Raw genomic sequence first — 57,671 nt, 5'->3', positions numbered from 1 at the left:
ATTGCACAGGCTGTTCAGCTTTTAGCTGATGTTGAGCGTCTTTGCCCTCAATTAGTGAGCGCTCCGCCAGAAGGTTTATTACAATTAATTGATTTACAAGCAGTGGTGGCACTTTTTAATCATGAGTGATGTAAAAACTCAACATTTGCCCACAGCCATTTTTATTATGGGGCCGACAGCCTCAGGAAAAACGGCATTATCAATCGCTTTGCGTCAGCATCTTCCGGTGGAGCTGATTAGCGTTGATTCTGCACTGGTTTATCGTGGCATGGATATTGGTACTGCTAAACCATCCGCAGAAGAGCAGGCTCAGGCTCCGCATCGTTTGATTGATATTCTCGATCCTGCTGGAGTGTATTCTGCTGCCGATTTTCGTCGCGATGCGCTGGAACAAATGGCAGAAATTACGGCGGCTGGGAGAATTCCGCTCTTGGTCGGCGGAACCATGCTATATTTCAAAGCATTACTGGAGGGATTATCGCCACTACCTTCTGCCAACCCTGAAGTCAGGGCGGTAATTGAACAGGAGGCAGAGGAACATGGGTGGGAGGCATTGCATCAGCAATTGCAGGAGATTGATCCGGTTGCAGCTGCAAGAATCCATCCGAATGATCCACAACGTCTTACTCGTGCACTGGAAGTTTTTCGGATTTCGGGTAACACTCTAACTACATTGACTGAAACGTCTGGGGAAGTATTGCCTTATCGTGTTCATCAGTTTGCGATTGCGCCTGCAAGCCGTGAAATTTTGCATCAGCGCATTGCTGCCCGATTTGAGCAGATGATCAAATCAGGGTTTGAAGATGAAGTTAAAGCGCTTTATGCTCGTAACGATTTGCATACGGATTTACCCTCCATTCGTTGTGTTGGTTATCGTCAAATGTGGTCTTACCTAGCAGGCGAGATTTCTCATGATGAGATGGTTTATCGTGGTATCTGCGCAACCCGCCAGTTGGCGAAGCGTCAGATAACCTGGCTCAGGGGGTGGGACGATGTGGTCTGGTTGGACAGCGACCAACCTGAGCAGGCTCTGAAAACAGTCATGCAGGTTATTGGTACATAAATTCGTTGATTGTGTACAATTATCAGTACAAAGCATTATTTTTGAGTAGTTACTTTTTCGAACCAACGGGTTCTTAGTTAAAAACAACAAAATAAGGAAAATATAGAATGGCTAAGGGGCAATCTTTGCAAGATCCATTCCTGAACGCATTACGTCGTGAAAGGGTCCCGGTTTCTATCTATTTAGTCAACGGCATTAAACTACAGGGTCAAATTGAATCTTTTGACCAGTTTGTCATTTTACTGAAAAACACTGTTAGCCAGATGGTATATAAACACGCCATCTCTACTGTTGTGCCTTCCCGTCCGGTATCTCATCACGGTAGCAATGCCAACATGGCATCCAGCGTGGGAAATTATCAGGCTGGTAACAGTCCGGCAGCACAACAGGAAAATGATATCGCTGAATAAATCAGTGATAATGCCTGACATAAATAAAAAACATAGGTAGGGAGACTTTACCTATGTTTTTCCTATGGAATTTTATTCAGCCTGAGGGTTGCACCATTGTTTGATCGTTACGAAGGCGGAGAACTCGCCGTTCTGGTGCATGTTTTTTTCTCACAGGAAAAAGATACGGAAAATCTCAGTGAATTTGAATCATTGGTGACTTCCGCAGGTGTTTCTCCTGTGCAGATTGTGACAGGAAGCCGTAAGGCTCCGCATCCGAAATATTTTGTCGGGGAAGGCAAGGCAGAAGAAATTGCCGAAGCAGTCAAAAACAGCGGCGCAGATGTAGTGTTGTTTGATCATACACTCTCTCCTGCTCAGGAACGTAATCTTGAACGCTTGTGTCAATGCCGTGTTGTTGATCGTACAGGGGTGATACTGGATATTTTTGCCCAGCGGGCGAGAACACATGAAGGTAAATTGCAGGTAGAACTTGCACAGTTGCGCCATTTATCTACCCGCTTAGTCCGGGGCTGGACTCACCTTGAACGTCAGAAAGGCGGAATTGGTTTACGTGGCCCCGGGGAAACCCAGCTGGAATCCGATCGCCGTATGCTGCGCGATAAAATTAAACAGATTCTGGGGCGTCTTGGCAAAGTAGAAAGGCAGCGTGAGCAGGGGCGTCAGGCTCGTAACAAAGCAGATATTCCCACCGTTTCCCTTGTTGGTTACACTAATGCCGGAAAATCAAGTTTATTCAATAGAATAACCTCGGCTGAGGTATATGCTGCTGATCAGCTTTTTGCTACTCTCGACCCGACATTGCGCCGGATCGATGTGAATGATGTCGGGCCGGTTGTTCTGGCTGATACTGTTGGTTTCATTCGTCACTTACCGCATGATTTGGTGGCAGCATTTAAGGCCACTTTGCAGGAAACAAGGCAGGCAAGGTTGTTGCTCCATGTGGTTGATGCGGCAGATAACCGGCTGGATGAGAACATTCTGGCAGTTGACAGTGTGCTGGAAGAGATTGAAGCACATGATATCCCTTCTCTGCTGGTGATGAATAAAATCGATATGCTGGCCGATTTTGTACCCCGGATTGACCGTGATGAAGAAAATCGCCCGGTGAGAGTCTGGCTCTCAGCCCAAACTGGGGAAGGTATCCCCCTGTTATTGCAGGCACTGACTGAGCTTCTTTCCGGCGAGATTGCACATTATGAATTGCATTTGCCACCGGAAGCCGGGCGTCTGCGCAGCCGTTTTTACCAGCTTCAGGCTATCGAACGTGAGTGGCTGGAGGAAAATGGTCAGTTGGGGCTTGAAGTCAGGATGCCGATGATCGACTGGCGCCGTCTGTGTAAACAGGAACCAAATTTACAGGACTATGTTGTCTGAATGTTGTCTGATTGATTGGCGCGGGACGACAAAAAAGGTATTATTTTGGCCGCCATTTCAGAGTAGTTAGCGTTACGGAGTAACGGTAATGAAATGGCGGTGATGAAATGATTGTGCCAGAATTGCAGTGACGAAATCAGCACTGTCATCAGCACTGTTAAAAGTATCACCCAAAAATATTGGTTGCTTATGAAACGGTGAAGTTTATCGTTTTTGCCCATGGAGGTTGTGGCTGACTTGTCAGTAACAGCGGCCTGTGAAGTGGGAAGCCTCACCCGTGCGGGTGGAAGAGCAGTCACCTCTGTAAAACCAGTGAAAAACTAAAAAGTGGAGCTAAAACATGGCGTGGAATCAGCCCGGTAATAACGGACAGGACCGCGACCCGTGGGGAAGCAGCAATAATAATGGCGGCAACTCCGGCGGCAACAATAAAGGTGGTCGAAACCGTGGGGCAACTGATCTCGACGATCTGTTCCGTAAACTGAGTCAAAAACTTGGTGGCCTCGGCGGAAACAAAGGTGGAAATGGTTCTGGACAGAACCCTAAATTTGGTGGGCGTCTTATTGGTCTCGCCATTGCTGTTGTAGTTGTTGTTTGGGTTGTCAGTGGTTTCTATACCATTAAGGAAACAGAACGTGGTGTTGTTACCCGGTTGGGTAAATTCAGCCATATCGTACAACCAGGCCTGAACTGGAAGATGACATTTATCGACCGTGTTCGTGCTGTTAACGTTGAATCTGTCCGCGAACTGGCAACATCGGGTGTCATGCTGACATCGGATGAAAACGTAGTACGTGCTGAAATGAACGTTCAGTACCGCGTTACTGACCCTGAGGCCTATCTATTTAACGTCACCAATCCGGATAACAGTCTTCGTCAGGCGACTGACAGTGCTGTTCGTGGGGTTGTTGGCAAATACACAATGGAAAAAATCCTGACAGCGGATCGTACTATTGTGCGTAACGATACCCAAAAGGTACTGGAAGAGACTATCCGTCCATACCACATGGGGATTACCCTGTTGGATGTTAACTTCCAGACGGCACGTCCGCCTGAAGAGGTGAAAGCGGCATTTGATGATGTTATCGCCGCCCGTGAAGAAGAGCAAAAAACTATTCGTGAAGCAGAAGCCTATAAAAACTCTGTCTTACCAATCGCCAAGGGTTATGCTCAGCGTATTATCGAAGAAGGCAAAGCCTATAAAGTCAGTGTAGTTCTGAATGCACGTGGTGAAGTAGCAAGTTTTGCAAAAATTCTGCCTGAATATAAAGCCGCACCGGAAATTACCCGTGAGCGTCTCTATATCGAGACAATGGAACGTGTTCTGAGTAATACCCGCAAAGTGATTGCAAATGAAAAGAGCAACAACATGCTGGTATTGCCGCTGGATCAGGTTCTTCGCAGTCAGGCTGAAGCAGCAAAAGCTAACGCACCGGAAGTGAAAGTAACACCAGAACATCGCAGCACGACACATTCCACACCAACACATGGCCAATCAGGCTATGGCAGTGGCTATGGTGATTCAAGCAACCTGCGTGGTGATACGACAAGACAGGGGAGACCATAATCATGCGTAAGTCGTTCGTCTTTGTTATTGCCGCCATATTGGTTGTGCTCTATTCATCGATATTTATCGTATATGAAGGTCAGCGTGGTATCGTACTGCGCTTTGGCAAAGTAGTGCGTGATGCTGAAAATAAACCCGTGGTTTACCAACCCGGCCCGCATTTAAAAATTCCGTTTATTGAAACTGTCAAAACGCTTGATGCTCGTATCCAAACAATGGATATCAAAGCTGACCGTTTCCTGACCAGTGAAAATAAAGACCTGATTGTTGACTCTTATCTGAAATGGCGTATTAAAGATTTCAGCAGCTATTATCTGGCGACGGGCAATGGTTCAATCTCTCAGGCTGAAGTTCTGTTAAAACGTAAATTTAGTGACCGTCTGCGTTCTGAAATCGGTCGTCTGGATGTGCGTGGCATTGTGACAGACTCCCGTGGTCGTCTGACAACAGATGTACGTGATGCACTGAACTTGGGTACAAGTGATGATGACTCTTCCGCAGACGACGCAATCGCTTCAGCTGCTGCCCGTGTGAAGAAAGAAACTAAAGGTGAACAAGTTGCTTTCAACCCGAACAGTATGGCTGCGTTGGGGATTGAGGTTGTGGATGTCCGTATCAAGCAGATCAACCTGCCGGATGAAGTTTCAGGTGCAATCTACCAGCGTATGCGTGCAGAACGTGAAGCAGTAGCGCGCCGTCACCGTTCACAGGGTATGGAAGAGGCTGAAAAGGTTCGCGCGGCGGCTGACAAATCAGCGACTGAAATCAAAGCAGCAGCATATAGTGAAGCTCTGGTTCTGCGCGGTGAAGGGGATGCGGAAGCGACAAAACTGTTTGCTGATGCTTTCAATAAAGATCCCGATTTTTACGCCTTTATCCGTAGCCTGCGGGCGTATGAAAATAGCTTCAGGAATGAAGGAAATATCATGGTTCTCAGCCCGGATACTGACTTCTTCCGCTATATGAAAGAGCCATCGAAGCAACGCAGTCATGGTCGTGTTACTGACTGATGGTTTCTGACAGGCAGATGAATTGTCTGATATCTGTCTGAATTAATTCAGAGAAACCCTATCGTTAAGCCACTGTAAGGAAACTTGCAGTGGCTTCTTGCGTCAGTTTGTCAGCTCTTATTCATTATCTCGTCATTACTAATGCTTACTTAACAGTCGATTAATATGACGAAACGAAATAACAGAAGTGAGAAAAAATACTGAAAGGTGCTAAATGAGATGTTAGAATCCATTTTTAAGCAACCGAGTGAATTTTTGAAATGGGTAAGAACGTTGTCGTATTGGGCACCCAATGGGGTGACGAGGGCAAGGGTAAAATCGTCGACTTGCTGACTGAGCGGGCTAAATATGTAGTTCGTTATCAGGGGGGCCATAATGCGGGCCATACATTAGTCATTAACGGTGAAAAAACCGTTCTCCACTTAATCCCATCTGGGATCTTACGTGAAAATGTCATTAGCATTATCGCAAATGGGGTCGTTTTAGCACCAGATGCTTTGATGAAAGAAATGAAACAGCTTGAATCACGTGGGGTTCCTGTACGTGAGCGCTTGCTTATTTCTGAAGCCTGTCCATTGATCCTGCCTTATCATGTAGCATTGGACAATGCGCGTGAAAAAGCACGTGGTGCGAAGGCAATCGGTACAACTGGTCGTGGTATCGGCCCTGCATACGAAGACAAAGTGGCTCGCCGTGGTCTGCGTGTGGGTGATTTGTTCGATAAAGAAGCTTTCGCAGCTAAACTGAAAGAAATCATCGAATATCATAACTTCCAGTTGGTTAACTATTACAACGAACCTGCGGTGGATTACCAGAAAACTCTGGATGATATCCTGGCTATCGCTGATATTCTGACTGGCATGGTAGTTGACGTTTCTGACCTGCTCTACAAAGCAACTCAGAAAGGTGAGCTGGTAATGTTTGAAGGCGCTCAGGGTACATTACTGGACATCGACCACGGTACTTATCCTTATGTAACCTCTTCTAATACCACTGCTGGTGGTGTTGCTACAGGTTCAGGTCTGGGGCCGCGTTACGTTGATTATGTACTGGGTATCGTCAAGGCTTACTCCACCCGTGTTGGTGCAGGCCCGTTCCCGACTGAACTGTTTGATGAAACCGGTGAATATCTGCGCCAGAAAGGTCAGGAATTCGGAGCTACCACAGGCCGTAGCCGTCGTACTGGCTGGTTGGATATCATTGCTATCCGTCGCGCAATTCAAATCAATTCCCTGTCCGGTTTCTGTATGACCAAGCTGGATGTGTTGGATGGTCTGAAAGAAGTTAAAATCTGTGTAGGTTATCGTCAGGCTGACGGTACTGTCATCGACACTACACCATTGGCAGCAGAAAACTGGGAAGGTCTGGAAGCGGTATATGAAACCCTGCCGGGCTGGGATGAAAGCACTTTCGGTGTGAAAGAACACAGCCAGTTGCCAGAAGCAGCTCTGAACTACATTAAGCGTGTAGAAGAACTGACAGGCGTTCCTGTTGATATTATTTCTACAGGCCCAGATCGCGCTGAAACTATGATCCTGCGTGATCCATTTGATGCTTAATTGATTATTTTAATCAGTGAAGTGTCTATAACCGGGCTTTATGCCCGGTTTTTGCATTTTTGTGGGGCTAATAGCTTACTTTGCTTAATTTTAAAAATACCCACATAATGGGATCTGTTAATGATGATAAGCCAATAATATTTACTTATTTGGTTTCCAATAATCCCCGTTATATCCAGCCACCCAGAGGTGAGTGTGCAGTTAACCAGTTTTACCGATTACGGCTTGCGTGCCCTGATTTATATGGCTTCTTTACCTGAAGGTCAGATGACAAATATTACTGAAGTAACACAGGTTTACGGTGTCTCACGTAATCATATGGTAAAAATCATTAATCAACTGAGTAATCTGGGATTGGTGAATGCTGTCAGAGGAAAAAATGGCGGTATTCGTTTGGGAAGACCAGCCAGTGAAATTAAAATTGGCGATGTAGTGCGTTCACTGGAGCCACTCGGATTAGTTAACTGTGACAGCTGCCATATTACTCCGGCCTGTCGTTTAAAATCAGTATTGAATCAGGCAGTGGAAAACTTTTTGCAAGAATTAAATCAATATACTTTGGCTGATATGGTCGAAGACAATCGTCCCCTTTATCAATTGTTGCTGACGAAATGAAGCAGGAAATAAAGTACGGGGATAAACAGCTTACTGATGACAACAGAGGAATTGCGATGTCAAAAGATCCTTTTCAGGAACGAGAGGCTGCAAAATACGAATCTCCTATCCCAAGTCGGGAATATATCTTGGATATCCTTTCTAAACACACCACTCCGGTAAGCCGTCAGGAATTAGCACAAGAACTTAAGTTAACCAGCGCAGATGCGCAGGAAGCATTGCGTCGCCGTTTGCGGGCAATGGAGCGTGACGGGCAGTTAATTTTCACCCGTCGTCAGTGTTACGCGCTGCCGGAAAGATTGGATCTATTGAAAGGAACAGTCATCGGGCATCGTGATGGTTATGGTTTTTTGCGGGCGGAAGGCCACAAAGAGGATTTTTATCTGTCAGCAGAACAGATGAAAATGGCAATTCACGGTGATGTTGTTCTGGCACAGCCTTTGCGCCCGGATCGTAAAGGCCGTATTGAGGCGCGTATTGTCCGGGTGTTGGAACCAAAGAACAGCCAGATTGTCGGACGATATTTTATCGATGCCGGCATGGGGTTCGTGGTTCCCGATGACAGCCGTCTGTGTTTCGATATCCTGATCCCAAAAGAAGAAATTTGTGGAGCGAGGATGGGAAATGTCGTTGTTGTGGAACTGACGAATCGTCCAACCCGCCGAACTAAAGCCATCGGCAAAATTGTAGAAGTGCTCGGTGAAACGATGGGAACGAGCATGGCGGTAGATATTGCTCTTCGAACCCATGAAATTCCTTATAACTGGCCACCGATGGTGGAAAAACAGTTAGCTGGTCTGGATGAGAATGTACCGGAAGCAGCAAAAGAAGGCCGGATTGATTTGCGGACACTGCCATTAGTGACCATTGATGGTGAAGATGCCCGTGATTTCGATGACGCTGTGTATTGCGAAAGAAAACGTGGCGGAGGCTGGCGCTTATGGGTTGCGATTGCGGATGTCAGCTATTATGTTCGCCCACAAACGCCTTTGGATGCCGAAGCATGTAGCCGTGGTAACTCGGTTTATTTTCCGTCGCAGGTTGTGCCGATGCTGCCGGAAGTGCTGTCAAACGGATTATGTTCACTGAATCCAGAGGTTGATCGCCTGTGTATGGTTTGTGAAATGACAGTTTCTGCCCAAGGGAAACTCTCTTCATACAAATTTTACGAAGCGGTAATGAACTCCCATGCCCGTTTGACCTATACCAAGGTGTGGAAAATCCTACAGGGTGATCAGGAACTGCGGGAGCATTACAAGCCATTAGTGCAGCATATTGAACACCTGCATGAACTTTATCAGGCATTGGATACATCACGTGACGAACGTGGCGCTATTTCATTTGAATCTGAAGAAGCGAAATTTATCTTCAATGCAGAACGGCGGATTGAGCGGATTGAGCCGGTTTTGCGTAACGATGCGCATAAACTTATCGAAGAGTGCATGATTCTGGCAAATATCGCGGCTGCCCGTTTTGTAGAAAAACACCGTGAACCTGCGCTATATCGTATTCATGACAGGCCGAGAGAAGAAAGTATTCTGAATTTACGTTCAGTCTTTCATGAGTTGGGGCTGGAACTTCCGGGTGGTATGACTCCGGAGCCGAAAGACTTTGCCCGATTGATGAAACTTGTCTCTGAGCGTCCTGATCGTGAACTCCTGCAAACGATGTTGCTGCGCTCTATGAAACAGGCCATTTATGATCCGGAAAATCGTGGTCACTTCGGTCTGGCTCTGCGCGCTTATGCTCATTTTACATCACCGATCCGCCGCTATCCTGATTTGGCTTTGCACAGAGCGATTAAATATCTGCTGGCACAGGAAAACGGTACGGCTGAACAGCACTGGACACCAACCGGTGGCTGGCACAACGATATGGAGCAGATGCTGCAATTGGGTGATCATTGCTCATTGACTGAGCGCCGTGCCGATGAAGCGACAAGAGATGTGGCTGACTGGCTGAAATGTGATTTCATGCAGGATCATGTGGGTAATGTTTTCACTGGTCTGATTACCAGTGTGACGGGGTTCGGTTTCTTTGTCAGATTGCATGACCTGTTCATTGATGGTCTGGTGCATGTTTCTACGCTGGATAATGACTATTATCGCCACGATAATGTTGGTCAACGTCTCATTGGTGAATCTTCCGGTCAGACTTACCGGCTCGGAGATGAAGTAGAAATCCGTGTAGAAGCGGTTCACATGGATGAGCGCAAGATTGACTTTGCTTTACTTTCTACGACCCGCAAGGCCCGTAACAAAGGCAAAACAGCACGGGATAAAGTGAAAAAAGGGGCTTTTGAACGTAAAGGTGCCAAAAAAGGGCGTGATAATAAAAAGTCAGATAATTCTGCGCCGGATAGCAGTTTCCGTAAGAAGAAAAAAACGGAAAAAACTAATTCAGGCAATAAACCAGACAATCAGCCGGGAAGTGCAGGTAAAAAGAAAAAGACTTCAGACAAAACCAAAAAGATCACGGCAAAACTGAAAGCAAAAAACGCGAAAAAACGCGGGAAAAAAGCTGATAGTTAACTAGCGGAACATATAGACAATCGGGCGGTTTTCGCCGCCCTCCATTTTTTAGGTATCATCCAGTCATGAGTGAAATAATCTACGGTATTCATGCCGTTAAAGCCTTATTGGAGCGTGATCCACAGCGCTTCATGGAAGTTTATGTTTTAAAAGGGCGTGAGGATCGCCGTTTGACCCCGCTGTTGCAGGAACTGGAAAGTACCGGGATTTCTGTTCAGCTGGCTAACCGCCAATGGCTGGATGCACAGACAGAAAATGCGGTACATCAGGGGATCATCGCTAAGGTTAAGCCCGGACGCCAATATCAGGAGAACGACCTGCCGGATTTGCTGGCTCAGTGTGAACGTCCTTTCCTGCTGGTGCTGGATGGTGTAACTGACCCCCATAATCTGGGCGCTTGTCTGCGTACTGCGGATGCAGCAGGGGTTGATGCCGTTATCGTTCCCCGAGATCGCTCAGCACAGTTGAATGCAACGGCGAAAAAAGTCGCCTGTGGTGCCGCAGAAAGTGTGCCTCTGATCCGAGTGACTAACCTTGCCCGCACTTTACGTTTATTACAGGAACACAATGTCTGGATTGTAGGCACTGCGGGAGAGGCCACCCATTCGCTGTACCAAAGTAAGCTGACCGGCCCGATGGCTCTGGTGATGGGTGCAGAGGGTGAAGGCATGCGCCGCCTGACCCGTGACCATTGTGATGAGCTGATTAGTATTCCAATGGCAGGTTCGGTTTCTTCCCTGAATGTCTCAGTTGCGACCGGGGTTTGCCTGTTTGAAATCATGCGTCAGAGAAGCGTTCAATAGTTTCTTGAGTTTTTGTTACTGTACGGGTATAGTGACGCGTCGATTTTTCAGCCGTACTTAACACGTTCCTTGCCTCCATGGGCCACGGCTGACCCTGACAGGAGGCTGAATAATCCGTAAGGAGCAATGATAATGCGTCATTACGAAATCGTTTTTATGGTCCATCCTGACCAGAGCGAACAGGTTCCGGGCATGATCGAGCGTTACAGTGCAACTATCACTAACGCGCAAGGTCAGATTCACCGTCTGGAAGACTGGGGCCGCCGTCAACTGGCTTATCCAATCAACAAACTGCACAAAGCTCACTACGTTCTGTTGAACGTTGAAGCTCCACAAGAAGCGATTGATGAGCTGGAAACTAACTTCCGCTTCAACGATGCCGTTATCCGCAGCATGGTTATGCGTACTAAGCACGCAGTAACTGAACCATCACCAATGGTTAAGGCTAAAGACGAACGTCGCAGCCGTGACCTGGTCCTGGAAGAAGGCCTGGTTGATGATGTTGATGAAGCTGGGGATTCTGAAGAGTAATCACCGTGACAACCAATCGTTTGGTGCTTTCTGGCACAGTGTGCAAAGCACCGATACGAAAAGTCAGTCCATCCGGTATTCCGCATTGTCAGTTTGTGCTTGAACATCGTTCACAGCAGCAGGAAGCCGGATTCAACAGGCAATCATGGTGCAGAATGCCCGTTATTGCCAGTGGACAGTTGTTACAGGAAGATACTCACAGTATAACGGTCGGCAGTCGAATAACCGTTTCTGGATTCATTAACTCCCATTATGGGCGTAATGGTCTCAGTAAACTGGTTCTTCATGCCGAGCAGATTGAATTGATAGATTCTGGAGACTAGCCAAATGGCACGTTATTTCCGTCGTCGCAAGTTCTGCCGTTTCACAGCGGAAGGCGTACAAGAGATTGATTATAAAGACATTGCTACGCTGAAAAACTACATCACTGAAAGTGGTAAAATTGTACCTAGCCGCATCACCGGCACTCGTGCAAAATATCAGCGTCAGCTCGCTCGTGCTATCAAGCGTGCACGCTACCTGTCTTTGTTGCCTTACACTGATCGTCATCAGTAATAGGCACAGTCCATTCACGACTTTGAGAGGATAAGGTAATGCAAGTTATTCTGCTTGATAAAGTAGCGAACCTGGGTAGCCTGGGTGACCAAGTTAACGTTAAAGCGGGTTATGCCCGTAACTTCTTAGTTCCACAGGGCAAAGCTGTTCCTGCGACTAAGAAAAACATCGAATTTTTCGAAGCTCGCCGTGCTGAACTGGAAGCTAAACTGGCTGACGTTCTGACTGCAGCACAAGCTCGTGCAGAGCAAATCAAAGCACTGGGCACTGTGACTGTCGCTTCTAAAGCGGGTGACGAAGGTAAACTGTTCGGTTCTATCGGTACTCGTGACATCGCTGATGCAGTTACTGCTGCTGGTGTTGCTGTATCTAAGAGCGAAGTTCGCCTGCCTAACGGCGTTCTGCGTACTGTTGGTGAGCACGAAGTTCACTTCCAAGTACACAGCGATGTATTCGCACAATTGAACGTTAGCATTGTTCCAGAAGCTTAATTTCTCTAATTAGCTACGCGAACATGCGAACAAAAAGCGCTGGCAATGCCAGCGTTTTTTGTTTCTTAAATCAAAAAGTTATTATTCTAAAACAGTTGTTATGAAACAATAACTTTAACCAATTCGGTCACTTTATTAGTGATATCTTGAGGTGCTTTTTCAATAAATTTGATCTGATGCCCTAAAAAATCTAAAGATTTTACCTGATGAATAAGAATTGAACCCTTAGTAGATAACTCTGCGGGCAAAACGACTTCCAGTTTCATGCCTCTCACTGTGCTGGTGATTGGGACTACAACAGCAAATCCAGTATGTTCATTAAACATCTTGCGAGAAATTACGAATGCCGGGCGGCGTTTCATAATTTTTTTTCCTTCGCTCGGATCAAAATCTAGTGAGACAATATCTCCTTTATCGGGTATGTACATCAAAGCACTTCCTTACCCACAGGTTTAGCATTGAGCCATTCTTTATCTTCATCTGTTAACGTAAAATATTCTTTAGGGCTTCCGATTAACAGTGACTCAAGTGTCAGCTCTTCTTCAATAGGAGTAAGCACAATTTTGTTATCCTGAATAGATAGCTCTAACTTTGAACCGGTATGTAAATTCAAGGTCTTCACAATGGCTTTTGGGATACTAACAATATTAGCTCCGCCAGATTGGCGAATGACAACTGCGGTCATATTTTTCCCTCCTTTTATTTAAGTTATACAAAAGTATAATAATCTATCTATGTTTTACAAAAGTAAAACCTTCTTTTAAATCCCCTCACGCGTTTACCCATCCAGACAGGGCTGTTATGCTTGAACCTTCATATATCTAATAAAGGCAATTTCATGACAAAACCTTCTTTTGAATCTATTGAGGCACGTGCAAGCTACGGTATTGGTTTGCAGGTTGGACAACAATTGCAGGAATCCGGTTTGCAGGGGCTGGAGCCAGAAGCGTTGCTGGCAGGTCTGTGTGATGCACTGGAAAGTCGTACTCCGGCGCTTCCTGTGGAAGAACTGCATCGTGCTCTGCGTGAAGTACATGAGCGTGCTGACGGTGTTCGTCGTGAACGTCAGCAAACGATGGCAGAAGAAGGCAAAAAGTTTCTGGCAGAAAATGTACAGCGTGAAGGTGTGAGCAGCACTGAATCTGGTTTGCAGTTCTCCGTTCTGACTCAGGGTGATGGTGCAATTCCGGCTCGCAGCGACCGTGTTCGCGTTCATTACACTGGCCGCCTGATCGATGGCACAGTATTTGACAGCTCTGTACAGCGTGGAACACCAGCAGAATTTCCTGTCAGCGGCGTGATCCCGGGCTGGATTGAAGCGCTGACCCTGATGCCAGTCGGTTCCAAATGGGAACTCTATATTCCGCACAATCTGGCTTATGGCGAGCGTGGTGCCGGTGCTTCCATTCCTCCTTACAGCACTCTGATCTTTGAAGTAGAACTGCTTGAGATCCTGTAATTCTCATGAATAAAATAGCCGGATAACCGGCTATTTTATTTTAGAAAATGCAGAGGTGTATATGTTACAACAGATCTGCCAACTTGCACGGCAGGCAGGTGAAGCTATCCTGTCTATTTATCATGATGAGCAACCGTTGCAAATAAAACATAAAACGGATGATTCACCCGTTACTGCTGCGGATGTTGCCGCCCATAAGGTCATCAAAGCAGGGCTTGCACGTATTTCGCCTGATATTCCGCTGTTATCAGAAGAAGAGCCTCCAACATGGGATGAGAGAAAAAACTGGCGGCGTTACTGGCTGGTTGATCCACTGGACGGGACGAAAGAATTCATTAACCGAAATGGCGAATTTACGGTCAATATCGCACTGATTGAGGATGGTGCTCCTGTTATGGGAGTCGTGTATGTCCCTGTATCTGATGTTCTTTATTCAGGGCATGAGCGGCACGCATGGAAGGAAACCAGCGGGCAGAGATTGCCTATCAAAGTTGTTTCTGCAACGCCACCAACGGTTGTGGTCAGCCGTTCTCATATGGATGATGAGCTGAGGGATTACCTGACTCAGTTAGGCACTCATAACACGCTGTCAGTCGGGTCTTCACTTAAATTTTGCATGGTGGCTGAAGGAAAAGCTCAACTTTATCCTCGCTTCGGGCCAACGAATATCTGGGATACCGCCGCAGGCCATGCCGTTGTAATTGCCGCTGGTGGGCATGTCACCGATTGGGCAGGTAAAACACTGGACTATACGCCGCGTGAATCGTTTTTAAACCCAGGGTTTAGGGTGACGATTTTTTAATGGGGTAAAGTGATAATGGTTCCTGACGAAACCATTATCACCAGCCAGCATAATAAGTATTTTTTAAGATGGTCGATTAACTTTTCACTTCTTCTTTGATCAAGGCAAGGATATGCTGGATATCTTCATTGTTCAATTTGCCATCTTTAACAAACTGCACGATACCGTTTTTATCCAGCACAATAATCGCTGAACTTTTAGGCTCCAGTCCCCATGCTTTTTGGGCAACACCATCACTATCGACAATAAATTGTGACCAAGGGAACTCTTTTTTACTGTCTTCGAGGCTGCTACGGACAAAAGCACTGGTACCGAAGATAGCATCATCGGTGTTCACAATACTGGTTGTCTGATACTTATCTTTCGGAAGGTCGGCTGCTTTTAAAGCCTGAATGAGCGGATCATTCATTTCTTTGGCAGAGCTGCGTCCTGCAATATGTTGAATTGTCCTGACTTTTCCCGGTAGTTCAGCACTGCTCCATTGCTGATAGCTAAACTTACCATTGTTGAGAAGGAGTTCACCCTTGTCTGCTATGATTACAGCAGGCACAGGTTGCCCGACAGTGATGTTATGAGCGAATGCAGTAATTGAAGTTAAACTCAATATTAAAGATAACACTATGTTTCTTAGCATATTTATTCCTTACTTAGCATGATGTGATATGTTATCAGGGAGTATCATACACAGCATAGCGCCTGTTAACTGGTCTGCTCTCATAAAGTAAAACAATTTGATAACATTTAAAATAAAATACACGATAACCCGCAGCAAGGATAACATAATGCTCTATTTTTTCATTATGTTAAGCTAAAATAGTGATTGAATCTTCACTACTTGGGAACGAATTTCCAGATACAGAGTCTATAGAACGTACACAGTAGTGATGTGCCTTTTGATTCACTAATTGCACAGTACAGAAAAAGAGTATCGTAAGAAGCATGGAGGAGTAACAAAGAGATGAAAATCTTTCAGCGCTATAATCCACTAAAAATTGCTCTCTACGTAAAGACCCTATTTCGTGGGCGGTTATACATCAAAGATATGGGTGCCTTTGAATTTAATTATGGGAAAATTCTGCCTCCCAAAATAAAAGATAAACGCCATTTCAGTGTCATGAGTGAAGTTAACCAGCATGTGTTGCTTCTACAGTCCGAAATGGGATAGTTTGAGAAAAAATTTGGGAACTGAATAAACGGCCTTTCGGCCGTTTTTTATTGAGAATTATTCTGATACTGCCTGTTCTGTGGGGGTGCTGGAAGAAGCTGGGATATCGCCAATTTTGGTTACCAGTAATTGGTCTATTTTGTAATTATCAATATCTACCACTTCAAATTTATATCCGCTGAACTTCACATAATCGGTACGCTTTGGAATCTTCCTCAGACGGAACATCATAAAACCGGCAATAGTTTCATAATTGCTGGAATCCGGGAAATCTTCAATATCCAGAACCCGTAACACGTCTTCTATAGGCGTGCCGCCTTCTACCAACCAGGAATTTTCATCACGGACAACAATCTGTTCTTCCTGTCCCTGACCAATTAAATCTCCCATTAAAGTGGTCATAACGTCATTCAGCGTTATTACTCCCATCACCAGTGCGTATTCATTCAGAATGATGGCAAAATCTTCTCCGGCTACTTTGAAGCTTTCCAGTGTGTCAGATAGCGAAAGGGTATCTGGGATCATCAACGCATTGCGGATTTGAACACCATTTTTCAGGCTGAGGCTTTGCCCACTCAGAACGCGGTTCAGTAAATCTTTGGAATCTACATAACCAATCACGTGGTCGATATCGCCATCACAAACAAGGAACTTTGAGTGTGGGTGAGTAGAGATCTTTTCTTTGATGCTGTTTTCGTCTTCATTCTTATCAAAATACACCACACTCTCACGAGAAGTCATGGCTGATGGAACTGTGCGAGATTCCAGCTCGAAAACATTTTCAATTAATTCATGCTCTTGTTTACGCAATACACCTGCAACAGCGCCTGCTTCAACTACAGCATAAATATCATCAGAGGTAATATCTTCATTGCGTGCCAGCGGAATTTTGAAAATCTTGAATATATAGTCAGCCAGCCCATTAAATAGCCAGACTAAAGGACGTGATATTGCCAGACAAAAACGCATTGGATTAACAATCCTGATAGCAACGGCTTCAGGCTTAATCATTCCAAGACGCTTAGGTGCCAGATCAGCGAGCAGAATAAAAAAACTGGTTACGATAATAAAAGAGCAGATGAAGCCAAGTTGTTCTGCCCACTCGTGAGGTATGAAGTTAGCCAATAATGACTTAATGGCAGGAGAAAAAGCCGATTCTCCAACAACACCAGCAAGGATTGCAACGGCATTCAGGCCAATTTGTACGACAGTAAAAAATCTGCCCGGTGTTTCCTGTAGCTTAAGAACCCGGGCAGCATTAATATTTCCCTCATTAACCATCAGCTTTAGTTTGATTCTTCTTGAGGCGGCCAGAGAAATTTCAGATAACGAAAAAAATGCGCTAATGGCACAAAGTAATAATATGATTAATAAACTGTTTAACATAGAGTGTCCGTGTTTTATCTTCAGTGGCAGGGTAGTTTTTATTTGAATAACACTGAAGAAAGAAGTGAAAAATTACACAAATAAACACTTACGGCAATAGTAGTATGCCGTAAGATAAATGAGTTTAGTCAGATAATTATAACATTGGGTTGACTAAATTGGCTAGTTTCTGGACGTGGGCGGAAAGCAGATACCTGTTCCTCCCAGTCCACAGTATCCTTCAGGATTTTTCATCAGGTATTGCTGGTGATAATCTTCCGCAAAATAGAATGGCCCGGCTGCTTTGATCTCTGTGGTGATCGCGCGTTGATCACTATTCTCATCCATCGCCAGTTGATATTGTTCGCGACTGGCGACTGCCTGAGCATATTGTTCAGGAGAAACGGTATAAAGGGCTGAACGATATTGTGTACCAATATCACCATGCTGACGCATACCCTGTGCAGGATCGTGATTTTCCCAGAATAGTTTTAATAATTGGCTATAGGTAATTTTAGCCGGGTCAAACACAATTCTGACAATTTCAGTATGCCCGGTTAACCCTGAGCAAACTTCTTCATAGGTCGGATTCGGTGTTATGCCACCGCTGTAACCGGCAGAAGTGCTATAAACCCCTTCTTGCTGCCAGAACAGGCGTTCGGCTCCCCAGAAACAGCCCATTCCGACATAAGCTATCTCCATATTTTCAGGAATGTTATCTATCGCATGCTGTGTAACGTAATGATAGGGTGATACAGTTAATGGCAATTCTCGACCAGCTAATGCACTCTGTTCAGAAACATGTTGGCTTTCGTTAGTTGAATTTGGCAAGATTCTCTCCTGTTTGTCATTTATTTTATGGTTATAGAGTTGCTTGTATATCTATAAAACTTTACCAAAATTAATTTATGGCAGTATTTTTATGCTGCTGAATATTACCCCTAAATAAAAATATCAGGAGTTAGCGTGTCACGATACTCTTTCATATTTGTGCTTTGTGTGTCTATCGCAACTCCATCGGCTTATAGTGCAAATTTACGATTGAAAGTGGAAGGACTTTCTGGCGAACTGGAAAAAAATGCCAGAGTGCAGCTCTCAAATATTAGTACTGATGAAGTTTCTCCCGATGGACGTTTCCGTGCCCGTGTCGAGAAAGCCATACGAAAAGGTCTCAGGCCACTGGGATATTATGAACCCACAATTGAGTTCACTTATCAGGAAAATACGCCGCCTTCCCGCCCTGTTTTAACAGCAAACGTCACTCTGGGAGAGCCGGTTCGGGTTGCTGGTGTTAAGGTTGATTTGGAAGGCGGAGCCAGAACAGATCCAGACTATGCGGCTATGATCAAAAAGAATATGCCGAAGGATGGGACGATCCTGAACCACGGTGAATATGAAAGTTTTAAGAGTGCGCTGAATAACCTTGCTCTCAGAAAAGGGTATTTTGATGCCGAAATGAAAAAAAGTGAGCTGGAAGTCTCTAAAGAACGGCATGAATCTTACTGGGATTTTGATTTCGATAGTGGTCAGCGTTATCGTTTTGGCCCGGTTAAATTTAAGGGCTCACAAATCCGCGAAAATTATCTGAATAATCTGGTGCCATTTAAAGAGGGTGATTACTACTCTTCGGAGGAACTGGCAGAACTTAACCGCCGTCTGGCGGATACCGGATGGTTTAATTCAGCGGTTGTCGTTCCTGATTTTAAAACAGGCCGGGAGAGTAAAAATAAGATATTACCATTGGATGCTTCATTAGTTCCCCGCTCTGCCAACTATGTTGAGTTAGGGGGAGGGTATGCAACCGATGTTGGCCCCCGCCTTCAGGCAAAATGGAAAAAGCCCTGGCTGAATTCCCGAGGGCATAGTTTAAGCACCAGCATCAATGTCTCGAAACGTGATCAAGTGATTGATGCATCTTATAAAATGCCGCTTAAGGCTAACCCGCTTGAACAATATTACGAATTGCAAACCGGTTATAAACGCAAAGATCTCAACGATACCACCTCTGATACAGCAACTTTAAACCTCTCCCGCAACTGGGATCTCTCTACCGGATGGCGTTATGGCGTCAATCTGCGCTGGAGCCTCAGCCACTTTACTCAGGCCAATGTGACTGATACAACAGCGTTGCTTTATCCGGGAGCAAATGTCAGCCGGATTCGTCAGCGCGGGGGCACAATGCCTTATTGGGGTGACAGTCAGCGTTATTCAATTGATGTCTCTGATACAACCTGGCGTTCAGATGTGGATTTTATGGTGTTGCAGGCTCATCACGTCTGGATCAGGACGTTGCGAGATAAACATCGTTTCGTTGTGCGGGGTGATCTGGGTTGGATAGAAACCAATCAATTTGAGCGAGTGCCACCTGATTTGCGTTTTTTCGCCGGTGGCGACCGCAGTATTCGTGGTTACAAGTATCAGAAAGTTTCACCTAAAGACAGTAGTGGTAAATTAACGGGTGCATCAAAACTGGTTATTGGCTCTCTGGAATATCAATACAATGTTCATGGTAATTGGTGGGGAGCCGTGTTTGCGGATACCGGCGAAGCAGTCAATGATATCAAAAGAAGCAATTTCAAAACCGGCGCAGGTATTGGCGTGCGTTGGGCTTCCCCTGTCGGGCCGATTAAATTCGATCTTGCCGCTCCTGTAGGAGACAAAAATAATCATGATATTCAGTTTTACATTGGGTTAGGGGCTGAACTATGAGGTGGGCCAAAAGAATTAGTATTGCTTTCCTGTTGATTGTTGGGCTGTTGCTGATAACAGTTGTAGGGTTAGTGAGTACACAAACCGGCCTGCATTTTATGATTAATAGTGCAACACGCTTGGTTCCGGGGTTGGAAATAGCGAATGTCAGTGGAGGCTGGCGCGATTTAACACTGAAAGGCATTAAATATAAGATGCCGGGTCTTGATGTTAATGCTGATAATCTGCATCTCTCGCTTCGGCTCTCATGTTTACATCGCAGCCATATCTGTGCTAATGCCCTGACAACGGAAGGTGTATCTGTTCTGGTGAATACCGCAGAGCTTCCACCATCAGAAAAATCACCGGATTCTGAGCCGTTAACTGAATTGAAAACACCGTATCCTATCGCACTGGATCTGCTTTCCTTAAAGAATATTCATGTCAGAGTCGATGATATGGCTATTGATTTAGGTGAATTTAAGGCGGGCGCACAGTGGCAGGAAAAGTATCTGACATTAAAACCAATACAAATCAGCAATCTTTTAGTTGCATTACCCAAAAATTCGGTTGAATCGGCTGAACAAAAACCCCGCTCAAAAACTGAATCTGAACAATCATTGGGTGAAGTGTTAAAGGCGCTGTTTTCTAAACCACTTCTGGCAGAATTGCCCGCTATTCCCATTCCTCTTGATATCACGGCAGAGAATATCCACGGTCGTCAGCTTCGCCTGACGGGAGATACCGATATCACCATCAATGATGTGGAACTGAAAGCCAGTAATCAGGGGCAGAATGTAGATATCAAGAATTTTAGCGTGAGTGCGCCGGAAGGCTCTCTTGCAATACAGGGAACGGTACAACTGGCTGAACAGTGGCCGGTAAAACTATCCGTTAAGGGTCATACCACACTGGAGCCTGTGAAAGGGCAGCATGTTGAGGCAAAACTGAATGGTGCCTTGCTACAGCAACTTAATCTGATATTGAATCTTGCAGGGCCTGTGGATGCTGATCTGGATATTAAGGCTGAATTGGCCAAAGCAAACCTGCCTATTCACCTGAAACTGGCAAGTAAACACTTACAGTGGCCATTGACGGGAAAAGCGGAATACCAGCTGAATGATATCAGGTTAAACCTGCATGGTAAGGCCAGCGATTATGACCTTTCCCTGCGTTCTGATATTAAGGGGAATGAACTGCCTCCGGCATTATTGTTGCTGGATGCTAAGGGGAATGAAGAGCTGCTCCGGCTCACTCGCCTGCGTCTGTCGGCATTACAGGGTAATGCCGATCTCACTGGCGTGGTTGACTGGAGTAAAGCCATTAGCTGGAATGCTCAGTTGCACTTGCATGGTATTGATACTGAGAAACAGTGGCCGGAATGGCCTGCCAGAATAGATGGCAGGGTAGCGATTCGCGGTAGCTTATATGGTGGAAGCTGGCAGCTCCAGCTACCTGAAATTATGCTTGATGGCCATGTAAAACAGAACAATATCAAAATGCGGGGTAAAGTTTCCGGCAATGCGGCGGGGCAATGGGATATCCCTCAATTTAACTTCATCTTTGGCCGCAATACGCTGGATGTTCAAGGCCGTCTTACAGATGAAAAGTGGGATCTGGATGGCGATATTCATGCGCCAGAGTTAAATGGCCTGTTACCGGGTCTATCTGGTGTGGTTATGGGGAATATGAAGCTGCGTGGCAACCTCAAAGCCCCTCAGGTAGTGGCCGACTTAAACGCGCGTGGTGTTCGCTGGCAGAATGATTTGTCAGTGGATAGCGCGGTCGTTAAAGGTGATTTGCGTTCAACTGATCAAATTGAAGGCCGGTTATCCGTCATCATCCGGCAACTGAAACAGGCCGATCTGGCGATTAATAATCTGGAGCTGAATGCCAAGGGCACAGAAAGACAGCATGAACTGCAATTACGGGTGGATGGAAATCCTGTATCAGGCCGTCTGGCTCTGAATGGCAGTTTTGATCGCAAACAGGAACGCTGGAAGGGCAGTATCAATAATACCTATTTTGATACGCCTGTTGGCGAGTGGCGCTTAAGCAAGGCAGTAACGGTTGATTACCGGAATTCCCAGCAAAAAGTGCTCATTGGCACGCACTGCTGGTTGAACCCGAATGCTCAGCTCTGTATCCCGAAACCGATTGAAGCGGGTAGCAGCGGACAGGCGGATATCGTATTGGAGCGTTTTGATCTTGCCATGATCCAGCCATATCTGGATAAGACAACTCAGCTGAAAGGGATATTCAGTGGTGATGCTAATATCAAATGGACGGAAGGACACCAGTTACCACAGTTAAAAGTGGCGCTTGAAGGTGATGGTGTTCAGCTCCGCCAAGCGGTGGAAGGCTCGACATTTCCCGTTGATTTTGACATGTTGACACTGAATGCTGGTCTGAAAAACGGCAAAGTTGATTTATCGTGGCTGTTTAAACTGACAGGCAATGGACAATTAGATGGTCATGTTCAGATAGACGATTTGGATGGTAGTCGTAAGTTATCCGGCAATATCGATGCTCGTTACCTTTCTCTTAAACTGATTAAACCCATTTTGGATAAAGGTGAAAAGGCTGACGGAAATTTGAATGCAAGCCTGCGTCTTGGAGGTAATGCCAAGAATCCATTGTTATATGGTTTTCTGAAGGCGGATGTTGTTCAGGTTAGTAGCCACTGGTTGCCATTTAATGTTAACCAAAGTCAGTTAGCAGTCTATTTTGATGGTGTCCGTTCGGATCTGGAAGGCGTAGTTAAAACCCCGCAGGGTCAGCTTAATCTCCACGGGAATGCTGACTGGCGTAATCTGAATGCCTGGCATGCGCGGGTTACAGCATATGGCGATAAAGTACGGGTGACTGTACCGCCAATGGTCAAAATTGATGTCAGTCCTGATTTGGTTTTTGAGGCAACACCTCAACTATTGAAGCTAAATGGCAATGTGGGTATCCCATGGGCTCGCATCACTGTACAGGAGCTGCCTGAATCTGCTGTAGGTATTTCTTCTGACGAAGTTATGTTGGATAAAAATCTTCAGCCGATAGAAAAGAAAAAGTCTTCCATTTTGATTCAAAGTAACTTAAATATTCACATAGGTAATGATGTTCGCCTGAGTGCATTTGGCTTGAATGCTCAGTTGAAAGGGGACCTGAAAGTGATTCAGGATCAACAAGGGCTGGCGCTGAATGGTCAAATTGATATTCCGGATGGTCAATTTCGCGCTTATGGGCAGGATTTACAGGTGCGCAAGGGGCTGATTATGTTCTCTGGCCCACCGGATCAACCTCTGTTGAATATTGAAGCAATCCGCAATCCTGAATCGACAGCGAATAATGTTATCGCTGGTGTGAGAGTGATGGGGCTGGCAGATAAGCCTAAAATTGAAATTTTCTCTGAACCGGCTAAATCGCAACAGGAAGCACTTTCTTACCTGTTGCGTGGTGAAGGTTTAGAGAAGGGGGGCTCTGACAACTCCCAGATGACTTCTATGCTGATCGGCCTCGGCGTTGCCCAGAGTGGTAAATTAGTAGGCAAGATAGGTGAAACCTTTGGTGTCTCTGATCTGGCTCTGGATACACAGGGAATTGGTGACAAATCGCAGGTTGTTGTGAGTGGTAAGATTACCAACAACTTACAGGTAAAATATGGTGTTGGCATTTTTGATTCACTGGCCACTCTGACCCTGCGTTACCGAGTAATGCCAAGATTGTATCTGGAAGCGGTATCTGGTATTGATCAGGCTTTAGATCTGCTCTATGAGTTTGAGTTTTAAAGATGCGAGTTATTGTTTATGGTAGCCTGAGGCGCAAACAGGGTAATCACCACTGGATGACCTATGCCCAACTCTTAGGAGAGCATCGGCTGGAGGGGTATGAAATTTATGACCTGGGGCATTATCCCGCGGTAGTCCGCGGCGAAGGTACTCTTGAATGTGAAATTTATCGCATTACATCATCCATTTTGACTGAACTGGATGATTTGAAAAAGAATACTCAGGAATATCAAAGGGAATTGATCAAAACCCCCTATGGCAGCGCATGGATTTATTTATATATGTTATCTGTCGACGGGCTTCCCCGAATAGAGAGTGGTGACTGGCTGAAACGTCACGAAGAAAAATAACGATCTATAATTTTTTAGGATCACTTTAATTGACTGACTAAATAAAAACCTCTGTGCTGATAAGAACACAGAGGTTTTTTACGTTCAAAACTTGCTGTTATCCGTCAGGATTATTTTTTCGCAGCACGTTCGAAAGAAGACAGGATTTCAGCTTTAGCTGCGTCAACATTTTCCCAGCCGTCAACTTTTACCCACTTGCCTTTTTCCAGATCTTTATAGTGTTCAAAGAAGTGAGTGATCTGAGAGCGCAGCAGTTCTGGCAGATCGTTCACATCTTTAATGTGATCGTATTCTTTGCTCAGTTTAGTATGAGGAACGGCAACCACTTTTGCATCTTCACCGGACTCATCGGTCATTTTCAGCACACCAACCGGACGGCAACGGATAACGGAGCCAGGCTGCAATGGGTATGGAGTTGGAACCAGTACGTCAACCGGATCACCATCAAGAGACAGTGTATTGTTGATGTAACCGTAGTTGCATGGATAGAACATAGCAGTTGCCATGAAACGGTCTACAAACAGAGCGCCAGAATCCTTGTCCACTTCATATTTAATTGGATCAGCGTTTGCTGGGATCTCAATGATAACGTAGATATCTTCTGGCAGTTCTTTGCCCGCCGGTACGTTGTTCAGGCTCATAAAAGGTTTCCTTTAATTTCAAACCAAAATGGAGTGCCGAGTATTATAGCCAAAACAGACTTAAAGTAATTCCATTTTTCTGATCCAAAGAGTGAACCATAATTTATGACAGGTGTGTTTCTTTCGCGGTCATTTTCGGTTTAAAAAATAACAGGTGAAGGTAACTGCTAACGCAAGCCCGGCTAAAAGTAAGGTCAGAACCTGATATCCCTGAGCCAATGTATCAAAACGAGCTAATAAGAATACAGCAAAAGCGATACCACAGGCTCCTCCTATATTATGGATAGTCCATGAAGTTCCCATGGCAACGGCTGCTTGTTCACGAGGCAGAGAACTTAGTGCAATTAGCGTTGATGGCCCAAGGATTGATCCCCATCCCATGCCAAATAGCAGTAGTGGAGCAATGAACCACCAAGCGTTTGCTTGTGTTGATGCGAGTGCGAGTAAAATGGCAGCAGCTACAAATAGTAGTAAGCCAGCCAGAATGATTCGAGATGGCCCAAATTTTTCACTGCGACGACCTATCCAGGGTGAGGTTAAGGCAAACATGACTGTAGCAGGCAGCAGGAACAACCCTATCTCGATATCATTTTTTCCCAGTTGCCCTGCGAAAAAAATAGGTAATGTCAGCAAAATTATGCAGTAGAAAAAAGCAAGGAAAAATGTTGCAAGTAAAGCCGAGATAAAATGCATTTTACGGAAAAAATGGAATTCAACAATAGGAGCTGGTGTTTTTAACTCGTGCCATATAAAAATAAGCAGAGATATTATTGCGATAGATAATAAACTCCATTGTTGTAGGGAGTTTCCATCTAAAGAAAAGTAGCTGACCAAACTCATAAGAAAAATGATTAGAGTGATACAGCCAAGGGTATCTAATTTCTTTATTTGTTTAGTTTTATATTCAGGAACAGACCAAATGCACAGAATAGTGCTTACAATGATAAAGGGGATATTTATCAAGAAAGCATAGCGCCAATTGATAATGCCTGAAAATAATCCACCGATAATAGGCCCGACTGCAAGACCAAGCCCATTAACACCAAATAATATACCAAGCGCCTTTCCCTGTTCATTTTCATTAAATAAATAAGAAATGATAGCTCCAGAAACAGTATAGAGAATTGCACAGCCGATGCCCTGAATAAATCTAAATATAGTAAGAGCAGCAAGGTTGGTTGCGAGGCCAACAAATAATGATGCTACTCCAAACAGGATTAACCCCCAGATGAGTATTTTTTTACGGCCACAGCTATCTGCTAATGTTCCAACCGGAACCATAAAAGCAGAAAGGGCTATCATAAAGACAGAAGTCACCCATTGTGTTTCTCTTAACGGAGTACTAAATTCACGACCAATGGCAGGAAGGATAGTATTTACAACAGTGAGATCTATACACCCAAGAAAGCTTGCAATACATATTCCTATTAATCCAATATATTTTCGGATTACGATTGGTTCACTCATTTACTAATTCCTTTTGTTCTATATTAATAAAAGGTTGTGATATCTTTTTAAATTTTAAAGAGAGCCAGTTAGCATATCTATCCTGTGATTCTTCTACAAAAATTTCCCTGGTTTTACTCATTGCAGTCATTATTGGGTAGTAGGTGATTATATTTTAGAGATTTTATGTCAGTTTATATGATGTTTTTATTATTACTTTGTAGAAAAACAAAAAATAACATAGGGAAATAAATGAAAATTAAATAAGGGGTTAAATAGGGAATGATGATTTTTGAATGGGTTTCTATTATTGAAAATAATAAATAGTTAGCAACTTTACAGGTTGGAATTATAATTATCACCGGAGTTGAAGAGGCGAAAATTCGCCTCTTGAATTAGCAGTTTAATAAATCGATTTATTCTTCTGGGAACTCAGCCATAAAACTTTCGGCTTTTTCCACCATCGATTTGGTTCCGACAAACAGCGGAACGCGCTGGTGCAGTTTGCTTGGGGTGATATCCAGAATTCGGTTTGTGCCGTCACTGGCTTTACCGCCAGCCTGTTCTGCCAGAAATGCAATCGGGTTGCACTCATACAGTAGGCGTAGCTTGCCGGTCGGGTGGGTGGCTGTGCTTGGGTAAATGTAAATACCGCCTTTCAGCAAATTGCGGTGGAAATCAGCAACCAGTGAACCGACATAACGGGTGGTGTAAGGGCGCTGAGTTTCTTCATCCTGCTCCTGACAATATTTGATGTACTTTTTCACGCCCAGAGGGAATTTAATGTAGTTCCCTTCGTTAATGGAATACATATTGCCTTTTGCCGGGAACTGAACTTTTTCATGAGTCAGGCAGAATACACCCAGAGAAGGATCGTAAGTGAAGGTATGCACACCACAGCCAGTGGTATAAACCAGCATGGTTGATGAGCCGTAAACGACATAACCCGCCGCAACCTGACGATGTCCCGGTTGCAGAAAGTCCTCTTCAGTAACCGACTGCCCGATCGGTGTAATTCGGTGGTAAATAGAGAAAATAGTACCGACGGAAACGTTTACATCAATATTCGAAGAACCATCCAGTGGGTCCATCAAAACAACATATTTTGCATTTTCTGCCCGGTCGCCATCAAAGATAACGATGTCGTCTTCTTCTTCAGAAGCGATACCAGCTACTTCACCACGGGCTTTTAATGCAGCCTTGAGTTTTTCATTGGCATACAAGTCCAGTTTCATCTGAGCTTCACCCTGAACATTGGAAACACCGCTAGTGCCCAGAATATCTACCAGACCCGCTTTATTGATGTCCCGATGAATGATTTTGGCACCCAGTTTGATAGCAGAAAGTAATGCGGTCAATTCACCTGTAGCATGAGGAAAGTCGTGCTGTTTCTCGACGATGAATTCGCCTAATGTTTTCATGACGAAGGCCCTGATTTGGTTGTTATTTCAAAAGAGTGCAGCATATTAGTGTTGCACTTAAGTGCGGGCAGTTTAGCTAAAGAATAGAATGATTGATAGGCCATTGCATTTCTAATCTATGATTTGATGGTTAGAATAGTGATACACTTCATGCTATCAGTCAGAAATAAAAGCGGATAGAAATAAATGCGTATTCATATTCTTGGCATCTGCGGTACTTTCATGGGAGGGCTGGCAATCCTCGCCCGCTCGTTAGGTCACGAAGTTACCGGCTCCGACGCTAATGTGTATCCTCCTATGAGTACTCTGCTGGAAAATCAGGGTATTCAACTGATCCAAGGATACGATCCTTCACAACTCAATCCTGTACCAGATATGGTGATCATCGGTAATGCCATGACGCGTGGTAATCCCTGCGTTGAGGCGGTTTTGGATCGTGGTATTCCTTACACATCCGGCCCGCAGTGGCTGCATGATCATGTTTTGCCGGAGCGCTGGGTTCTGGCGGTCGCAGGAACACATGGCAAGACCACAACAGCCGGAATGTTGGCATGGGTTCTGGAAGCCTGTGGCTATAAGCCGGGGTTTTTGATCGGCGGCGTACCGGGCAATTTTGAAGTTTCAGCACAGCTGGGTGAAAGCCCGTTTTTCGTGATTGAAGCGGATGAGTATGACAGCGCTTTTTTTGATAAGCGTTCAAAATTCGTCCATTACAGCCCCCGCACGCTCGTTATGAACAACCTTGAATTCGACCATGCTGATATTTTCGAAAATTTGGCGGCTATTCAAAAACAATTCCATCACCTTGTCAGAGTCGTGCCGGGAGTCGGTAAAATTCTTGCTCCTGATCACGACATTAATCTGAAACAGGTTATCGGCATGGGATGCTGGAGTGAACTGGAATATACCGGAGAAACCGGAAACTGGCAGGCAAAAAAAACGACTCAGGACAGCAGCACTTATCAGGTGTTCCATCATGGTGAGTTGGTTGGTGAAGTTAACTGGTCATTAGTGGGTGAGCATAATATGCATAATGGCCTGATGGCTATTGCAGCAGCTCACCATGTTGGAGTTCAACCTGCGGATGCTTGTCAGGTATTGGGTGATTTTATTAATGCCCGCCGCCGCCTGGAGTTACTTGGTCAGGTGAATGACATCTCTATTTATGATGATTTTGCCCATCATCCAACAGCAATTCTGGCAACACTGGAAGCGCTGAGAAGTAAAGTCGGCGGAATGGCCCGCATTATTGCTGTTCTGGAGCCGCGTTCGAACACAATGAAACTCGGTATGAGCAAAAATGAGATTGCTCCCTCTCTGGGGCGTGCAGATGAAGTTTTCCTGTATCAGCCGGGTAATATTCCGTGGCAGGTTGCTGAAATAGCTGAACAATGTGTGCAGTCCGCCCGCTGGAGTTCTGACATTGATGCGCTGGTACGTATGATTGCTGAATCAGCACAGCCGGGTGATCATATATTGATCATGAGTAACGGTGGATTTGGCGGAATTCATGGGAAATTACTGGAAGCATTAAACAAGAAGGCACAGGCGGCCTGATTTGAATATGAGAGGATCGCAATGATCAGGCGATCCTCTATGTTGCAATATGGTTTTTAGCCAATGATTAATTTACAGTTCTTGCTCAAACAAATTGATTATCGCTGTATAGAGCTGCTCCGTTGTAACAGTCTTTGTCGGGGTAGAAAAAACCGTATCATCCCCCGCGATGCTACCCAGTATCCCCTCCGCTTTACCTAATGAGTCCAGTAAGCGTGCAATTAACTGTGCTGCGCCCGGACTGGTACGAATAACCACGACTGAATGATTATAATCGACATCCAATACCAGATTTTTTAATGGGCTGGTGGCAGTAGGAACACCTAATTCAGCTGGCAGGCAGTAGACCATTTCCATTTTCGCATTGCGGGTTCTGACTGCACCAAATTTCGTCAGCATTCTGGAAACTTTAGACTGGTTAATGTTTTCAAAGCCTTCTTCCTGAAGTGCTGCAACAATCTCGCCCTGAGAGCTGAATTTTTCTTCTTTTAATAATGCTTTGAACGCTTTTACCAAATCTTCCTGTTTCGAAGGAATTCGCATATTTCACCATCTTTGAAGCAGTTATGAAGGCAATATTATGCAAAAGAGTGAATTTTTATGCAAGGAAGGTCGGGAAAGCCACAGACAGGCCGCATAATCACATCATTGAATCAGGTAAATGTATTGTTAATGAAATGGAATCGTCAGTAATCGGGGAGAAGAGTAGTTTAACCAGCTCATTAATTTATAAGATAACAAGAATAATTCCTAAAAAAGTGTCCGTTATCTCATTAACAGATAAGCATTTTGTCTAAAATAAAGAACTTTAGTGTTCCATCCTCAGGCTATTAGGTAGATAATCTGGCTGTTAACAGATTGTGTTTAATACGTAGTGATGAGTAAGGTGGAAGGCTTATCCCATACTGATATTGAGTATGATAAGTTGAGCCTCTTAACCAGACAGATTTCAGTTTATTACAGCACTTAATTTTTAAAGGAGTATCAGGATGAAAGTTGTAGTTCTCGGTGCAGCCGGTGGTATTGGTCAGGCACTTGCCCTTCTACTCAAGACCCAGCTTCCTTCAGGTTCAGAACTTTCTTTATATGACATTGCCCCGGTAACCCCTGGTGTGGCTGCCGATCTGAGCCATATCCCGACAGCAGTGAAGGTCACTGGTTTTGCGGGTGAAGATGCAACTCCGGCATTGGCAGGCGCAGATGTTGTATTGATTTCTGCTGGTGTGGCACGTAAACCTGGTATGGATCGCTCAGACCTGTTTAATATTAATGCAGGCATTGTCCGTAATCTGGTTCAGCAGATTGCTAAAACATGCCCGAAAGCATTAATCGGAATTATTACTAACCCTGTAAACACGACTGTAGCAATCGCTGCTGAAGTGCTGAAAAAAGAGGGTGTTTACGATAAAAACCGTCTGTTTGGTGTAACAACGCTGGATGTTATCCGCTCCAATACGTTTATTGCAGAGCTGAAAGGCAAGAAACCAGAAGAGTTGGAAGTGCCTGTGATTGGTGGCCACTCTGGAGTAACCATTCTGCCACTCCTGTCCCAGATCCCGGGTGTCAGCTTCACTGCTGAAGAAACTGAAGCTCTGACAAAACGTATCCAGAATGCGGGTACTGAAGTTGTTGAAGCAAAAGCAGGTGGCGGATCTGCAACTTTGTCTATGGGACAGGCTGCTGCCCGTTTCGGCCTTTCTCTGATCCGTGCTTTGCAGGGTGAAAGCAATGTTATCGAATGCAGTTATGTGGAAGGTGATGGCAAATACGCTCGCTTCTTCGCACAACCTGTTCGCTTAGGTAAAAACGGTATTGAAGAACATTTAGATATTGGTCAGCTGAGTGAGTTTGAACAAAACGCACTGAATAATATGTTAGACGTTCTGAAAAAAGATATTGAATTAGGCGAAAAATTTATTAATGGTTAATTTAATTAATTTTTAATTTATTAATATACGAATTAACTTAAATATATTAGATAACTAAAACCGCTAGCTTAAAAAAAGCCAGCGGTTTTTCTTTCAATAATTATATTGATAGCTAATTATTCTTTTTTCTCTCTGATTTTCCTTTCCAATAATTCTCCGGTATGGGGATCGAAATAACGGCTGGGCCATATTTCAGACGGATGAATACCTAAATAATTTGCTATTATCCATTCTCCCTTGGGCCATGGGCGAGAAAGAGTATTCGCCAAAGTTGATGAGCTTAATCCTGATTCACGCGAAACAGCGGCCAGAGTTGTTCCACGTTTACGTAAAGCAGCAATAATATCAGCAGGATGCCAATCCGATTTCATAGAAATCATTTTTTTAATCCTTTCCTATTAAATTTATAGCCACATTAGTGGTATAACTAAAGCGTTAGAGTGAAATTAATAACGAACATGGATCTGTTATTAAGAAAATAAAATAACATTATTTTTTCTAAAAATATTTCTAATTTTTTCTTAATAACTTCTTTTTTGAACTTGGTTACAAAAATAGAGAAACATTATGAAAAAAGAGTGGTATACGGCAATGGAGTTGACCGGTGTAGGTGAGTTACCTAGATCACCACAAGGAGTGAATGCCAGAGCGAAGCGTGAAGAATGGATGAGACAAAAGCGAGCGGGTGTTCAGGGGAGGGCAATTGAATATCACTATTCTTGTTTTCCTGAATCAACATTAAACGCTCTGGAACTTAATGAAATATCACCTGAATATCAGGTTCAGAAACAAGACCCTCTATCTATTTGGGTAAGTGCATTTAATTTACTCACGGATGAAGAAAAGGAGGTAATTACAGAAGTGATACTGAGAGACGGTATAAGAAGTTTTTTGGAAAAAATTATAGCTACCTGAGCCAGCTTTTGAAAAGCCAAGTTGAAAAACAAAGGGTATAAAATTTGGTTTTCTCTTTACTGCTCCGGTAAGAAGCGAGGAGAGAGAGATGAAAAAAGAATGGTATTCTGCAAAGGAGCTCATGGGCCTCGCTGGTCTGCCATCATCCCCTCAGGGGGTAAATCTGATGGCAAGACGTGAAGGCTGGGAACAGCGTCGTAAGCGTGGAGTACAGGGAAAAGCACTCGAATATCATGTCAACAGCCTGCCTGAAGATGTTCTGAGTGTACTGGCCCTCAGTGAAAGTTCGGTTGAGTATTATCGGAACAAACGGCAAGACCCGTTTATGATTTGGGTGGAAGCTTATTATCAATTGACCAAGCCCGAAAGGGAGCGAATGGTTAAGTTCATTTTACGGAAAGGGCTTGCCAGTCTTTTTCAATACACAGGAATTCAAGAAGTTGAGAACAAAGGCAGTATCCCAGACTGAATGGTCTGGGATACTGATTGCATAAGCTCAGGAAAGTCGCTGTACAGCGATATGAGCCAGTCCCACAAGGGCCGCCTTGTATGGAGACTCATCTAGTACTTGTAACGCTGAAATTGCCTTATCAGCTTCTTCCTCGGCTCGTTGGCGGGTGTAATTGAGTGAACCACACTGTTTCATCGTTGTAAGCACAGTATCCAGCAAATGGCGGCCATTTCCTTTTTCAATTGCTTCGCGGATCAATGCGGACTGCTCAGGGGTTCCGTGATTCATGGCATGTAAGAGCGGAAGTGTCGGTTTGCCTTCGTTCAGATCATCACCGGTATTTTTGCCGAGCGTACTATCATCGGAATCGTAATCTAAAAGATCATCGATCAACTGGAATGCGGTACCAAGATAGCGGCCATAATCACGCAGTGCTGCTTCCTGTGCCTGAGTTGCATTGGACAGAATAGCGGCAGAATGCGAGGCTACTTCAAATAAGCGGGCTGTTTTACTGTAAATGACACGCATGTAATCATCTTCCGAAATATCCGGGTCATTACAGTTCATCAACTGCATCACTTCGCCTTCTGCGATGACATTCGTCGCATCGGACATCAGTTTCAGTACGCGCATTGAGTTGAGATCCGTCATCATCTGAAACGAACGGGTATAGATAAAATCACCAACCAGAACACTGGCTGCATTGCCATACATGGCATTAGCCGTTGCTCGACCGCGACGCATATCGGATTCGTCTACAACATCATCATGAAGCAGGGTTGCTGTATGAATAAATTCGATCAGGGCAGCAACTTTGATATGTTTCTCTCCCTCATGACCCAGTGCCTTAGCAACCAGCACGGCAATCATCGGGCGAATACGCTTACCACCGCCGCTGATAATGTAATAGCCAAGCTGGTTGATAAGCGCAACATCAGAATTTAATTGGTTAAGAATGGTTTCATTAACCGCTGCCATATCATCAGCTGTAAGTTTAATTATCGATTCTAAGTTCATGTTTTGGCTTCGGACTCTGATTCAGAGCTGTGCTCATTAATTAGTATATCAATAGATATCAAGTTTTATTGATTGTACTTGAAAAACCGTTCAAATAAATGACAATCGAAAAACTCTGATTTTTTCTCATCTGTTCTAATTCTGCTCTTGTCTTCCAAACGGTTTTTGCGTAGAATTCGCGCCCTATTGTGAATATTTTATAGCGCGCTCTGGAAAGAATTTTAGGGGGTGCGCGGAAAGCGGAGTTTATATGTACGCGGTTTTCCAAAGTGGTGGTAAACAACACCGAGTAAGCGAAGGTCAAACAATTCGCTTGGAAAAGCTGGACATCGCAACAGGTGAAACTGTTGAGTTTGACCAGGTTCTGATGGTCGCTAATGGTGAAGACATCAAGATCGGCGCTCCAGTAATCGAAGGCGTTAAAGTTAAAGCTGAAGTAGTTGCTCACGGTCGTGGCGAGAAAGTTAAAATCGTTAAATTTCGTCGTCGTAAACACAGCCGTAAGCAGCAGGGCCACCGTCAGTGGTTCACTGAAGTTAAGATCACTGGCATCGCTTAAGATATTAGGAGAGCAGATAAATGGCACACAAAAAGGCTGGCGGCTCGACTCGTAACGGTCGCGATTCTGAAAGTAAACGTCTGGGTGTAAAACGTTTTGGTGGTGAGTCTGTTTTAGCAGGCAGCATCATTGTTCGTCAACGTGGTACTAAATTCCACGCAGGCAACAACGTAGGTTGTGGTCGTGACCACACCCTGTTCGCACTAGCTGACGGAAAAGTTAAATTCGAAGTTAAAGGTCCACAAAACCGTAAATTTATCAGCATTGTAGCTGAATAAATTTTTTGAACTTCGATCGAATCGGAAGCCCTGCAATATGTGTTGCGGGGCTTTTTATATTTTGGATTACGCCATCTCTGGGTACGATCTGCCATCCAGCTTTATAGTGGCTATCCTACGGAGAAACATAATGAAATTTGTAGATGAAGCCAGAATACTGGTTGTAGCGGGAGATGGTGGCAATGGCTGTGTCAGCTTCCGTCGTGAAAAATATATTCCAAAAGGTGGGCCGGACGGCGGCGACGGCGGCGACGGCGGCGATGTCTACCTGCTGGCAGATGAAAACCTTAATACCCTGATTGACTACCGCTTTGAAAAATCCTTCCGTGCTGAACGCGGACAAAACGGTCAAAGCCGCGACTGTACCGGCAAACGTGGTCAGGATATTACTATTAAAGTTCCGGTAGGAACCCGTATCCGTGATATTGCTACAGGCGAAATTCTGGGTGATATGGTACGTCATGAGCAGCGTCTGATGGTGGCAAAAGGCGGTTTCCACGGGTTGGGCAATACCCGCTTTAAATCCTCGGTTAATCGTGCTCCCCGTCAAAGAACAATGGGAACTCCGGGAGAGAGCCGTGACCTGATGCTGGAGCTGATGCTGTTGGCTGATGTCGGTATGCTCGGAATGCCGAATGCAGGTAAATCTACCTTCATCCGAGCCGTTTCAGCCGCAAAACCTAAAGTGGCTGATTATCCATTTACTACGCTGGTGCCAAGCCTTGGCGTTGTACGTATGGATAATGAACAGAGCTTCGTGGTTGCCGATATTCCGGGTCTGATTGAAGGTGCATCAGAAGGTGCTGGTTTAGGTATCCGTTTCCTGAAACATCTGGAGCGCTGCCGTGTTCTGTTGCATTTAATTGATCTCTGTCCGATCGATGAATCAGATCCAGTAGAGAATGCCCGTATTATTATCAACGAGCTGCATAAGTACAGTGAGAAGCTGGCTGATAAACCACGTTGGCTGGTATTCAATAAAGTTGATTTGACTGATCCAGAAGAAGCTAAGCAGAAAGCGCAAGTAATTGCTGATGAGTTAGGTTGGGAAGGTGAATACTACATGATCTCAGCTGTGAATCGTCAGGGTGTGAAAGAACTCTGCTGGGATATTATGGAGTTCATTAACGCTCAGCCTCGTCAGGTGAATGCAGAAGAAAGCACTCAGCCGGAAAAAGTTGAATTCATGTGGGATGATTACCATAAAGAACAGTTGGAACAAGCATCTGAAACGGATGATTTGGATGATGACTGGGACGAAGAAGACGATGAAGGCATTGAGTTTATTTATAAACACTAACTGTCTGTTTCGGGTACTTTCATGATGAAGAGGGCGCCGTCAAAGCGCCCTTTTACTTTTTTCTCTTCTCTCTCTCAGGGATTTCCTTATCAATTATTCTGGTATAGAGATTTGTATAAATGATGTTCGAAACGGGTCAGAGGAATCCGGCGGTTACGCAGCTCTGCCGGAGTCACAGAATAAGACGAGATAAACTGGACGAAAGCGATCTGTTTCCCACTGGCTGCAGTCATAAAGCCAGCAAGGTTGTAAACGCCTTGCAGTGAGCCTGTTTTTGCAAATACCTTACCATCCACACCAGCCTCATGAAGCCCCGGACGATAAGCCAATGTGCCATCATAACCTGCTTTTGGCAGCATAGAGATGATACCCAGTTCATTATCATGCTGCGCAATGAATTGCAGGATTTCCATCATTACTGAAGGGGAAATGAGATCGTGACGAGAAAGGCCTGATCCATCAACGATAACTGCATTTCTGATATCAATATCGGCTTTTTGTTTCAGGATTTGGCGGACAGCATCAGAACCTGATCGCCATGTCCCAGGAACATCAAAATAATAATGCCCCAAATTACGAAAAACCGTATCCGCTATCATGTTGTCTGATTTCTTCAGCATAACCTTGAGCAAATCATGTAAGGGTACAGACTGATTCATTGCTAAGATCTTTTCCGGTTGCTTAGGAAATGATTGACGCCGCACATGGCCTTTCAGTTCAATTCCGGCGAGGCGTAATTCATTTTTCAGAATAGTTCCGACATAACTTGCCCCATTCTGGACAGCGAAGGCCAGTGGCAATGGTTCGCTGCGCTGTGTCAGGCATCCGGTCAGCGTATATCGGTTTAACTCACCTGTAGTGACATCAAGTTCACAGTACTTTGTTTCCGATGAGCCTTTAGCGAGTGTTTTTACTTCACTGAAGACGTTAACAGGGTAGTAAGAAGGAGTGTGAACAATAGCTGGTTCATTCGCTTGCTCTGCGCTATAGAGCAGGACAGAAAAGCAGTTTTTATCGACAATGGCAGCGCCGGGTGGTGCACTGAAACATTGGGTCATATCATTCCATGCCCAGCCCGGGGCTTTATCGTGGCTGGAAAAAATCGAAATATCTATAATGAGATCCCCGTCAATCTGCTGTATACCGGACTGTTTCAGCTTTTCGACCATATTGCGCAGTTGTGTGCGTGTCAGTGATGGATCGCCGACAAAACGGGCAATCAGGTTTCCCTTTAATCTGCTATCTTCAATATCCGCATCACTTTCCAGTGTTGTGACAAAACGAAAATCTTTGCCAAGCTGTAATAAGGCAGCCAATGCGGTTACAATTTTTTGAGTACTGGCCGGTAATGCCAGTTGCTGTCCGCGATAATCAATAATAGGGTCTTTTTCACCGACTTTTTGGGCGATAAATGAAACATTGGCCCCTGCTGGCAAATATTCAATATTCTTCTCAATCGAAGAGGCATTTGCACTAAAAACACTCAGGCTTAAACTGAGCATACAAGCTATTTTGCTGGTAACTTTTAAAAGAGCCATAGATCTCGCATCTAAATGTGGATGTATTTCAATAATATTTGTACTAATAATACTAAGACTCAATTCAGGAAAAAGTAAACGATGATCCATCACCGACTCTACGTTAAAATGATAGATTAGCAGGTAGAATGTGTATGTGAACTATCAGACTATTCTGTAGTTTACACCCCTTTTATTGTCTGGAAGCCCGCCTGATAGGGTGTGCTCATTGTGTTGCAATATATTGCAATCTACTGTTATTGCAAAAGAAGTTGTTTTTTTGCAAAAATCAGGAAGATGTTGTCTGGGCTTAGGATTGATTTAGAGGTTTAATAAATGAAACAAATTCCGATGACGGTACGTGGCGCGGATAAATTGCGTGAAGAATTAGAACATTTGAAAAATGTACGTCGCCCTAAAATTATTGCTGCAATCGCTGACGCACGTGAACACGGTGATTTGAAAGAAAATGCCGAATATCATGCTGCCCGTGAGCAACAGGGGTTTTGTGAAGGACGTATTCAAGAAATTGAAGCTAAACTTTCTAATGCGCAGGTGATAGATATCACTAAGATGACCAACAATGGCCGTGTAATATTTGGTGCGACGGTAACGGTACTGAATGTTGATTCTGATGAAGAACAGACTTACCGCATTGTGGGCGACGATGAAGCGAATATCAAAGAAAACCTGCTTTCGGTTAATTCACCTATTGCCCGTGGCTTGATTGGTAAAGACGTGGATGATGTCGCTGTGATTGAAACACCCGGCGGTAAAGTGGAATATGAAGTTCTGAACGTCGAGTACGTTTGATATTCAGCTTAAAAACTGAATTTTCCTTCCCACACAATGGTGCGGGAAGGAGAATAGAAAGTGGTCATTATACCGGTAATGAAAGTGAAAAGGCCCGATGGGGTCTTTTTTGTCATGATAAAATGGCACTTTTGTATAAATATCTCGAGATTATTTCGGTAAACTAATCTTACGCTCTTGAGCAGGGCGATAGAGAACTAGCATTTTTCCAATAATTTGCACATTATATGCACCAGTTTCACGGACAATAGCTTCCGCGATCAAAGTTTTGATTGCACGGTCTTCGCCTGCAACTTTGACTTTGATAAGCTCGTGATGCGAAAGGGTTTGTTCGATTTCGGCCAATACGCCTTCAGTCAGGCCGTTGTTACCGATCATAACAACAGGCTTTAATGAGTGAGCGAGACTTTTCAGGTATTGCACTTGTTTCTTGTTAAGAGTCATCGTTTTTTTGCTTAGTTGGGATTGAAAACGACATATTCTACCGCCATCTCTTATCTATCACCATAAGTGTGTGGTGTGGTTTGATAAGAGAGTGTAAAAAAATAAGACTCTCTGTTAGTAACAGTTGGAAAGAACAATGGCCAATAAAAAACGCTCAGCAAGCTCAAGTCGCTGGTTACAGGAACATTTTAGTGATAAATATGTTCAAAAGGCGCAGAAAAAAGGGCTTCGCTCCCGCGCTTGGTTTAAACTTGATGAGATACAGCAAAGCGACAAAATCTTTAAACCGGGCATGACCGTTGTTGATTTAGGTGCTGCTCCTGGTGGGTGGTCTCAATACGTAGTCAGTCAGATTGGTGGTCGTGGTCGGGTAATTGCCTGCGATCTTTTACCAATGGATCCCATTGTTGGCGTTGATTTTCTACAAGGGGATTTTCGTGATGAGCTGGTATTGAAAACATTACTTGAGAGAGTTGGTGATAATAAAGTCCAGGTCGTCATGTCGGATATGGCTCCAAATATGAGTGGAACCCCCGCGGTCGATATTCCTCGGTCCATGTATCTGATTGAATTAGCGTTAGATATGTGTCGTGATGTGCTGGCCCCTGGGGGCAGTTTTATTGTCAAAGTGTTTCAGGGAGAAGGCTTTGATGAGTACCTTAGGGAAATACGCTCCCTTTTTACGAAAGTTAAAATTCGTAAACCGGACGCTTCGCGGGCACGATCGCGTGAAGTATACATTGTAGCGACGGGGCGGAAAGTATAGTACCCTGCTGCTATTTGTTAACACAGTTGTAATAAGAGGTTAATCCCTTGAGTGACATGGCGAAAAACCTGATTCTCTGGTTAGTCATCGCAGTTGTCTTGATGTTATTGTTCCAGAGTTTTGGTCCCGGCGATTCTAGTGGTCGTAGGGTGGATTACTCTAACTTCATCAGTGAGTTATCACAGAATCAAATAAGTGAAGTACGTATTTCGGGTCGTGACATTGATTTCACTAAGAAAGACAACGGTGGAAAATACAGCACGTATATGCCGGTTCAGGATGAGAAGTTGCTGGATACGCTACTCAACAAACAGGTAAAAGTTGTTGGTGAGCCACCAGAACAACAAGGCCTGTTAGCGACTCTCTTTATTTCATGGTTCCCAATGCTGCTGCTGATTGGCGTTTGGATCTTCTTTATGCGCCAAATGCAAGGTGGTGGCGGTAAAGGAGCGATGTCTTTCGGTAAAAGCAAAGCCCGTATGCTGACGGAAGATCAGATCAAAACCACATTTGCAGACGTTGCAGGTTGTGACGAAGCAAAAGAAGAAGTGGGTGAGCTGGTAGAATACCTGCGTGAACCCGGTCGTTTCCAGAAGCTGGGTGGTAAAATCCCGAAAGGCATCCTGATGGTAGGGCCTCCGGGTACAGGTAAAACCCTGCTGGCGAAAGCAATAGCAGGTGAGGCTAAAGTACCGTTCTTTACCATTTCTGGTTCTGACTTCGTTGAAATGTTTGTTGGTGTTGGTGCTTCCCGTGTTCGTGATATGTTCGAACAGGCGAAAAAAGCCGCTCCCTGTATTATCTTCATCGATGAAATCGACGCAGTAGGCCGTCAGCGTGGTGCTGGTCTGGGTGGCGGACACGATGAGCGTGAACAGACACTGAATCAGATGCTGGTTGAGATGGATGGTTTCGAAGGTAATGAAGGTATTATCGTTATCGCTGCGACTAACCGTCCTGATGTTCTGGACCCTGCACTACTGCGTCCGGGCCGTTTCGACCGTCAGGTTGTTGTTGGCCTGCCAGATGTTCGCGGTCGTGAGCAAATTCTGAAAGTCCATATGCGCCGAATCCCGCTGGATACCGATATTGATGCTTCCATCATTGCCCGTGGTACGCCTGGGTTCTCAGGGGCAGATTTGGCAAACCTGGTGAACGAAGCTGCTCTGTTTGCTGCTCGTGGTAACAAGCGTGTCGTTTCTATGGTGGAATTTGAGAAAGCCAAAGATAAAATCATGATGGGCGCAGAACGCCGCTCAATGGTCATGACAGAAGAGCAGAAAGAGTCCACCGCTTATCATGAAGCAGGGCACGCGATTATTGGTCGTCTGGTTCCGGAACATGATCCGGTGCATAAAGTGACGATTATCCCTCGTGGCCGTGCACTGGGTGTGACTTTCTTCCTGCCGGAAGGTGATCAAATCAGTGCCAGCCGTCAGAAACTGGAAAGCCAGATTTCTACTTTATACGGCGGACGTCTTGCAGAAGAGATTATCTACGGTCCAGAGAATGTTTCTACCGGCGCATCTAACGATATCAAAGTAGCAACATCAATTGCTCGCAACATGGTAACGCAGTGGGGCTTTTCAGAAAAACTGGGGCCATTACTGTATGCGGAAGAAGAAGGTGAGGTTTTCCTTGGTCGTTCGGTGGCTAAAGCGAAACATATGTCTGAAGATACTGCTCGCTTAATTGATCAGGAAGTGAAGGTTCTCGTTGACCGTAATTACCAGCGCGCCCGTCAGATTCTGATGGAGAATCTGGATATCCTGCATTCGATGAAAGATGCATTGATGAAGTATGAAACCATTGATGCGCCTCAGATTGATGACTTGATGAACCGCACTACTGTTCGTCCTCCTGCCGGCTGGGAAGGCGATAACAAGAATGGTGGCAGCAACATCCGTCTGGATAAATCATCTCAGCAGCAGTCTGCGAAACCTGCGGATGGCAATCCAACCGCATAACCTAATCAAACCAAGGGCAACCATCAGTAATAGGTTGCCTCTGGTTTTGACAGACCGAACTGACAAAACCTCAGGTTTATCCTGGGGTTTTTAACATTAAGGCTCCCTAGCAATGAAACTGACAGCCAGAGGTAGTATCCTTGACCTTTCCCATCCACAGGTTATGGGGATTTTGAATGTCACTCCTGACTCTTTCTCAGATGGTGGTACACACAATACCCTAGATACAGCCTTGCGCCATGCTGTCAGCATGATTGAAGAAGGCGCCGCTATTATTGATGTAGGTGGAGAATCGACACGACCTGGTGCGGATGAAGTCAGTGAACAGGAAGAACTGGATCGTGTAGTTCCTGTAATAGAAGCTTTGAGCCAGCGTTTTGATATCTGGATCTCTGTTGATACCTCAAAAGCCATTGTAATAGAGGAAGCGGCAAAAGCAGGTGCTCATATTATCAATGATATCCGGTCATTACAGGAACCGGGTGCTCTGGAAGCGGCCGCCACAACAGGTTTGCCTGTTTGTTTAATGCATATGCAGGGGCAGCCCAGAACAATGCAGGCAGAACCTCATTACGAAAACGTCGTAGCGGCAGTAGCAGAATTTCTGGAAGCTCAGATTGGACGCTGTATTTCAGCAGGTATTGCAAAAGACAACCTGATAATCGATCCGGGTTTCGGTTTCGGCAAGAATTTATCGCATAATTATCAATTATTGGCTCGTTTAAAATCATTCCACCATCTTGGCTTGCCCATTTTGGCGGGTATGTCGCGTAAGTCAATGATTGGGCAGTTACTTCATGTGCCTCCACAGGAAAGAGTGACAGGAAGTGTTGCCTGCGCTGTTATTGCAGCAATGCAAGGTGCTCAGATTATTCGTGTGCATGATGTAAAAGAAACTGTACAGGCAATGCAGATTGTTCAGGCAACCTTGTCAGCAAAGAATTAATTTTCAGCAATAAATAACCTGTGAATAAAGAACAATCTGTGAACAAAGAATACGTTCAGCAAAGGAAGAAAGAAGTTTATGAGTAACCGTAAATATTTTGGTACTGATGGTATCCGTGGCAAAGTTGGTAACAGCCCGATTACCCCTGATTTTGTTTTAAAACTTGGCTGGGCTGCGGGTAAGGTACTGGCGCGTCATGGTTCTCGCAAAATTATTATTGGTAAAGATACCCGTATTTCCGGTTATATGCTGGAATCTGCTCTGGAAGCCGGTCTGGCAGCTGCGGGATTATCAGCCTCATTTACCGGCCCTATGCCAACACCTGCTGTGGCATACCTGACACGAACCTTCCGTGCAGAAGCCGGAATTGTAATTTCTGCTTCCCACAACCCTTACTACGATAACGGCATTAAATTTTTTTCCATTGATGGCACCAAACTTCCTGATGATGTGGAAGAAGCCATTGAAGCCGAAATGGAGAAACCACTGACTTGCGTGGAATCCGCTGAGTTAGGGCGTGCTAATCGGATTGTTGATGCGGCTGGTCGTTATATTGAATTCTGTAAAGGCACATTCCCGAGTGAACAAAGCCTGAATGGATTGAAAATTGTACTGGATTGCGCTAATGGTGCGACTTACCATATTGCGCCGAATGTTCTCAGAGAACTGGGGGCTGATGTGATAGCTATTGGCTGCGAGCCAAATGGTATTAACATCAATGAAGAGTGCGGTGCAACGGATGTCCGCCTATTACAGAAGCGGGTATTGGAAGAACAGGCTGATGTTGGTCTGGCATTTGATGGTGATGGTGACCGAATCATCATGGTTGATCATCTGGGTCATAAAGTGGACGGAGACCAGATACTTTACATCATTGCACGTGAAGCATTACGACAGGGACAACTGCGTGGCGGAGCCGTAGGTACTTTGATGAGCAATATGGGGCTGGAGCTGGCACTGAAGCAACTTGGCATTCCATTTGAACGTGCAAAAGTGGGGGACCGCTATGTACTCGAAAAATTACAGGAAAAAGGCTGGCGTCTGGGTGCGGAAAATTCAGGTCATGTCATTTTGCTGGATAAAACCACTACAGGTGATGGTATCGTTGCTGGTTTGCAGGTCTTGAGTGCAATGGTACGTAATGACATGAGTCTGCATGATTTGTGCAGTGGTATGAAGTTATTGCCTCAGGTTCTGGTCAATGTACGTTTTGCGGGTAATAACGACCCATTGCAATCAGAACAAGTAGTTGAAGTAGTTAAAGCGGTTGAAACCGAGTTGAATGGCCGTGGCCGTGTTCTGTTGCGTAAATCAGGTACTGAACCTCTGATCCGCGTTATGGTGGAAGGGGAAGATGAAGAACAGGTCACAGCACTGGCGCATCGTATCGCTGATTCCGTGAAGGGGATGAGCTGATTTGTTGATTTTTTCCTCAATCAGCGCCAGTATTTAAAATTAACCTTGCTTGTCTGAAACGCTTTGGTTAGTATTCACACCCGCTCAATCAGTTAATTTTTCTAATTGAGTGGGTGATGCAGAATAACGTTACCGTAGTATAACGTCACAGTTATGGTAAATCCCACGAGGAAACGGGTACAACATATGTATGAAGCTCTTTTAGGTATATTCTTGCTGGTCGGTATCGGGCTAACTGCTCTGGTTCTGTTACAGCAGGGGAAAGGTGCTGATATGGGTGCTTCCTTTGGTGCGGGCGCGTCTGCAACAATATTTGGTTCATCGGGTTCTGCGAATTTTATGACCCGTATGACAGCGGTTTTTGCAACACTGTTTTTTGTAATCAGTCTGATTCTGGGCAATATGACCACTAATAGAACTGGTTCAAGCGGTAAGTGGGAAAACCTTGCTGAGCCTGTAAAAACTGAAAAGCAGGCAGAAACTCCGGCAATACCGGTAGCTCCAGCTAAACCAAATAGCGATATCCCTCAGTAATTTTTGATAGAAAATTTTCTGTTAAAATAGTCAGTAAAAGAATTGAAGTAGGGTTGTTGATTTAAACAGTTATTATCTTAGCCGCTTAAGATAACAGTCCTACAATCAGTGCCGAGGTGGTGAAATTGGTATACACGCTACCTTGAGGTGGTAGTGCCTAAACAACGGGCGTACGGGTTCAAGTCCCGTCCTCGGCACCATTAATCTAGAAACTTGCGTTTTTAGTATTATCAGCGTAAGATTTGCCACGTTTTCGAACGCGGGATGGAGCAGCATGGTAGCTCGTCGGGCTCATAACCCGAAGGTCGTCGGTTCAAATCCGGCTCCCGCAACCACTTCTTAACAACATTGTACCTTTTCGAATAGTTATAAACTTAGCGACCATAATAGAGGTATTAATCCTGATTTGACAGGTTGCTTCGTGAGGTATAGCTTTGAAAGGTAATAAAAGAAGTTGGTTGAGACCACTGGCAGTAAACAGGGTCCAGTTGCATAAAGCCCCGCGTATCGGGGTTTTTTGTTATTTGACAGCAGAACTACTGGGCTAATATAGCCCTTTTTTTATGTCTTGGGGGTGGGCTTGTCCACATTAGAGCAAAAATTAACAGCGATGATTTCAGCACCAGTTGAAGCTTTAGGTTATGAATTAGTGGGCCTGGAGTTTATTCGCGCACGCGTATCGACACTGCGAGTCTATATCGATAGTGAGGAAGGAATCACTGTTGATGATTGTGCTGATGTTAGCCATCAGGTCAGTGCAGTACTCGACGTCGAAGATCCGATCCCAGGGCTTTACAACCTGGAAATATCTTCACCGGGGCTTGAGCGTCCACTGTTTAAGGCTGAACACTACCAGCGTTTCATGGGGGAAGAAGTCAGCCTGATGTTACGCATGGCAATGCAAAACCGTCGTAAATGGCAAGGTATTATCAAAGCCGTCGATGGTGAAATGATTACGGTTACGGTGGATGGAAAAGACGAAGTGTTCGCACTGAGCAACATCCAGAAAGCGAACCTGGTACCCCACTTTTAAAGTTCGGATGAGGCAACTAGGATGAATAAAGAAATTCTGGCTGTTGTTGAAGCGGTTTCTAATGAAAAATCTCTCCCTCGTGAAAAAATCTTCGAAGCATTAGAGATTGCACTGGCGACAGCCACCAAGAAAAAGTATGAGCAGGAAATCGATGTTCGTGTCTGCATCGATCGTAAATCCGGTGATTTTGATACCTTCCGCCGCTGGGTAGCGGTAGAAGAAGTAACCCAGCCTACCCGCGAAATCACACTGGAAGCAGCAAAATTTGACGACCCGGAAGTTGAGCTGGGTGGTTATATTGAAGACCAAATTGAATCGGTAACTTTTGACCGTATTACAACTCAGACCGCAAAACAGGTTATCGTACAGAAAGTACGTGAAGCTGAACGTGCAATGGTCGTTGATCAATTCCGCGAACAGCAGGGTGAGATCGTGACCGGTCAGGTTAAAAAAGTAAACCGTGAAAACATTACGCTCGATCTGGGTAATAACGCTGAAGCGGTTATTCTGCGTGAAGATATGCTGCCACGTGAAAATTTCCGTCCCGGTGACCGTGTACGTGGTGTCTTATATGACGTACGTCCGGAAGCACGCGGTGCACAGCTGTTCATCACCCGTTCCCGCCCTGAAATGCTGGTTGAATTGTTCCGTATTGAAGTACCGGAAATTGGCGAAGAGATCATTGAGATCAAAGCTGCTGCCCGTGATCCGGGTTCCCGCGCTAAAATCGCAGTGAAAACTAACGACAAGCGTATTGACCCGGTTGGTGCCTGTGTAGGTATGCGTGGTGCAAGGGTACAGGCGGTTTCCAGTGAGCTGGGCGGTGAAAGAATTGATATTGTGTTGTGGGATGATAACCCGGCACAATTTGTCATTAATGCTATGGCTCCGGCGGATGTTGCATCTATTGTTGTTGATGAAGATAACTGCACGATGGATGTTGCCGTGGAAAACAGTAATCTTGCTCAGGCGATTGGTCGTAATGGTCAAAACGTTCGTCTGGCTGCACAATTGCTGAAAAAACATCGTGGTGATGACAAATGGGAACTGAATGTCATGACTGCGGAAGAGCTGCAAGCAAAACATCAGGCAGAAGCACACGCTTCTATTGATACATTTACCAAGCATCTCGACATTGATGAAGATTTCGCCACCTTATTGGTCGAAGAAGGTTTCTCTACACTGGAAGAACTGGCCTATGTACCAGTCAATGAACTTCTGGCTGTAGAAGGTCTTGATGAAGAAACCGTTGAAGTTCTCCGTGAACGTGCGAAAGCGGCCTTGACAACGCTGGAACTGGCTCAGAAAGAGAGTCTTGGTGATCAGCAGCCAGCCCAAGATTTACTGGATTTGCCTGGCATGGAACGTGCTTTAGCGTTTAATCTGGCTGCCCGTGGCATCTGTACTCTGGAAGATCTTGCCGAACAGGGTATCGACGACTTATCTGATATCGAAGGACTGAATGATGAGAAAGCAGGAGAACTCATTATGGCAGCTCGAAATATCTGTTGGTTTGGCGATGATGCATAAATAAACTGTAGCAGGAAGGAACAGAATGACAGAGGTAACCGTAAAATTACTGGCAGAAGAGATCCAGACATCGGTTGAACGCCTGATCCAGCAATTCGCTGATGCTGGCATTCAGAAAACCGCAACTGACTCTGTTTCCCAGAAAGAAAAAGAAGCTTTGCTGGCTCACCTGAACCGCGAACAAGGTGGTACTGGTGGCCAGCCAGGTAAATTGACACTACAGCGTAAAACGCGCAGTACACTGAACGTCCCTAGCACCGGTGGCAAAAGTAAATCGGTAGCGATTGAAGTCCGTAAAAAACGCACATATGTGAACCGCGACGCGATTGAACAGGCTAAAGCGGAAGAACAGGCGCAGCGTGAAGCGGAAGAGCAGGCTCGGCGCGAGGCAGAAGAGAAAGCGCGGCTTGAAACTGAAACGAAGAAACTCGCGGAAGAACAAGCTCAACGTGAAGCGGAAGAACAGGCAAAACGCGAAGCAGAAAAGCAAGCTAAGCGTGAAGCAGAAGACAAAGCCAAACGTGGAGAGGCTGAAAAGCCTCAGCGTGAGGCAGCGGAAAAAGAAAAAGTGACTACTAAGCAACATACCGAAACAAAATCTAAATCAGTGCAAACTGAAGCAGCAGCGCATAATGAAAAAGCGCGCCGTGAAGCTGAAGCAGCAAATTTAAAACGCAAAGCTGAAGAAGAGATGCGTCGTAAAGTTGAAGCAGAAGCAAAACGTGTGGCAGAAGAAGCGCGCCGCATGGCAGAAGAGAATCAGGAAAAATGGTCTAAAGACTCTGATTCAAATGACAACAATAGTGATTACCACGTAACGACTTCCCGTCACGCCCGTGATGCGGAAGATGAGAATGACGCCAAAGTTGAAGGCGATCGTCGTACCCGCAGCCGCGGTGGCAAAAACACCCGTCAGAAGAAGAATAACAAACATTCTGAATCGAAAGCTGATCGTGAAGAAGCACGTGCAGTTGGCCGTACTAAAGGCAAACAGCGCAAACCGAGTACATTGCAGCAGAGCTTTAACAAGCCTGTCGCCGCCGTTAACCGTGATGTCGTGATTGGTGAAACGATTACCGTTGCTGAACTGGCTAACAAAATGGCGGTAAAAGGTTCTCAGGTTATCAAAACCATGATGAAGATGGGCGCAATGGCAACCATCAATCAGGTTATCGATCAGGAAACCGCTCAGCTGGTTGCTGAGGAAATGGGTCACAAAGTTATCCTGCGTCGTGAAAACGAGCTGGAAGAAGCACTGATGAGTGATCGTGACACCGGTGAAACACAGGCTGAACCTCGTGCTCCTGTAGTGACCATCATGGGCCATGTTGACCACGGTAAAACCTCTTTGCTGGACTACATCCGTTCAACCAAAGTAGCTTCTGGTGAAGCAGGTGGCATTACCCAGCACATCGGTGCATACCATGTGAAAACTGAGAAAGGTATGATCACCTTCTTGGATACTCCGGGCCATGCTGCGTTTACTTCCATGCGTGCTCGTGGTGCTCAAGCGACCGATATCGTAGTTCTGGTTGTTGCGGCGGATGATGGCGTGATGCCTCAGACCATCGAAGCTATCCAGCATGCGAAGGCTGCTAATGTGCCGGTTGTTGTAGCAGTTAACAAAATCGATAAGCCAGAAGCCGATCCAGATCGTGTGAAAAATGAATTGTCACAATACGGTATTCTTCCAGAAGAGTGGGGCGGCGAAACCCAGTTCATGCATGTATCAGCCAAAGCTGGCCTTGGTATTGATGAATTGCTGGAAGCTATCCTGCTACAGGCTGAAGTACTGGAACTGAATGCAGTTCACTCTGGTATGGCAAACGGTGTGGTCATTGAATCCTTCCTGGATAAAGGCCGTGGCCCGGTAGCTACCATTCTGGTGCAGTCCGGTACTCTGAACAAAGGCGATATCGTTCTTTGTGGTTTCGAGTATGGCCGTATCCGTGCGATGCGTAACGAATTGGGTCAGGAAGTCATGACTGCGGGTCCATCCATTCCTGTGGAAATCCTGGGTCTGTCCAACGTACCATCTGCGGGTGATGAAGCGACTGTTGTACGTGACGAGAAAAAAGCACGTGAAGTTGCTCTCTACCGTCAGGGTAAATTCCGTGAAGTGAAACTGGCTCGTCAGCAGAAATCTAAACTGGAAAACATGTTTGCGAACATGGAAGAAGGTAAGGTATCTGAGCTGAATATCGTTCTGAAAACTGATGTTCAGGGTACATGCGAAGCAATTTGTGATTCACTGCTGAAACTGTCTACTGACGAAGTTAAAGTGAAGATCATCGGTTCTGGTGTGGGTGGTATCACTGAAACTGACGCAACCCTTGCAGCAGCATCTAATGCGATCATTCTGGGCTTTAACGTACGTGCTGATGCTTCTGCTCGTCGTATCATCGAAAACGAAAGCGTAGACCTGCGTTACTACTCTGTTATCTATAGTCTGATTGATGAAATTAAACAGGCAATGAGTGGTATGCTGGCGCCAGAGTACAAGCAGCAAATCATGGGTCTGGCAGAAGTCCGTGATGTCTTCAAATCACCTAAATTTGGTGCGATTGCTGGCTGTATGGTGACAGAAGGTAACATCAAGCGTAATAACCCAATCCGTGTACTGCGTGACAACGTGGTTATCTATGAAGGTGAACTGGAATCCCTGCGTCGCTTTAAGGATGATGTCAACGAAGTCCGTAATGGTATGGAATGTGGTATCGGTGTGAAGAACTACAATGATGTTCGTGTTGGCGATATGATTGAAGTTTTCGAAGTGGTTGAAGTGAAACGCTCCATCGCTTAAACACCATAATCGACCCGTTAAATTCCATTCTTGGGGGGCTATATGCCCCCCAAAATGTCAGGAGATAGAACCATGGCAAGAGAATTCAGTCGTACTCAGCGCGTTGCACAGGAAATGCAAAAAGAGATTGCCATCATTTTACAGCGTGAAGTGAAAGATCCCCGCATCGGGATGGCAACTGTTTCAGGTGTTGAGGTTTCCCGCGATCTGGCTTATGCCAAAGTATTTGTAACTTTTCTGAATGTCTTAGTGGAAGGACAAGATTCAGATAAGGTTAATCAGGGTATCAAAGCATTGAATGAAGCTTCCGGTTTTATTCGTTCATTGCTGGGTAAAGCGATGCGTCTGCGTGTTATTCCTGAACTGACGTTTTCTTACGACAGTTCTTTGATCGAAGGGATGCGCATGTCAAATCTGGTCACTAACGTTGTGAAAAGTGACGAACAACGTCGTGCCTCTGCGGATCACAACGAGGAAAAATAATGGGGCGTCGTCGTAGGGGTCGTGCGATACACGGCGTACTGCTGCTGGATAAGCCGCAGGATATTTCCTCCAATGATGCTTTGCAGAAAGTAAGGCGGGTATTTAATGCCAGTAAAGCGGGTCATACCGGTGCGTTAGACCCGCTGGCAACGGGAATGCTGCCGATTTGCCTTGGTGAAGCGACTAAATTTTCCCAGTTTCTGCTCGATTCGGATAAACGTTATCGCGTTATAGCACGGTTAGGGCAGCGCACTGATACTTCCGATTCACACGGTAAAATTATTTGTGAGCGCGAAGTTCAGGTGACTTCCTCGCAGCTTGATGCAGCACTGGAAACATTCCGTGGTGATACCATGCAGGTTCCTTCTATGTACTCTGCACTGAAGCATCAGGGAAAGCCGCTGTATGAATATGCCCGTCAGGGGATTGAAATTGAGCGGGAAGCGCGTCCGATAACGGTTTATGAATTACAGTTCATTCGTTGGGAAGGTGATGAACTGGAGCTGGAAATTCACTGTTCTAAGGGAACCTATATCCGCACCATTATTGATGACTTGGGTGAATTACTGGGCTGTGGTGCTCATGTTATTTATCTGCGTCGTTTGCAGGTTGCTAATTACCCTAGCCACCGAATGGTGACACTGGAACAGCTATATGAATTAAAGGAACAGGCTGAAAAGCAGCAGGTTGAAGCAGGAGAATTGCTCGATCCATTATTATTGCCGATGGATACAGCCGTTGTACATTTCCCGGTTATTCAGCTTCCATCTGTTGTTGCTGCTTATTTTAAGCAGGGTCAGCCGGTTCGCAGTAAACATAGCCTGTTATCTGGCGAGTGGGTGCGGGTTAATGAAGGTGATGAAAATAAATTCATCGGTATTGCTGTCATTGATGATGATGGGCTGGTAGCTCCGCGTCGATTGGTCGTAGAAGACACGGCAGAAGAAACCACCGATGGTGAAATGTAGTAAGAGTAGCCTTTATGGGGTTATCTTGCGCTTCATCTATTTGCAGCGTAGAATAATGCGCCTGTATATGAGTGGCTGAATTAGAGATCGGCACTCATCATTTTTAAACTATATTTGGAGTTATACTATGTCTCTAAGTACTGAAGCAAAAGCGCAGATTATCGCTGATTTCGGCCGTGGCGCTAACGACAGCGGTTCCAGCGAAGTTCAGATTGCCCTGCTGACTGCACAAATCAACCACCTGCAAGGTCACTTTGCAGAGCACAAAAAAGATCACCACAGCCGTCGTGGTCTGCTGCGTATGGTTGCACAGCGTCGTAACCAGCTGAACTACCTGAAGCGTAAAGATCTGGCACGTTACACTGCCCTGATCGAGCGTCTGGGACTGCGTCGCTAATCGATGAGTTTCAGTGGAAAGGGGCCAATCTGGCCCCTTTTCTTCTAGGAAATGGGGATTAAGAAACTTAAATTCCATTTCTTAACTAGTTGAACCTCTTTAGTTACAGTGACTCGCGCGGCTAATGAGAGTACTTAAAAAAATATATCCGAAAGATTTCAGGTTACACCATGGCTGTAAAGCGGTTACTTGAAAGGTAAAGGGCTGAGTACTGTCATTAGTCGTGAGGGTGTAACGAAGAGAACATCCATTGTTGCTGATGTTTAAATGCAGCAACACAAACGAAGGAATATTATTTTGCTGAATCCGATTGTTCGTAAATTCCAGTATGGTCAGCATACGGTGACCATCGAAACCGGCATGATGGCTCGTCAGGCGACGGCTGCTGTTATGGTTAATATGGATGACACTGCGGTATTTGTTACCGTTGTCGGTCAGAAAAAAGTAAAACCAGGTCAGAGTTTTTTCCCACTGACTGTTAACTATCAAGAACGTACTTATGCGGCTGGCCGTATTCCGGGAAGTTTTTTCCGTCGTGAAGGCCGTCCGGGTGAAGGTGAAACGCTTGTTGCCCGTCTGATCGACCGCCCACTGCGCCCTCTGTTCCCGGAAGGTTTCCTGAACGAAGTGCAAATCATTGCAACCGTTGTATCCGTAAACCCACAGGTTAACCCGGATATCGTTGCTATGATCGGTTCCTCCGCAGCATTGGCGCTGTCTGGTATCCCGTTCAATGGCCCGATTGGTGCTGCGCGTGTTGGTTATATCAATGATCAATATGTCCTGAATCCAACCAGTGATGAACTGAAAACCAGCCGTCTGGATTTGGTTGTTGCAGGTACAAATAACGCTGTGCTGATGGTTGAATCTGAAGCAGAACTGCTGACAGAAGAACAGATGCTGGGAGCAGTAGTATTCGGTCATGAGCAACAACAGATTGTGATTGATAACATCAACGGATTGGTTGCTGAAGCGGGTAAAGAGAAGTGGGAGTGGACACCTGAGCCTGTTAACCAGCCTCTGCATGAGCGTGTTGCTGAACTGGCAGAGAGCCGTCTGGGTAATGCTTACCGTATTACTGAGAAACAAGAGCGTTATGCTCAGGTTGATGCTATCAAAGAAGACGTTTCTGCAATTATTCTGGCAGAAGCAGCAGAAAAAGATCTGGAACTGGAAGAATCAGAAATTCTGGACGTACTTGCTGTTCTGGAGAAAAATGTTGTCCGCAGCCGTGTTCTGCGTGGTGAACCACGTATTGACGGTCGTGAAAAAGATATGGTTCGTGCTCTGGATGTCCGCACCGGCGTTCTGCCACGTACTCACGGTTCATCTCTGTTCACTCGTGGTGAAACTCAGGCACTGGTTGCAGCAACACTGGGTACTGAGCGTGATGCACAGGTTATCGACGAACTGATGGGAGAGCGCACTGATCGCTTCCTGTTCCATTACAACTTCCCTCCATACTCTGTAGGTGAAACGGGCATGGTCGGTTCACCAAAACGTCGTGAAATCGGTCACGGTCGTTTGGCGAAGCGTGGTGTTCTGGCGGTAATGCCGAGCATCAATGAATTCCCGTATACCGTACGTGTCGTTTCTGAAATTACTGAATCCAATGGTTCTTCTTCTATGGCTTCTGTCTGTGGTGCTTCACTGGCACTGATGGACGCAGGTGTACCGATTAAAGCCGCAGTTGCAGGTATCGCAATGGGTCTGGTGAAAGAAGGTGAGAACTTTGTAGTTCTGTCTGACATTCTGGGTGATGAAGATCATCTGGGTGACATGGACTTTAAAGTTGCGGGTAGCCGTGATGGTATCAGCGCATTGCAGATGGACATCAAAATCGAAGGCATCACTCGTGAAATCATGCAGATTGCCCTGAATCAGGCGAAAGGTGCCCGTTTACACATCCTGAGCGTGATGGAACAGGCTATCCAGAGCCCACGTAATGATATCTCTGAATTTGCGCCACGCATTCACACCATTAAGATCAATCCAGACAAAATCAAAGACGTGATTGGTAAAGGTGGTTCAGTTATCCGTGCACTGACCGAAGAAACCGGTACAACCATCGAGATCGAAGATGATGGTACTGTGAAAATTGCAGCAACGGACGGTGACAAAGCTCGTCACGCGATCAGCCGTATCGAAGAGATCACCGCTGAAGTTGAAGTTGGCCGCATTTATGCCGGTAAAGTGACCCGCATTGTTGACTTCGGTGCATTCGTTGCTATCGGTGGCGGTAAAGAAGGTCTGGTACATATTTCTCAGATCGCAGACAAGCGTGTAGAGAAAGTTACTGACTATCTGCAACTGGGTCAGGAAGTTCCGGTCAAGGTACTGGAAATCGACCGTCAGGGCCGTATCCGCCTGAGCATGAAAGAAGCTGTAGCTAATACTACACTGAATACTGCCGGTGAAGCAGCACAATTACCCGAATCATCAGTAGAATAAGTTTGACGTAATGAACGGCGTCCTGTAAAAAGGGCGCGGTTTATCTCTTTTATATTTTTGCCCTCCTCAAAGGTGAGCAGAAATATAAAAGAGTAAACCAATTTTTCTGGCTGGATGCCTGAAATAAACAATGTGGGTGGAGCAACAGGGCATTCTGATTAATGTCTGACTTCGGGAGTGGGAAATGAATTCTTTTCTGCGCTGGTGTTACGTTGCAGCTATTTTTATCCTTGTGGGATGTGGCAGCACAGAGTGGCGTAAAAATGAAGTTTTTGCTATTCCACTTCAACCGACATTGCAACAAGAGGTTATTCTGGCACGCATGGAGCAAATACTCGCGAGCCGTTCTCTCAAGGAAGATGAGTATGCACAGCTTTTATATGAGAGAGGTGTGCTGTATGATAGCCTCGGGCTAAGGGCATTGGCACAGAATGATTTTTCAGTGGCTTTGTCTATAAGTCCTGATATTCCTGAAGTTTTTAACTACTTAGGGATTTATTTTACGCAGGCAGGCAATTTTGATGCTGCCTATGAAGCGTTTGATTCTGTTTTAGAGCTTGATCCAACTTACAACTACGCGCGAATGAATCGCGGCATTGCACTGTATTACGGTGGCCGTTATCGTTTAGCGCAGGATGATCTGCAGGCGTTTTATCAAGACGATCCAAATGATCCCTTCCGTTCGTTGTGGTTGTACCTTGTGGAAGATAAAATCGATCCCAAGGTTGCAATGACTGGTTTGTCAAATCGTTTTGACAAAGCGAACCGGGGGCTATGGGGCTGGAATATCGTTGAATTCTATTTAGGTAAAATCAGTGAGAAAACACTGATGAAGCGCCTGAAGCAGGACTCAACAGATAACACTTCGCTCGCTGAGCATCTCAGTGAAACTGACTTCTATTTAGGTAAACATTACCTAAGTCTGGGGGATGAGGATAGCGCAGTTGCGTTATTCAAGCTGACGGTAGCTAACAATGTCCATAACTTTGTTGAGCACCGCTATGCATTGTTGGAATTGGCGCTGCTAGGCCAAAGACAAGATGACTTATCGGAATCGAACCAACAATAGCTGACGAACATTTTCATGACAGATTTTTGAGTCCACATCTTAAGGGATGAGGGCTTGTTTGTTCGTTTAATAATATAATTTGAGCCAGTTCACATTTTAAATGAAAATGACAGAAATTCTTTTCACTGTGTTATGTAGACTGGCCGCCACGATCAATGAGGCACCATTACATGACCACTGAGACTGAAATCTCTTTTGCTGATTTAGGGTTATCAGCACCTATTCTTTCCGCACTGCAAGATATGGGCTATGAGAAGCCCTCGCCAATTCAACAGCAATGTATTCCTCACCTGTTAAATGGTCGTGACGTGCTGGGTATGGCACAGACTGGTAGCGGTAAAACTGCGGCATTCAGCTTGCCTTTACTGCATAACATTGATGCTGAGCTTAGAGCTCCACAGATCCTTGTGTTAGCACCGACCCGTGAACTGGCGGTACAGGTTGCTGAAGCATGTTCAGATTTTTCTAAACATATGCGTAGTGTGAATGTTGTCGCGCTCTATGGTGGGCAGCGTTATGATGTTCAATTACGTGCTTTGCGTCAGGGGCCACAAGTTGTTGTGGGAACACCGGGCCGTCTGTTGGATCACCTGAAGCGTGGTACGCTGGATCTGTCCAACCTGAAAGGTCTGGTACTGGACGAAGCTGATGAAATGCTGCGTATGGGCTTTATTGAAGATGTTGAAAACATCATGAGCCAGATTCCGGCTGAGCATCAGACGGCGTTGTTCTCTGCAACCATGCCTGAAGCTATTCGTCGTATTACTCGTCGTTTCATGAATGATCCACAGGAAGTTCGTATTCAGAGTAGCGTAACCAACCGTCCTGACATCAGCCAGAGTTACTGGTCTGTATACGGTATGCGTAAAAATGAAGCGCTGGTACGTTTCCTTGAAGCAGAAGATTTTGATGCGGCGATTATTTTCGTACGTACCAAGAATGCTACTCTGGAAGTGGCAGAAACGCTTGAGCGCAACGGTTATAACTCTGCGGCACTGAACGGCGACATGAATCAGGCTCTGCGTGAGCAGACTCTGGAGCGCCTGAAAAACGGTCGCTTGGATATTCTGATCGCGACAGATGTTGCTGCTCGTGGTCTGGATGTTGACCGTATCAGCCTGGTTGTTAACTATGACATTCCAATGGATGCGGAGTCTTATGTACACCGTATCGGCCGTACTGGTCGTGCAGGCCGTGCAGGTCGTGCGCTGTTGTTTGTTGAAAACCGTGAACGTCGTCTGCTGCGTAACATTGAACGCACAATGAAGCTGACTATTCCAGAAGTCGAGTTACCGAATGCAGAACTGCTGAGTCAGCGTCGTCTGGAGAAATTTGCGGCTAGCGTTCAGCAGCAACTGGAAAGCAGTGATCTGGATCAATACCGTGCACTGTTGCCTAAACTGGGCACTGGTGAAGAACTGGATATGGAAACACTGGCAGCAGCATTGCTGAAAATGGCACAGGGTGAGCGCCCTCTGATTCTGCCACCAGATCCTGTTCGTCGTCCTCGTCGTGAATTCAATGAGCGCGGCGATGACCGTCGTCGTAACGGTGATAGCTTCGGTGAACGTGGCAGAGGCGACAGAAGTGATCGTGGTGACCGTGGTGATCGTCCTCGCCGCGAGCGCCGTGATGTTGGCGATATGGAGCTGTACCGCATTGAAGTGGGTCGTGATGACGGCGTTGAAGTACGCCACATTGTTGGTGCGATTGCTAACGAAGGTGATATCAGCAGCCGTTACATTGGTAACATCAAACTGTTCGCCACTCACTCTACAATCGAGCTGCCAAAAGGAATGCCGGGAGAGTTACTGTCTCACTTTACCCGTACCCGTATTCTGAACAAGCCGCTGAACATGCAGCTGATGGGTGATGCACAGCCATTTGAACGTCGTGAGCGTCGTGGTGGTGGTCGTAACGGCGGTAATGGTGGCAACGGCGGTAATGGTGCTCGCCGTGATCGTGAAGGCCTTGGCGGTAATGGTGGTGGTCGTCGTTTTAATAACAATGAACGCCGTGGTGGCGGTGAGCGCGGTTCTTTCCGTGGTCGTAATAACGACGATTTCAACGGTGGCCAACGTCGTCGTCAGTCGCAAAACAGTCAGTCACAAAACAACGGTAATGTGTAACACCCGTTGATTGTGGCTTCATGTTAGCGATAACGCATTGAAATTTTAAGTAAAAATAAGCCCTTTCTCCTATAAAAGAGAAAGGGCTTTTATGTTTTAATCTTTTTATTTTTGTAGTCGTTTTTTGGCGAAATAGGCTTCGACATCCTCAACGGGTATCAAATTGCCAGCATTAGCATCATCAATACCGGTGTACCTGTTCCTGAAACCATATGTCATAAGTAACTTGCTCCTGCTTATCGTCATTTTTGAAGGGATTAATGCCCTCTTCCATGCAAGTTTTAACGTATTCAGTCAAAGAAATTTGGCCTTCTTTTTCAATTCCCTCAATGCTATAAGCTACAAAATCACAATATCCGGTAACATCCAAAAACTCACCCCGGAACGCTTTAATTTCGGCTTCGTAAATAACTGAAGCAGGATGACCATCGATCATCATGATGTGATTACCTTTAATTATAATCTACCCCCTATTGCCTTTTGGAGAGCAGTATTTCTCTGACTTCGGTATCTGAAAGTAAGCGATTGCCTTGATGAATAAGCACTTTTTTTGTTCTTCTCTGAAAGCCGCCATGAGCCACTTCCAATAATACTCGTTCTTCTACGGAACAAAGCCCGCCTTCGGATTGATCTAATGGGTGGATAAGTACCCGATGATTGCGACTAAAAAATCGGTCAATGAATCGTATAAGGTTATGTTGTTTACACAGTAAACGTAATTGCAGCTCTGCGTTATAGAAATCACCAACCAATAAGCGGGAAGTGCTGAAAT

57 protein-coding genes and 2 tRNA genes (2 of these 59 cut by a window edge) are annotated in these 57,671 nt (G+C 45.3%); 44 read left to right on the top strand and 15 right to left on the bottom strand.

The features are described 5' to 3' along the window. From mutL to rplI, 14 genes are all read left to right on the top strand, one after another. Nucleotides 1-129, top strand: partial view of a DNA mismatch repair endonuclease MutL gene (gene mutL / locus Xinn_RS05215; RefSeq protein ID WP_086955098.1) — the final stretch only. It extends 1,830 nt beyond the left edge of the window; only the last 129 of its 1,959 coding nucleotides appear in the window; the start codon falls outside the window, past its left edge; the stop codon is at nucleotides 127-129. Beyond that, the gene (miaA, locus tag Xinn_RS05210) at nucleotides 122-1,063 is read left to right on the top strand and encodes a tRNA (adenosine(37)-N6)-dimethylallyltransferase MiaA (RefSeq protein ID WP_086955099.1); all 942 of its coding nucleotides are present in this window, start codon (nucleotides 122-124) and stop codon (nucleotides 1,061-1,063) included. Before mutL ends, miaA begins: the two co-directional genes overlap by 8 nt. A gap of 107 nt (nucleotides 1,064-1,170) precedes the next feature. Then, the gene (gene hfq / locus Xinn_RS05205; protein WP_086955100.1) at nucleotides 1,171-1,473 is read left to right on the top strand and encodes an RNA chaperone Hfq; all 303 of its coding nucleotides are present in this window, start codon (nucleotides 1,171-1,173) and stop codon (nucleotides 1,471-1,473) included. Between the two features lie 96 nt (nucleotides 1,474-1,569). Further along, complete coding sequence (hflX, locus tag Xinn_RS05200) at nucleotides 1,570-2,850, top strand: ribosome rescue GTPase HflX (RefSeq protein WP_086955101.1); 1,281 nt, start codon at nucleotides 1,570-1,572, stop codon at nucleotides 2,848-2,850. A gap of 340 nt (nucleotides 2,851-3,190) precedes the next feature. Next, on the top strand, nucleotides 3,191-4,417 hold the full coding sequence (gene hflK, locus Xinn_RS05195; protein ID WP_086955102.1) for an FtsH protease activity modulator HflK: 1,227 nt from the start codon (nucleotides 3,191-3,193) through the stop codon (nucleotides 4,415-4,417). A 2-nt stretch (nucleotides 4,418-4,419) separates the two neighbouring features. Next, a complete protein-coding gene (gene hflC, locus Xinn_RS05190; RefSeq protein ID WP_086955103.1) occupies nucleotides 4,420-5,427 on the top strand; it encodes a protease modulator HflC in 1,008 nt (335 codons plus the stop codon). A 260-nt stretch (nucleotides 5,428-5,687) separates the two neighbouring features. Next, the gene (locus tag Xinn_RS05185) at nucleotides 5,688-6,986 is read left to right on the top strand and encodes an adenylosuccinate synthase (RefSeq protein ID WP_086955104.1); all 1,299 of its coding nucleotides are present in this window, start codon (nucleotides 5,688-5,690) and stop codon (nucleotides 6,984-6,986) included. 195 nt (nucleotides 6,987-7,181) lie between these two features. Beyond that, nucleotides 7,182-7,601, top strand: a complete 420-nt coding sequence (nsrR, locus tag Xinn_RS05180; protein ID WP_086955105.1) for a nitric oxide-sensing transcriptional repressor NsrR — start codon at nucleotides 7,182-7,184, stop codon at nucleotides 7,599-7,601. Between the two features lie 56 nt (nucleotides 7,602-7,657). Then, nucleotides 7,658-10,132, top strand: a complete 2,475-nt coding sequence (rnr, locus tag Xinn_RS05175; RefSeq protein ID WP_086955106.1) for a ribonuclease R — start codon at nucleotides 7,658-7,660, stop codon at nucleotides 10,130-10,132. Between the two features lie 65 nt (nucleotides 10,133-10,197). Next, the gene (rlmB, locus tag Xinn_RS05170) at nucleotides 10,198-10,935 is read left to right on the top strand and encodes a 23S rRNA (guanosine(2251)-2'-O)-methyltransferase RlmB (protein WP_086955107.1); all 738 of its coding nucleotides are present in this window, start codon (nucleotides 10,198-10,200) and stop codon (nucleotides 10,933-10,935) included. Nucleotides 10,936-11,067: 132 nt separating this feature from the next. After that, nucleotides 11,068-11,466 (top strand): 30S ribosomal protein S6, encoded by a 399-nt coding sequence (gene rpsF / locus Xinn_RS05165; RefSeq protein ID WP_086955108.1) that lies wholly within the window; start codon nucleotides 11,068-11,070, stop codon nucleotides 11,464-11,466. Between the two features lie 5 nt (nucleotides 11,467-11,471). After that, nucleotides 11,472-11,789: a primosomal replication protein N gene (gene priB, locus Xinn_RS05160; RefSeq protein WP_086955109.1), complete on the top strand. Its 318-nt coding sequence runs from the start codon at nucleotides 11,472-11,474 to the stop codon at nucleotides 11,787-11,789. A gap of 4 nt (nucleotides 11,790-11,793) precedes the next feature. After that, the gene (rpsR, locus tag Xinn_RS05155; RefSeq protein WP_000135199.1) at nucleotides 11,794-12,021 is read left to right on the top strand and encodes a 30S ribosomal protein S18; all 228 of its coding nucleotides are present in this window, start codon (nucleotides 11,794-11,796) and stop codon (nucleotides 12,019-12,021) included. Between the two features lie 38 nt (nucleotides 12,022-12,059). After that, on the top strand, nucleotides 12,060-12,512 hold the full coding sequence (gene rplI / locus Xinn_RS05150) for a 50S ribosomal protein L9 (RefSeq protein ID WP_086955110.1): 453 nt from the start codon (nucleotides 12,060-12,062) through the stop codon (nucleotides 12,510-12,512). Nucleotides 12,513-12,610: 98 nt separating this feature from the next. On the opposite strand, the gene Xinn_RS05145 is transcribed toward rplI, so the two are convergent. Then, a complete protein-coding gene (locus Xinn_RS05145) occupies nucleotides 12,611-12,940 on the bottom strand; it encodes a type II toxin-antitoxin system PemK/MazF family toxin (RefSeq protein WP_086955111.1) in 330 nt (109 codons plus the stop codon). Continuing rightward, on the bottom strand, nucleotides 12,940-13,197 hold the full coding sequence (locus Xinn_RS05140; RefSeq protein WP_086955112.1) for an AbrB/MazE/SpoVT family DNA-binding domain-containing protein: 258 nt from the start codon (nucleotides 13,195-13,197) through the stop codon (nucleotides 12,940-12,942). The genes Xinn_RS05145 and Xinn_RS05140 overlap by 1 nt, the downstream gene beginning before the upstream one ends. Nucleotides 13,198-13,350: 153 nt before the next feature. On the opposite strand from Xinn_RS05140, the gene bamJ reads away from it, so the two are divergent. Next, nucleotides 13,351-13,971, top strand: a complete 621-nt coding sequence (gene bamJ, locus Xinn_RS05135; protein ID WP_086955113.1) for a BamJ family beta-barrel-assembly machinery protein — start codon at nucleotides 13,351-13,353, stop codon at nucleotides 13,969-13,971. A gap of 61 nt (nucleotides 13,972-14,032) precedes the next feature. Continuing rightward, nucleotides 14,033-14,773, top strand: coding sequence for a 3'(2'),5'-bisphosphate nucleotidase CysQ (gene cysQ, locus Xinn_RS05130; protein ID WP_086955114.1), 741 nt, complete (start codon nucleotides 14,033-14,035; stop codon nucleotides 14,771-14,773). A 76-nt stretch (nucleotides 14,774-14,849) separates the two neighbouring features. Here the strand turns inward: cysQ and Xinn_RS05125 are convergent, their stop codons facing one another. Then, nucleotides 14,850-15,407, bottom strand: coding sequence for a YtfJ family protein (locus Xinn_RS05125; protein ID WP_086955115.1), 558 nt, complete (start codon nucleotides 15,405-15,407; stop codon nucleotides 14,850-14,852). Nucleotides 15,408-15,731: 324 nt separating this feature from the next. Between Xinn_RS05125 and Xinn_RS05120 the strand changes: the two genes are divergently transcribed. After that, nucleotides 15,732-15,938, top strand: a complete 207-nt coding sequence (locus Xinn_RS05120; RefSeq protein ID WP_086955116.1) for a DUF1107 domain-containing protein — start codon at nucleotides 15,732-15,734, stop codon at nucleotides 15,936-15,938. A 57-nt stretch (nucleotides 15,939-15,995) separates the two neighbouring features. Here Xinn_RS05120 and paeA read toward each other — a convergent pair whose 3' ends face one another. Together paeA and msrA are read right to left on the bottom strand one after the other, a co-directional pair. Beyond that, nucleotides 15,996-17,324, bottom strand: coding sequence for a polyamine export protein PaeA (paeA, locus tag Xinn_RS05115; protein ID WP_086955117.1), 1,329 nt, complete (start codon nucleotides 17,322-17,324; stop codon nucleotides 15,996-15,998). A gap of 162 nt (nucleotides 17,325-17,486) precedes the next feature. After that, on the bottom strand, nucleotides 17,487-18,134 hold the full coding sequence (gene msrA / locus Xinn_RS05110) for a peptide-methionine (S)-S-oxide reductase MsrA (protein ID WP_086955118.1): 648 nt from the start codon (nucleotides 18,132-18,134) through the stop codon (nucleotides 17,487-17,489). A gap of 135 nt (nucleotides 18,135-18,269) precedes the next feature. On the opposite strand from msrA, the gene tamA reads away from it, so the two are divergent. From tamA to Xinn_RS05095, 3 genes are read left to right on the top strand one after another with little or no spacing between them, the layout of a single operon-like run. Continuing rightward, on the top strand, nucleotides 18,270-20,012 hold the full coding sequence (gene tamA / locus Xinn_RS05105; protein WP_086955119.1) for an autotransporter assembly complex protein TamA: 1,743 nt from the start codon (nucleotides 18,270-18,272) through the stop codon (nucleotides 20,010-20,012). Continuing rightward, a complete protein-coding gene (tamB, locus tag Xinn_RS05100; RefSeq protein WP_086955120.1) occupies nucleotides 20,009-23,770 on the top strand; it encodes an autotransporter assembly complex protein TamB in 3,762 nt (1,253 codons plus the stop codon). Before tamA ends, tamB begins: the two co-directional genes overlap by 4 nt. Nucleotides 23,771-23,772: 2 nt before the next feature. Continuing rightward, complete coding sequence (locus Xinn_RS05095) at nucleotides 23,773-24,120, top strand: gamma-glutamylcyclotransferase family protein (protein ID WP_086955121.1); 348 nt, start codon at nucleotides 23,773-23,775, stop codon at nucleotides 24,118-24,120. Nucleotides 24,121-24,230: 110 nt separating this feature from the next. On the opposite strand, the gene ppa is transcribed toward Xinn_RS05095, so the two are convergent. The 3 genes from ppa to fbp all read right to left on the bottom strand — a co-directional run bounded on the left by ppa (nucleotide 24,231) and on the right by fbp (nucleotide 27,628). Further along, nucleotides 24,231-24,761, bottom strand: a complete 531-nt coding sequence (gene ppa / locus Xinn_RS05090; RefSeq protein ID WP_086955122.1) for an inorganic diphosphatase — start codon at nucleotides 24,759-24,761, stop codon at nucleotides 24,231-24,233. 129 nt (nucleotides 24,762-24,890) lie between these two features. Continuing rightward, nucleotides 24,891-26,228, bottom strand: coding sequence for an MFS transporter (locus Xinn_RS05085; RefSeq protein WP_086955123.1), 1,338 nt, complete (start codon nucleotides 26,226-26,228; stop codon nucleotides 24,891-24,893). 395 nt (nucleotides 26,229-26,623) lie between these two features. Further along, entirely contained in the window at nucleotides 26,624-27,628 is a 1,005-nt protein-coding gene (gene fbp, locus Xinn_RS05080) for a class 1 fructose-bisphosphatase (protein WP_086955124.1), read from the bottom strand. Nucleotides 27,629-27,814: 186 nt separating this feature from the next. Between fbp and mpl the strand changes: the two genes are divergently transcribed. Further along, complete coding sequence (gene mpl, locus Xinn_RS05075) at nucleotides 27,815-29,185, top strand: UDP-N-acetylmuramate:L-alanyl-gamma-D-glutamyl-meso-diaminopimelate ligase (RefSeq protein WP_086955125.1); 1,371 nt, start codon at nucleotides 27,815-27,817, stop codon at nucleotides 29,183-29,185. Between the two features lie 72 nt (nucleotides 29,186-29,257). Here mpl and argR read toward each other — a convergent pair whose 3' ends face one another. Next, entirely contained in the window at nucleotides 29,258-29,728 is a 471-nt protein-coding gene (gene argR / locus Xinn_RS05070) for a transcriptional regulator ArgR (protein ID WP_086955126.1), read from the bottom strand. 446 nt (nucleotides 29,729-30,174) lie between these two features. Between argR and mdh the strand changes: the two genes are divergently transcribed. Further along, the gene (gene mdh, locus Xinn_RS05060) at nucleotides 30,175-31,113 is read left to right on the top strand and encodes a malate dehydrogenase (protein WP_086955128.1); all 939 of its coding nucleotides are present in this window, start codon (nucleotides 30,175-30,177) and stop codon (nucleotides 31,111-31,113) included. A gap of 116 nt (nucleotides 31,114-31,229) precedes the next feature. On the opposite strand, the gene Xinn_RS05055 is transcribed toward mdh, so the two are convergent. Further along, nucleotides 31,230-31,493 (bottom strand): helix-turn-helix domain-containing protein, encoded by a 264-nt coding sequence (locus tag Xinn_RS05055; protein WP_086955129.1) that lies wholly within the window; start codon nucleotides 31,491-31,493, stop codon nucleotides 31,230-31,232. A gap of 187 nt (nucleotides 31,494-31,680) precedes the next feature. Between Xinn_RS05055 and Xinn_RS05050 the strand changes: the two genes are divergently transcribed. Both Xinn_RS05050 and Xinn_RS05045 read left to right on the top strand, forming a co-directional pair. Further along, the gene (locus Xinn_RS05050; protein WP_086955130.1) at nucleotides 31,681-32,028 is read left to right on the top strand and encodes a DNA-binding protein; all 348 of its coding nucleotides are present in this window, start codon (nucleotides 31,681-31,683) and stop codon (nucleotides 32,026-32,028) included. Nucleotides 32,029-32,116: 88 nt separating this feature from the next. Next, the gene (locus Xinn_RS05045) at nucleotides 32,117-32,497 is read left to right on the top strand and encodes a DNA-binding protein (protein ID WP_086955131.1); all 381 of its coding nucleotides are present in this window, start codon (nucleotides 32,117-32,119) and stop codon (nucleotides 32,495-32,497) included. A gap of 27 nt (nucleotides 32,498-32,524) precedes the next feature. On the opposite strand, the gene ispB is transcribed toward Xinn_RS05045, so the two are convergent. Then, complete coding sequence (gene ispB, locus Xinn_RS05040; RefSeq protein ID WP_086955132.1) at nucleotides 32,525-33,496, bottom strand: octaprenyl diphosphate synthase; 972 nt, start codon at nucleotides 33,494-33,496, stop codon at nucleotides 32,525-32,527. A 250-nt stretch (nucleotides 33,497-33,746) separates the two neighbouring features. Here ispB and rplU point away from each other — a divergent pair, with 250 nt between their 5' ends. The 3 genes from rplU to cgtA all read left to right on the top strand — a co-directional run bounded on the left by rplU (nucleotide 33,747) and on the right by cgtA (nucleotide 35,633). Next, on the top strand, nucleotides 33,747-34,055 hold the full coding sequence (gene rplU, locus Xinn_RS05035) for a 50S ribosomal protein L21 (protein WP_086955133.1): 309 nt from the start codon (nucleotides 33,747-33,749) through the stop codon (nucleotides 34,053-34,055). Between the two features lie 20 nt (nucleotides 34,056-34,075). Further along, entirely contained in the window at nucleotides 34,076-34,333 is a 258-nt protein-coding gene (rpmA, locus tag Xinn_RS05030; protein WP_086955134.1) for a 50S ribosomal protein L27, read from the top strand. Nucleotides 34,334-34,463: 130 nt separating this feature from the next. After that, nucleotides 34,464-35,633 carry an Obg family GTPase CgtA gene (gene cgtA, locus Xinn_RS05025; RefSeq protein WP_086955135.1) on the top strand — a complete coding sequence of 390 codons (1,170 nt, stop codon included), beginning with the start codon at nucleotides 34,464-34,466 and terminating at the stop codon, nucleotides 35,631-35,633. Nucleotides 35,634-35,722: 89 nt separating this feature from the next. Here the strand turns inward: cgtA and dacB are convergent, their stop codons facing one another. Then, entirely contained in the window at nucleotides 35,723-37,171 is a 1,449-nt protein-coding gene (gene dacB / locus Xinn_RS05020) for a serine-type D-Ala-D-Ala carboxypeptidase (RefSeq protein WP_186435656.1), read from the bottom strand. 315 nt (nucleotides 37,172-37,486) lie between these two features. Between dacB and greA the strand changes: the two genes are divergently transcribed. Then, a complete protein-coding gene (gene greA / locus Xinn_RS05015; RefSeq protein WP_086955137.1) occupies nucleotides 37,487-37,963 on the top strand; it encodes a transcription elongation factor GreA in 477 nt (158 codons plus the stop codon). 150 nt (nucleotides 37,964-38,113) lie between these two features. Here the strand turns inward: greA and yhbY are convergent, their stop codons facing one another. Continuing rightward, nucleotides 38,114-38,407: a ribosome assembly RNA-binding protein YhbY gene (gene yhbY / locus Xinn_RS05010; protein ID WP_099137614.1), complete on the bottom strand. Its 294-nt coding sequence runs from the start codon at nucleotides 38,405-38,407 to the stop codon at nucleotides 38,114-38,116. A 136-nt stretch (nucleotides 38,408-38,543) separates the two neighbouring features. On the opposite strand from yhbY, the gene rlmE reads away from it, so the two are divergent. From rlmE to Xinn_RS04930, 16 genes are all read left to right on the top strand, one after another. Then, a complete protein-coding gene (gene rlmE, locus Xinn_RS05005; protein WP_086955139.1) occupies nucleotides 38,544-39,173 on the top strand; it encodes a 23S rRNA (uridine(2552)-2'-O)-methyltransferase RlmE in 630 nt (209 codons plus the stop codon). Nucleotides 39,174-39,220: 47 nt separating this feature from the next. Further along, a complete protein-coding gene (ftsH, locus tag Xinn_RS05000; protein WP_169923528.1) occupies nucleotides 39,221-41,140 on the top strand; it encodes an ATP-dependent zinc metalloprotease FtsH in 1,920 nt (639 codons plus the stop codon). 112 nt (nucleotides 41,141-41,252) lie between these two features. Further along, nucleotides 41,253-42,086: a dihydropteroate synthase gene (gene folP, locus Xinn_RS04995; RefSeq protein ID WP_086955141.1), complete on the top strand. Its 834-nt coding sequence runs from the start codon at nucleotides 41,253-41,255 to the stop codon at nucleotides 42,084-42,086. Between the two features lie 78 nt (nucleotides 42,087-42,164). Continuing rightward, the gene (glmM, locus tag Xinn_RS04990) at nucleotides 42,165-43,502 is read left to right on the top strand and encodes a phosphoglucosamine mutase (protein ID WP_086955142.1); all 1,338 of its coding nucleotides are present in this window, start codon (nucleotides 42,165-42,167) and stop codon (nucleotides 43,500-43,502) included. A 186-nt stretch (nucleotides 43,503-43,688) separates the two neighbouring features. Further along, the gene (secG, locus tag Xinn_RS04985; protein ID WP_086955143.1) at nucleotides 43,689-44,036 is read left to right on the top strand and encodes a preprotein translocase subunit SecG; all 348 of its coding nucleotides are present in this window, start codon (nucleotides 43,689-43,691) and stop codon (nucleotides 44,034-44,036) included. Between the two features lie 110 nt (nucleotides 44,037-44,146). Then, nucleotides 44,147-44,236, top strand: a tRNA-Leu gene (locus Xinn_RS04980). A 58-nt stretch (nucleotides 44,237-44,294) separates the two neighbouring features. Continuing rightward, nucleotides 44,295-44,371: transfer RNA gene (locus Xinn_RS04975), tRNA-Met, on the top strand. 245 nt (nucleotides 44,372-44,616) lie between these two features. Beyond that, complete coding sequence (gene rimP, locus Xinn_RS04970; RefSeq protein ID WP_143706534.1) at nucleotides 44,617-45,069, top strand: ribosome maturation factor RimP; 453 nt, start codon at nucleotides 44,617-44,619, stop codon at nucleotides 45,067-45,069. A gap of 21 nt (nucleotides 45,070-45,090) precedes the next feature. Continuing rightward, nucleotides 45,091-46,599 (top strand): transcription termination factor NusA, encoded by a 1,509-nt coding sequence (nusA, locus tag Xinn_RS04965; protein WP_086955145.1) that lies wholly within the window; start codon nucleotides 45,091-45,093, stop codon nucleotides 46,597-46,599. Nucleotides 46,600-46,624: 25 nt separating this feature from the next. Continuing rightward, nucleotides 46,625-49,402, top strand: a complete 2,778-nt coding sequence (infB, locus tag Xinn_RS04960) for a translation initiation factor IF-2 (protein ID WP_086955146.1) — start codon at nucleotides 46,625-46,627, stop codon at nucleotides 49,400-49,402. Nucleotides 49,403-49,474: 72 nt separating this feature from the next. Then, nucleotides 49,475-49,885, top strand: a complete 411-nt coding sequence (gene rbfA, locus Xinn_RS04955) for a 30S ribosome-binding factor RbfA (RefSeq protein ID WP_086955147.1) — start codon at nucleotides 49,475-49,477, stop codon at nucleotides 49,883-49,885. After that, complete coding sequence (truB, locus tag Xinn_RS04950; RefSeq protein WP_086955148.1) at nucleotides 49,885-50,853, top strand: tRNA pseudouridine(55) synthase TruB; 969 nt, start codon at nucleotides 49,885-49,887, stop codon at nucleotides 50,851-50,853. Before rbfA ends, truB begins: the two co-directional genes overlap by 1 nt. 127 nt (nucleotides 50,854-50,980) lie before the next feature. Continuing rightward, complete coding sequence (rpsO, locus tag Xinn_RS04945; protein WP_086955149.1) at nucleotides 50,981-51,250, top strand: 30S ribosomal protein S15; 270 nt, start codon at nucleotides 50,981-50,983, stop codon at nucleotides 51,248-51,250. A 297-nt stretch (nucleotides 51,251-51,547) separates the two neighbouring features. Further along, nucleotides 51,548-53,701 carry a polyribonucleotide nucleotidyltransferase gene (gene pnp / locus Xinn_RS04940; RefSeq protein WP_099137613.1) on the top strand — a complete coding sequence of 718 codons (2,154 nt, stop codon included), beginning with the start codon at nucleotides 51,548-51,550 and terminating at the stop codon, nucleotides 53,699-53,701. Nucleotides 53,702-53,885: 184 nt separating this feature from the next. Further along, nucleotides 53,886-54,770: a lipoprotein NlpI gene (gene nlpI, locus Xinn_RS04935; RefSeq protein WP_086955151.1), complete on the top strand. Its 885-nt coding sequence runs from the start codon at nucleotides 53,886-53,888 to the stop codon at nucleotides 54,768-54,770. Between the two features lie 170 nt (nucleotides 54,771-54,940). Then, nucleotides 54,941-56,899, top strand: a complete 1,959-nt coding sequence (locus Xinn_RS04930; RefSeq protein ID WP_086955152.1) for a DEAD/DEAH family ATP-dependent RNA helicase — start codon at nucleotides 54,941-54,943, stop codon at nucleotides 56,897-56,899. A gap of 181 nt (nucleotides 56,900-57,080) precedes the next feature. Here Xinn_RS04930 and Xinn_RS04925 read toward each other — a convergent pair whose 3' ends face one another. Then, complete coding sequence (locus Xinn_RS04925) at nucleotides 57,081-57,338, bottom strand: type II toxin-antitoxin system HicB family antitoxin (RefSeq protein ID WP_244590135.1); 258 nt, start codon at nucleotides 57,336-57,338, stop codon at nucleotides 57,081-57,083. A 31-nt stretch (nucleotides 57,339-57,369) separates the two neighbouring features. After that, nucleotides 57,370-57,671 carry the 3' portion of a hypothetical protein gene (locus Xinn_RS04920; RefSeq protein ID WP_086955153.1) on the bottom strand. It continues 85 nt past the right edge of the window, so only the last 302 of its 387 coding nucleotides appear in the window; its start codon lies off the right edge, out of view; its stop codon occupies nucleotides 57,370-57,372.

This window comes from Xenorhabdus innexi (genome assembly GCF_002632485.1).
Classification (GTDB): domain Bacteria; phylum Pseudomonadota; class Gammaproteobacteria; order Enterobacterales; family Enterobacteriaceae; genus Xenorhabdus; species Xenorhabdus innexi.
The sequence above is the reverse complement of the archived record's forward strand: the minus strand, read 5'-3'. Positions and strand labels throughout refer to the sequence as shown.

Coding starts and splice junctions, on each gene's coding strand:
- miaA (WP_086955099.1), top strand. CDS start 122: ATGAGTGATGTAAAAACTCAACATTTGCCCACAGCCATTTTTATTATG.
- hfq (WP_086955100.1), top strand. CDS start 1,171: ATGGCTAAGGGGCAATCTTTGCAAGATCCATTCCTGAACGCATTACGT.
- hflK (WP_086955102.1), top strand. CDS start 3,191: ATGGCGTGGAATCAGCCCGGTAATAACGGACAGGACCGCGACCCGTGG.
- hflC (WP_086955103.1), top strand. CDS start 4,420: ATGCGTAAGTCGTTCGTCTTTGTTATTGCCGCCATATTGGTTGTGCTC.
- Xinn_RS05185 (WP_086955104.1), top strand. CDS start 5,688: ATGGGTAAGAACGTTGTCGTATTGGGCACCCAATGGGGTGACGAGGGC.
- rnr (WP_086955106.1), top strand. CDS start 7,658: ATGTCAAAAGATCCTTTTCAGGAACGAGAGGCTGCAAAATACGAATCT.
- rlmB (WP_086955107.1), top strand. CDS start 10,198: ATGAGTGAAATAATCTACGGTATTCATGCCGTTAAAGCCTTATTGGAG.
- rpsF (WP_086955108.1), top strand. CDS start 11,068: ATGCGTCATTACGAAATCGTTTTTATGGTCCATCCTGACCAGAGCGAA.
- rpsR (WP_000135199.1), top strand. CDS start 11,794: ATGGCACGTTATTTCCGTCGTCGCAAGTTCTGCCGTTTCACAGCGGAA.
- rplI (WP_086955110.1), top strand. CDS start 12,060: ATGCAAGTTATTCTGCTTGATAAAGTAGCGAACCTGGGTAGCCTGGGT.
- Xinn_RS05145 (WP_086955111.1), bottom strand. CDS start 12,940: ATGTACATACCCGATAAAGGAGATATTGTCTCACTAGATTTTGATCCG.
- Xinn_RS05140 (WP_086955112.1), bottom strand. CDS start 13,197: ATGACCGCAGTTGTCATTCGCCAATCTGGCGGAGCTAATATTGTTAGT.
- bamJ (WP_086955113.1), top strand. CDS start 13,351: ATGACAAAACCTTCTTTTGAATCTATTGAGGCACGTGCAAGCTACGGT.
- cysQ (WP_086955114.1), top strand. CDS start 14,033: ATGTTACAACAGATCTGCCAACTTGCACGGCAGGCAGGTGAAGCTATC.
- Xinn_RS05125 (WP_086955115.1), bottom strand. CDS start 15,407: ATGCTAAGAAACATAGTGTTATCTTTAATATTGAGTTTAACTTCAATT.
- Xinn_RS05120 (WP_086955116.1), top strand. CDS start 15,732: ATGAAAATCTTTCAGCGCTATAATCCACTAAAAATTGCTCTCTACGTA.
- paeA (WP_086955117.1), bottom strand. CDS start 17,324: ATGTTAAACAGTTTATTAATCATATTATTACTTTGTGCCATTAGCGCA.
- tamB (WP_086955120.1), top strand. CDS start 20,009: ATGAGGTGGGCCAAAAGAATTAGTATTGCTTTCCTGTTGATTGTTGGG.
- Xinn_RS05095 (WP_086955121.1), top strand. CDS start 23,773: ATGCGAGTTATTGTTTATGGTAGCCTGAGGCGCAAACAGGGTAATCAC.
- ppa (WP_086955122.1), bottom strand. CDS start 24,761: ATGAGCCTGAACAACGTACCGGCGGGCAAAGAACTGCCAGAAGATATC.
- Xinn_RS05085 (WP_086955123.1), bottom strand. CDS start 26,228: ATGAGTGAACCAATCGTAATCCGAAAATATATTGGATTAATAGGAATA.
- fbp (WP_086955124.1), bottom strand. CDS start 27,628: ATGAAAACATTAGGCGAATTCATCGTCGAGAAACAGCACGACTTTCCT.
- mpl (WP_086955125.1), top strand. CDS start 27,815: ATGCGTATTCATATTCTTGGCATCTGCGGTACTTTCATGGGAGGGCTG.
- argR (WP_086955126.1), bottom strand. CDS start 29,728: ATGCGAATTCCTTCGAAACAGGAAGATTTGGTAAAAGCGTTCAAAGCA.
- mdh (WP_086955128.1), top strand. CDS start 30,175: ATGAAAGTTGTAGTTCTCGGTGCAGCCGGTGGTATTGGTCAGGCACTT.
- Xinn_RS05055 (WP_086955129.1), bottom strand. CDS start 31,493: ATGATTTCTATGAAATCGGATTGGCATCCTGCTGATATTATTGCTGCT.
- Xinn_RS05050 (WP_086955130.1), top strand. CDS start 31,681: ATGAAAAAAGAGTGGTATACGGCAATGGAGTTGACCGGTGTAGGTGAG.
- Xinn_RS05045 (WP_086955131.1), top strand. CDS start 32,117: ATGAAAAAAGAATGGTATTCTGCAAAGGAGCTCATGGGCCTCGCTGGT.
- ispB (WP_086955132.1), bottom strand. CDS start 33,496: ATGAACTTAGAATCGATAATTAAACTTACAGCTGATGATATGGCAGCG.
- rplU (WP_086955133.1), top strand. CDS start 33,747: ATGTACGCGGTTTTCCAAAGTGGTGGTAAACAACACCGAGTAAGCGAA.
- rpmA (WP_086955134.1), top strand. CDS start 34,076: ATGGCACACAAAAAGGCTGGCGGCTCGACTCGTAACGGTCGCGATTCT.
- cgtA (WP_086955135.1), top strand. CDS start 34,464: ATGAAATTTGTAGATGAAGCCAGAATACTGGTTGTAGCGGGAGATGGT.
- dacB (WP_186435656.1), bottom strand. CDS start 37,171: ATGGCTCTTTTAAAAGTTACCAGCAAAATAGCTTGTATGCTCAGTTTA.
- greA (WP_086955137.1), top strand. CDS start 37,487: ATGAAACAAATTCCGATGACGGTACGTGGCGCGGATAAATTGCGTGAA.
- yhbY (WP_099137614.1), bottom strand. CDS start 38,407: ATGACTCTTAACAAGAAACAAGTGCAATACCTGAAAAGTCTCGCTCAC.
- rlmE (WP_086955139.1), top strand. CDS start 38,544: ATGGCCAATAAAAAACGCTCAGCAAGCTCAAGTCGCTGGTTACAGGAA.
- folP (WP_086955141.1), top strand. CDS start 41,253: ATGAAACTGACAGCCAGAGGTAGTATCCTTGACCTTTCCCATCCACAG.
- glmM (WP_086955142.1), top strand. CDS start 42,165: ATGAGTAACCGTAAATATTTTGGTACTGATGGTATCCGTGGCAAAGTT.
- secG (WP_086955143.1), top strand. CDS start 43,689: ATGTATGAAGCTCTTTTAGGTATATTCTTGCTGGTCGGTATCGGGCTA.
- nusA (WP_086955145.1), top strand. CDS start 45,091: ATGAATAAAGAAATTCTGGCTGTTGTTGAAGCGGTTTCTAATGAAAAA.
- infB (WP_086955146.1), top strand. CDS start 46,625: ATGACAGAGGTAACCGTAAAATTACTGGCAGAAGAGATCCAGACATCG.
- rbfA (WP_086955147.1), top strand. CDS start 49,475: ATGGCAAGAGAATTCAGTCGTACTCAGCGCGTTGCACAGGAAATGCAA.
- truB (WP_086955148.1), top strand. CDS start 49,885: ATGGGGCGTCGTCGTAGGGGTCGTGCGATACACGGCGTACTGCTGCTG.
- rpsO (WP_086955149.1), top strand. CDS start 50,981: ATGTCTCTAAGTACTGAAGCAAAAGCGCAGATTATCGCTGATTTCGGC.
- nlpI (WP_086955151.1), top strand. CDS start 53,886: ATGAATTCTTTTCTGCGCTGGTGTTACGTTGCAGCTATTTTTATCCTT.
- Xinn_RS04930 (WP_086955152.1), top strand. CDS start 54,941: ATGACCACTGAGACTGAAATCTCTTTTGCTGATTTAGGGTTATCAGCA.
- Xinn_RS04925 (WP_244590135.1), bottom strand. CDS start 57,338: ATGATGATCGATGGTCATCCTGCTTCAGTTATTTACGAAGCCGAAATT.